40 protein-coding genes and 2 rRNA genes (1 of these 42 only partly in view) are annotated in these 43,817 nt (G+C 72.1%); 16 read left to right on the top strand and 26 right to left on the bottom strand.

Annotated elements, in window-relative coordinates; all coding sequences use genetic code 11:
- The 3 genes from BMW99_RS24055 to BMW99_RS24045 form a co-directional block, all read left to right on the top strand.
- Positions 1-132 (top strand): 23S ribosomal RNA (locus BMW99_RS24055); the annotation flags it as partial.
- Between the two features lie 95 nt (positions 133-227).
- Positions 228-344, top strand: a 5S ribosomal RNA gene (rrf, locus tag BMW99_RS24050).
- Between the two features lie 70 nt (positions 345-414).
- Entirely contained in the window at positions 415-960 is a 546-nt protein-coding gene (locus tag BMW99_RS24045) for a GNAT family N-acetyltransferase (RefSeq protein ID WP_075017516.1), read from the top strand.
- On the opposite strand, the gene BMW99_RS24040 is transcribed toward BMW99_RS24045, so the two are convergent.
- Positions 846-2,363 (bottom strand): MFS transporter, encoded by a 1,518-nt coding sequence (locus tag BMW99_RS24040; RefSeq protein ID WP_075017515.1) that lies wholly within the window; start codon positions 2,361-2,363, stop codon positions 846-848. The two genes, BMW99_RS24045 and BMW99_RS24040, sit on opposite strands and share 115 nt — an antisense overlap.
- Positions 2,364-2,545: 182 nt before the next feature.
- Here BMW99_RS24040 and BMW99_RS24035 point away from each other — a divergent pair, with 182 nt between their 5' ends.
- Positions 2,546-3,595 carry a sigma-70 family RNA polymerase sigma factor gene (locus tag BMW99_RS24035; protein WP_069467363.1) on the top strand — a complete coding sequence of 350 codons (1,050 nt, stop codon included), beginning with the start codon at positions 2,546-2,548 and terminating at the stop codon, positions 3,593-3,595.
- A 39-nt stretch (positions 3,596-3,634) separates the two neighbouring features.
- On the opposite strand, the gene BMW99_RS24030 is transcribed toward BMW99_RS24035, so the two are convergent.
- Both BMW99_RS24030 and BMW99_RS24025 read right to left on the bottom strand, forming a co-directional pair.
- Positions 3,635-4,456: a hypothetical protein gene (locus BMW99_RS24030; protein WP_075017514.1), complete on the bottom strand. Its 822-nt coding sequence runs from the start codon at positions 4,454-4,456 to the stop codon at positions 3,635-3,637.
- Positions 4,457-4,603: 147 nt separating this feature from the next.
- Positions 4,604-5,599 (bottom strand): hydroxyacid dehydrogenase, encoded by a 996-nt coding sequence (locus tag BMW99_RS24025; RefSeq protein WP_075017513.1) that lies wholly within the window; start codon positions 5,597-5,599, stop codon positions 4,604-4,606.
- 212 nt (positions 5,600-5,811) lie between these two features.
- Between BMW99_RS24025 and BMW99_RS24020 the strand changes: the two genes are divergently transcribed.
- The 4 genes from BMW99_RS24020 to BMW99_RS24005 all read left to right on the top strand — a co-directional run bounded on the left by BMW99_RS24020 (position 5,812) and on the right by BMW99_RS24005 (position 10,676).
- Positions 5,812-6,801 (top strand): ABC transporter permease, encoded by a 990-nt coding sequence (locus BMW99_RS24020; RefSeq protein WP_218108463.1) that lies wholly within the window; start codon positions 5,812-5,814, stop codon positions 6,799-6,801.
- 88 nt (positions 6,802-6,889) lie between these two features.
- Positions 6,890-7,783, top strand: coding sequence for a carbohydrate ABC transporter permease (locus BMW99_RS24015; protein ID WP_069465660.1), 894 nt, complete (start codon positions 6,890-6,892; stop codon positions 7,781-7,783).
- A gap of 28 nt (positions 7,784-7,811) precedes the next feature.
- Positions 7,812-9,461, top strand: a complete 1,650-nt coding sequence (locus tag BMW99_RS24010) for an extracellular solute-binding protein (RefSeq protein WP_069465659.1) — start codon at positions 7,812-7,814, stop codon at positions 9,459-9,461.
- A gap of 87 nt (positions 9,462-9,548) precedes the next feature.
- Entirely contained in the window at positions 9,549-10,676 is a 1,128-nt protein-coding gene (locus BMW99_RS24005) for a LacI family DNA-binding transcriptional regulator (protein WP_079139054.1), read from the top strand.
- A 53-nt stretch (positions 10,677-10,729) separates the two neighbouring features.
- Here BMW99_RS24005 and BMW99_RS24000 read toward each other — a convergent pair whose 3' ends face one another.
- The 6 genes from BMW99_RS24000 to BMW99_RS23975 all read right to left on the bottom strand — a co-directional run bounded on the left by BMW99_RS24000 (position 10,730) and on the right by BMW99_RS23975 (position 18,187).
- Positions 10,730-12,499, bottom strand: a complete 1,770-nt coding sequence (locus BMW99_RS24000) for a type VI secretion protein (protein ID WP_075017512.1) — start codon at positions 12,497-12,499, stop codon at positions 10,730-10,732.
- Positions 12,500-12,503: 4 nt separating this feature from the next.
- On the bottom strand, positions 12,504-13,925 hold the full coding sequence (locus tag BMW99_RS23995) for an ATP-binding protein (RefSeq protein WP_407640314.1): 1,422 nt from the start codon (positions 13,923-13,925) through the stop codon (positions 12,504-12,506).
- A gap of 17 nt (positions 13,926-13,942) precedes the next feature.
- Positions 13,943-15,487 carry an SCO6880 family protein gene (locus tag BMW99_RS23990; RefSeq protein ID WP_075017511.1) on the bottom strand — a complete coding sequence of 515 codons (1,545 nt, stop codon included), beginning with the start codon at positions 15,485-15,487 and terminating at the stop codon, positions 13,943-13,945.
- Positions 15,484-16,866: a hypothetical protein gene (locus BMW99_RS23985; RefSeq protein ID WP_075017510.1), complete on the bottom strand. Its 1,383-nt coding sequence runs from the start codon at positions 16,864-16,866 to the stop codon at positions 15,484-15,486. Before BMW99_RS23985 ends, BMW99_RS23990 begins: the two co-directional genes overlap by 4 nt.
- A complete protein-coding gene (locus BMW99_RS23980; RefSeq protein ID WP_069465017.1) occupies positions 16,856-17,674 on the bottom strand; it encodes a hypothetical protein in 819 nt (272 codons plus the stop codon). The genes BMW99_RS23985 and BMW99_RS23980 overlap by 11 nt, the downstream gene beginning before the upstream one ends.
- 204 nt (positions 17,675-17,878) lie before the next feature.
- Complete coding sequence (locus BMW99_RS23975) at positions 17,879-18,187, bottom strand: hypothetical protein (RefSeq protein WP_069465016.1); 309 nt, start codon at positions 18,185-18,187, stop codon at positions 17,879-17,881.
- Positions 18,188-18,475: 288 nt separating this feature from the next.
- Between BMW99_RS23975 and BMW99_RS23970 the strand changes: the two genes are divergently transcribed.
- Entirely contained in the window at positions 18,476-19,450 is a 975-nt protein-coding gene (locus tag BMW99_RS23970; protein ID WP_069465019.1) for a C40 family peptidase, read from the top strand.
- A gap of 400 nt (positions 19,451-19,850) precedes the next feature.
- On the top strand, positions 19,851-20,543 hold the full coding sequence (locus BMW99_RS23965; protein WP_075017509.1) for a phosphatase PAP2 family protein: 693 nt from the start codon (positions 19,851-19,853) through the stop codon (positions 20,541-20,543).
- A 32-nt stretch (positions 20,544-20,575) separates the two neighbouring features.
- Here the strand turns inward: BMW99_RS23965 and BMW99_RS23960 are convergent, their stop codons facing one another.
- The 4 genes from BMW99_RS23960 to BMW99_RS23945 form a co-directional block, all read right to left on the bottom strand.
- Positions 20,576-21,244, bottom strand: coding sequence for a hypothetical protein (locus BMW99_RS23960; RefSeq protein ID WP_069465697.1), 669 nt, complete (start codon positions 21,242-21,244; stop codon positions 20,576-20,578).
- On the bottom strand, positions 21,241-21,870 hold the full coding sequence (locus BMW99_RS23955; protein WP_069465696.1) for a hypothetical protein: 630 nt from the start codon (positions 21,868-21,870) through the stop codon (positions 21,241-21,243). Before BMW99_RS23955 ends, BMW99_RS23960 begins: the two co-directional genes overlap by 4 nt.
- The gene (locus BMW99_RS23950) at positions 21,867-23,213 is read right to left on the bottom strand and encodes a hypothetical protein (RefSeq protein ID WP_069465695.1); all 1,347 of its coding nucleotides are present in this window, start codon (positions 23,211-23,213) and stop codon (positions 21,867-21,869) included. Before BMW99_RS23950 ends, BMW99_RS23955 begins: the two co-directional genes overlap by 4 nt.
- An 83-nt stretch (positions 23,214-23,296) precedes the next feature.
- Positions 23,297-23,608 carry a hypothetical protein gene (locus BMW99_RS23945; protein ID WP_069465694.1) on the bottom strand — a complete coding sequence of 104 codons (312 nt, stop codon included), beginning with the start codon at positions 23,606-23,608 and terminating at the stop codon, positions 23,297-23,299.
- 326 nt (positions 23,609-23,934) lie between these two features.
- Here BMW99_RS23945 and BMW99_RS23940 point away from each other — a divergent pair, with 326 nt between their 5' ends.
- Positions 23,935-24,594, top strand: a complete 660-nt coding sequence (locus BMW99_RS23940) for a hypothetical protein (RefSeq protein WP_069465693.1) — start codon at positions 23,935-23,937, stop codon at positions 24,592-24,594.
- Positions 24,595-24,641: 47 nt separating this feature from the next.
- Positions 24,642-25,595, top strand: coding sequence for a hypothetical protein (locus tag BMW99_RS23935; RefSeq protein ID WP_141726320.1), 954 nt, complete (start codon positions 24,642-24,644; stop codon positions 25,593-25,595).
- Between the two features lie 53 nt (positions 25,596-25,648).
- Here BMW99_RS23935 and BMW99_RS23930 read toward each other — a convergent pair whose 3' ends face one another.
- On the bottom strand, positions 25,649-27,247 hold the full coding sequence (locus tag BMW99_RS23930) for an FAD-binding oxidoreductase (RefSeq protein WP_075017508.1): 1,599 nt from the start codon (positions 27,245-27,247) through the stop codon (positions 25,649-25,651).
- Positions 27,248-27,476: 229 nt separating this feature from the next.
- The gene (locus tag BMW99_RS23925; protein WP_075017507.1) at positions 27,477-27,656 is read right to left on the bottom strand and encodes a hypothetical protein; all 180 of its coding nucleotides are present in this window, start codon (positions 27,654-27,656) and stop codon (positions 27,477-27,479) included.
- A gap of 109 nt (positions 27,657-27,765) precedes the next feature.
- Here BMW99_RS23925 and BMW99_RS23920 point away from each other — a divergent pair, with 109 nt between their 5' ends.
- Positions 27,766-28,650 carry a hypothetical protein gene (locus BMW99_RS23920; RefSeq protein WP_069466138.1) on the top strand — a complete coding sequence of 295 codons (885 nt, stop codon included), beginning with the start codon at positions 27,766-27,768 and terminating at the stop codon, positions 28,648-28,650.
- Between the two features lie 188 nt (positions 28,651-28,838).
- The gene (locus BMW99_RS23915) at positions 28,839-29,033 is read left to right on the top strand and encodes a hypothetical protein (RefSeq protein ID WP_069466148.1); all 195 of its coding nucleotides are present in this window, start codon (positions 28,839-28,841) and stop codon (positions 29,031-29,033) included.
- A 21-nt stretch (positions 29,034-29,054) separates the two neighbouring features.
- On the opposite strand, the gene BMW99_RS23910 is transcribed toward BMW99_RS23915, so the two are convergent.
- A complete protein-coding gene (locus tag BMW99_RS23910; RefSeq protein ID WP_069466139.1) occupies positions 29,055-29,381 on the bottom strand; it encodes a metal-sensitive transcriptional regulator in 327 nt (108 codons plus the stop codon).
- A gap of 202 nt (positions 29,382-29,583) precedes the next feature.
- On the opposite strand from BMW99_RS23910, the gene BMW99_RS23905 reads away from it, so the two are divergent.
- Complete coding sequence (locus tag BMW99_RS23905; protein ID WP_069466140.1) at positions 29,584-30,204, top strand: DUF47 domain-containing protein; 621 nt, start codon at positions 29,584-29,586, stop codon at positions 30,202-30,204.
- Between the two features lie 5 nt (positions 30,205-30,209).
- Positions 30,210-31,205, top strand: coding sequence for an inorganic phosphate transporter (locus tag BMW99_RS23900; RefSeq protein ID WP_069466141.1), 996 nt, complete (start codon positions 30,210-30,212; stop codon positions 31,203-31,205).
- Between the two features lie 127 nt (positions 31,206-31,332).
- On the opposite strand, the gene pstB is transcribed toward BMW99_RS23900, so the two are convergent.
- The 10 genes from pstB to BMW99_RS23850 form a co-directional block, all read right to left on the bottom strand.
- Positions 31,333-32,109: a phosphate ABC transporter ATP-binding protein PstB gene (gene pstB / locus BMW99_RS23895; protein WP_069466142.1), complete on the bottom strand. Its 777-nt coding sequence runs from the start codon at positions 32,107-32,109 to the stop codon at positions 31,333-31,335.
- A gap of 43 nt (positions 32,110-32,152) precedes the next feature.
- Positions 32,153-33,232, bottom strand: a complete 1,080-nt coding sequence (gene pstA, locus BMW99_RS23890; RefSeq protein ID WP_069466143.1) for a phosphate ABC transporter permease PstA — start codon at positions 33,230-33,232, stop codon at positions 32,153-32,155.
- Positions 33,229-34,212 (bottom strand): phosphate ABC transporter permease subunit PstC, encoded by a 984-nt coding sequence (pstC, locus tag BMW99_RS23885; protein ID WP_069466144.1) that lies wholly within the window; start codon positions 34,210-34,212, stop codon positions 33,229-33,231. The genes pstA and pstC overlap by 4 nt, the downstream gene beginning before the upstream one ends.
- 106 nt (positions 34,213-34,318) lie before the next feature.
- A complete protein-coding gene (pstS, locus tag BMW99_RS23880) occupies positions 34,319-35,470 on the bottom strand; it encodes a phosphate ABC transporter substrate-binding protein PstS (RefSeq protein WP_069466145.1) in 1,152 nt (383 codons plus the stop codon).
- Positions 35,471-35,951: 481 nt separating this feature from the next.
- Complete coding sequence (locus BMW99_RS23875; protein ID WP_069466146.1) at positions 35,952-36,377, bottom strand: NUDIX hydrolase; 426 nt, start codon at positions 36,375-36,377, stop codon at positions 35,952-35,954.
- Positions 36,374-37,513, bottom strand: coding sequence for a CHAD domain-containing protein (locus BMW99_RS23870; protein ID WP_079176159.1), 1,140 nt, complete (start codon positions 37,511-37,513; stop codon positions 36,374-36,376). Before BMW99_RS23870 ends, BMW99_RS23875 begins: the two co-directional genes overlap by 4 nt.
- Before the next feature lie 298 nt (positions 37,514-37,811).
- On the bottom strand, positions 37,812-40,040 hold the full coding sequence (locus BMW99_RS23865; protein WP_075017505.1) for an RNA degradosome polyphosphate kinase: 2,229 nt from the start codon (positions 40,038-40,040) through the stop codon (positions 37,812-37,814).
- 428 nt (positions 40,041-40,468) lie between these two features.
- Positions 40,469-41,386 carry a mycothiol synthase gene (gene mshD, locus BMW99_RS23860; protein WP_075017504.1) on the bottom strand — a complete coding sequence of 306 codons (918 nt, stop codon included), beginning with the start codon at positions 41,384-41,386 and terminating at the stop codon, positions 40,469-40,471.
- Positions 41,383-42,576 carry an MFS transporter gene (locus BMW99_RS23855; RefSeq protein ID WP_245791597.1) on the bottom strand — a complete coding sequence of 398 codons (1,194 nt, stop codon included), beginning with the start codon at positions 42,574-42,576 and terminating at the stop codon, positions 41,383-41,385. The genes mshD and BMW99_RS23855 overlap by 4 nt, the downstream gene beginning before the upstream one ends.
- Before the next feature lie 105 nt (positions 42,577-42,681).
- Positions 42,682-43,817: the 3' portion of a sensor histidine kinase gene (locus BMW99_RS23850; RefSeq protein WP_075017503.1), read on the bottom strand. The gene runs 250 nt beyond the window's last position; 1,136 of the gene's 1,386 nt are visible here — the last part of the coding sequence; its start codon lies off the right edge, out of view; the stop codon is at positions 42,682-42,684.

Below are 43,817 nucleotides of genomic sequence, written 5' to 3'. Positions count from 1 at the left end.
TGCTTCGAGATGAGGACTCCCACCCACTTGATGGGGTAAGGCTCCCAGTAGACGACTGGGTTGATAGGCCGGATGTGGAAGCACCGTAAGGTGTGGAGCTGACCGGTACTAATAGGCCGAGGGCTTGTCCATGTATGCTCGCGTTCACTGTGTGGTTCTGAAACAACCAGCAACCACCCACCCCACCAGTAGTGGTGGGTTGTTGGGTGGGTGGTGTTTCATAGAGTTTCGGTGGTCATAGCGTTAGGGAAACGCCCGGTTACATTCCGAACCCGGAAGCTAAGCCTTTCAGCGCCGATGGTACTGCAGGGGGGACCCTGTGGGAGAGTAGGACACCGCCGAACAAATATTAGAAGCCCGGGTCCCCCGATTAAATCGGGGGACCCGGGCTTTTCTGCGTTGTACCGTCGGCTCATGCGGTACGAGATACGGCAGGTGGAGCCGGCCGAGTGGCGGCAGAGCCGCGCGCTGCGGCTGGCGGCGCTTCAGGACCCGGTGGCGGCGGTCGCGTTCGCGCGGACGTATGCCGAGGAGCTGGCGATGTCCGACGAGGAGTGGCGCGGCCGTGCGTCCGGCGACCGTGCCCGCCAGTTCGTGGCCGTGCGCGTGGACGGTGCGGACGACGGCGGAGGGGACGGCGCGGGGCCCGACGCCTGGGTGGGCATGGCCGTCGTCATCGCCGAGCGGCCCGACTACCTGAGCGTCAACGCCGTCTATGTGCGGCCCGAGGTGCGGGGTTCGGGCGTCGCCGAGAAGCTCCTGGCGGCCGCCATCGCCTGGACGTGGGACCGGGCGGACCAGCTCTACCTGTGGGTGCACGAGAAGAACCCCCGTGCGCAGGCGTTCTACCGGCGTCTGGGGTTCGTGCCCACCGGGGAGTCGATGGCGTCGCCCCTGGATCCGTCGATGACGGAGTCCGAGCTGGTGCTGACGCGCGGGTCGCGCGCCTCGCTGTCCTGAGGGCGGCGGTCCGGGAGCAGGAACGCGGCGGCCACGCCGATCAGGGCCAGCCCGGCCGTGACCGCCATGGCTGCACGGAACCCGTCGCTGAACGCGGCGGGCGACGCGTACGAGCCCGCGGCGCTGAACGCGGCCGCCGGGAGGGCCACGCCGAACGCGCCGCCCAGCTGCCGGGTCGTGCTGTACGCCCCTGACGCCTTGCCGATGTCGGCGGGAGCGCTCGTGCTGACCACGGCCTTCGTCACGGCCGGGATGGCCAGGGAGAAGCCGATGCCGCCGACGACCATGGGGAACACGAGCTCCAGGTAGGAGGCGTGGGCGGTGGCGAGCGCGGCGACCCCCGCCATGCCGACGACCTGAAGGGCCAACCCCGCGGTGATCAGCGGGCGTTCGCCGACGCGGTCGGCGAGGGCGCCGGCCCGCGGGGCGATGAGGAACGGCGCCACGCCCCAGGGCAGCATCCGCAGGCCCGCGCCCAACGGGCCGTGGAGCAGGGCCACTTGCTGGTACTGCGTCATGAAGAAGACGGCGCCGGTCATCGAGGCGTTCAGCAGGAGGATGACCGCGTTGCCGGCCGAGAACGACCGGGAGCGGAACAGGCGCAGGGGCAGCATCGGTGTGCGGGCGCGGGACTGCCACCGGACGAAGCACACGGCGAGCACGGTGCCGGCGGCGAGCGTCCCGATGACCTCGGCGCTGCCCCATCCGGCGGTGCCGGAGCGGACGAGGCCCCAGACGAGGCCGACCGCGGCGAGGGTGAACAGCAGCAGGCCGGGCAGGTCGACGGCGGTGCCCTGACCGAAGCCCTCGGTGATGCGGCGCAGCACGAAGGGGATCGCGCACAGGCCCAGTGGCACGTTCACCCAGAAGATCCACTGCCAGGCCAGGCCCTGGGTGAGCGCGCCGCCGAGGACGGGTCCGAGCAGGGCCGCGAGTCCGGTGACGCTGCCGTAGACGCCGAGCGCCCAGCCGCGCCGCTCGGGCGGGAAGGCCGCGTTGAGCAGGCCGAGGGCGACGGGGATGACGGCGGCCGCTCCGGCGCCCTGCACGGCGCGGGCGGCGATGAGCGCCGCCGCGTCGGGTGCCAGGGCGCAGCCCGCGGACGAGAGGGAGAACAGGGCGAGTCCGCAGGCGAACACCCGCCGCCGGCCGAACCGGTCGCCCAGGGCGGCGCCCGTCATCAGCAGGACGGCGAAGCTGAGGGTGTAGGCGCTGACGGTCCATTCCAGGTCGGCCATGGACGCGTGCAGGTCGCGCTGGATCGCGGTGAGCGCGGTCGCGACGACGAGCATGTCCAGGATGACCATGAACGAACCGAGGGAGGTGAGGGCCAGCACCCAGCGCTGTCCCGCGGTGGGGAACCACTGGCCTGGCGTCGGGTGGGCGGGGCTGGGGGTGTGCACGCGGGCCTCCTGGCGGGTGCTCGGTCCGGACGGTCCGGCTGTCCTTCGTGGGGACACCGGGCCGGGCGGAAACAGGGCGCGGGGCACCGAACACTTTCCGGGTGCGGGGGTGTCTTCATAGGTGCGAGACGGAGTGGCCCGTGCCCGGTGCGGACCGGACCGCGTGACGGAGGAGCCCAGGGATGGATGCGACCGAGGACCGGGACGCGCTTCTGGCGGCGGCCCGCGGCGGAGATGGTGAGGCGTTCCGGCTGCTGACCGATCCGTACCGGCACGAGCTGCAGGTGCACTGCTACCGCATCCTCGGCTCGGTGCAGGACGCCGAGGACCTGCTGCAGGAGACGCTCCTCGCGGCGTGGCGGGGACTTCGCGGGTACGAGGGCCGGGCGTCGGTGCGGGCGTGGCTGTACCGGATCGCGACCAACCGCTGCCTGAACGCGCTGCGGGACAGTGCCCGCAGGCCGCTGGACCGGGCAGCCCTGCATGGGGAGGTCCCGTTGCCAGAACCGACCAGGCGGCGCGGCCGACCGACGTGGCTGGAGCCGTACCCGGACCTGCTGCTGGAGGAGCTCCCCGACCGCGCCCCCGGGCCGGAGGCGCGCTACGAGATGCGGGAGTCCGTCTCGCTGGCGTTCCTGGTGGCGCTGCAGGAGCTGCCGCCCCGGCAGCGTGCGGTGCTGGTACTCAGGGACGTGCTGGGGTTCCGGGGGGCGGAGGTCGCGGACATGCTGGACTCCACCGAGGGGGCGGTGGCCAGCGCGTTGAAGCGGGCCCGGCTGACGCTGGCGGCGGAGATGTCCGACGCGGACCGGGACACCGCGCCGCTGCCGGACTCGCCGGACGAGCGCCGGATCGTCGAGGAGTTCGCGCGGGCGTTCGAGCGCGGCGACGTGGGCACGCTGCTGGAGCTGCTGACGGACGACGTGTGGCTGACGATGCCGCCGCTGCCGCTGGAGTACCAGGGGCACGCCGCCGTCGGGCACTTCCTGTCGACGATCGCGCTCCGGGACCGGCGCCGGTACGTGCTGGTGCCGACGCGTGCCAACGGCCAGCCGGCGTTCGGCGCCTACGTGCAGGATCCGCGGACGCCGATCCTGCACGCGCACGGCATTCTCGTGCTGACGCTGCGGGGCGGTCAGGTCGCGGCGATGACCCGTTTCATGGACACCGGGGTGCTGTCGCGGTTCGGCCTGCCGCGGTCGCTGCGCCGCGGCGACGTCCCGCCGCGCTGAAGTCGCGCGCGGCCCTGCGGGTCCCGCGGTCGGCGCGGGCTAGGGGGTCGCCGAAACGGGGTGCGGGGCGCGGGACTTCAGGTCCGCCATGACGGCGCGGACCGCGGCGATCATCTGCGGCACGTAGCGGGTGGCCTGCTCCGCCGTGACGGTGTCGGTGCCGTCGGCGTGCGGCAGCACCTGCGGGGACGCGGAGATGACGCTGAAGGCGAGGGAGACGACCGCGCCGCCGTGGAGGACGTCGAGCCGGACGGCGCCGGAGTCGTCGTGCAGCAGGTACGCCTCGTCGCCGATGCCGTGCACGGTCTCGACGCTGGTCACCGAGGGATCGGTGGCGTGGTGCTCGTCGTCGAACTCCGGCCGGGGGTCGGTCGCTTTGTGCAGTTCGACGGACAGGACGGCGTCGTAGGTGTTCGGGCTGCCGCCGTCGCCGGTCCCGGCGAGGTTGTCGGCGTGGCACCGGGTGCGGTCCAGGGCGGTGCCCCACAGGGTGTCGGCGGGGTCGGCGGAGAAGCGGTGGCGGGGCGTGGCGTCGAAGAGGGGTGCGAGGTCGCCGCCCGCGCACGGGTTCGCGGCGAGGTGGTAGCCGTGCAGGTCGGGGGTGCGGTGGGACGGGTCCCAGACGGTGACGGCGCCGGCCCACACGGCGGAGGCGGCGACGGCGCCGCCCAGGGCCCACGCCCAGTGCCGGGGCAGCCGCCGGGGCGGCGCCGGTTCGCGGCCCGTTCCGGTGATCTCGTCGTCGGCGGTGGTGGGCGCCAGGCCGGGGCCCTGGCCGGTGGGCTGCTCACTGCCGCGGTGCGGGCCCCGCTGCACGGGCAGCCCCGCGTGTCCGCCGATCAGTTCCGGCTCGGATATCACACTGCTCCCCCCGGTCGTCGGGTGCGCCGCGCGCGTCGGGTCAGTATGCGTGTGCGGGGTCGGGCCGGGAAGGCCCTGACGCGAACCGGTTCCGGCGGCGGGCCCGAGCGGCGGCCGGGGCGGCCGCCCCGGCTGCCGCCCGTGACGTCAGGCGATCCGTGCCAGGTCGCCGGCGCGCACGGCGCCCCGCAGCGGCTCCCCGCGCACCCACCGATCGACCTCGTCCACCGCGTACGCGCCCAGACGCCGCACCTCGGTGCCCTGGCAGCCGGCGATGTGCGGGGTGAGCAGCACGTTGGGCAGCCGGTGCAGGGCGTGGCCCGCGGGCAGTGGCTCGGGCTCGGTGACGTCGAGGTAGGCGTCGAGGCGGCCGGCTTCGCACTCGCGGGTGAGCGCCTCGGTGTCGACGATCCGGCCGCGTGCGGTGTTGATGACGGCGGCACCGTCGCGCAGCAGGGACAGCCGGTGCGCGTCGACCAGATGGTGGGTCTCGGGCAGGTCGGGGGCGTGCACGGTGACGATGTCGCTGCGCCGGAACAGGTCGTCGGGGGCGACGAGTTCGGCGCCCAGCGCCTCGGCGTCGGCCGGGGAGACGTACGGGTCGGCGAGCAGCACGCGGAAACCGGCCGGTGCGGCCAGCAGCCCGGCGACGACGCCGCGGCCGATGCGTGAGGCGCCGATGACGCCGACGGTCGCGCCGTCGGCGCCGCGCCGCTCGTCGAAGCCGGGGACGTGGCCGCGGGCATAGCCGGCGGCGGCGCGCAGGGTGCCGCGGGCGGCGAGCCGGACGGTGGCGAGCGTGAACTCGATGACGGGCCCGGCGTTGGCGTCGGCGGCAGAGGAGACGGCGATGCCGCGCTGCCACACCTCGGGCCGCACATGGCCCTTGACGCTGCCGGCGGCGTGGATGACGGCGGTCAGGCGCGGGGCCCGGGCGAGCGCGGCCTCGTCCAGGGGCGGGCAGCCCCAGCCGGTCAGCAGCACCTCGGCGCGGGCGAGTGCGGCGGGGGCCTCGTCCCAGCCGGTGACGACGGCCGGGTGGACGTCCGCGAGGGCGTCGAGCCGGGCGCGCAGCGGTGCCGGGAGGACCAGGTCCAGGATGTCCGGGCGCATCGCCAGCACCAGCTTCGGACGCTCCGCCATGTCTGCCCCTCACGTGTCGAACTGTAATCGGTTACATCCTCGCGAGGAGACTACGGCCGAGGTTCTGGCACGTCAACGACCGACCGAGGGCTGGACGGCCAAGAGTGCAGTGCTGCCACGGGTGTTGGTGAGGACTTGTGGTGCGCGAGGGGTTGACCCGTCGTAGTAACCGGTTTAGGTTCCGTGCCACCTTGAGCGTCGAGGAGGACGCGATGGCGATTGCCGAACGGGACGCCACCGGCCGTATGGGTGCGGCCGGAGCGTCCGGTGAACCCGATGTCCCGGGCCGCGGGGCGCGCGGCTCACGCCGCAAACGGTTGCGCAGGGACGCGGTCCTGCTGCTGCTGATGGCGCCCGGCGTGGCGTACTTCGTGCTGTTCCACTACGGCGTGATGGCCGGCAACGTCATCGCGTTCAAGGACTACGTGCCCTTCGACGGGCTGTGGGCCAGCCAGTGGGTGGGGACGGCCAACTTCCAGGAGGTGCTCGGCGACGACGCGTTCTGGCACGCGGTCGTCAACACCCTGTGGATAGCGCTGCTGCAGCTGGTCTTCTTCTTCCCCGTGCCGCTCGCGCTGGCGATGCTGCTGCACAGCCTGACCCGGGACTCGGTACGGCGGTTCGTGCAGTCGGTGGCGTACCTGCCGCACTTCCTGTCGTGGGTGATCGTGGTCGCGGTCTTCCAGCAACTCCTGGGCGAGAGCGGGCTGCTCAACACCGTGCTCGGCGACGCCCACCTGCACACCGTCGACGTCATCGGCAACCCCACCGCGTTCAAGCCGCTGGTGATCGCGCAGGTGATCTGGAAGGACTGCGGCTGGGGCACGATCATCTTCCTCGCCGCGCTCTCCCAGGTCGACGAGCAGCAGTACGAGGCCGCCGCGATCGACGGCGCGGGCCCGTGGCGCAGGTTCTGGCACGTCACGCTGCCGGCGATCCGGCCGATCGTCGTGCTGCTGCTGATCATGCGGCTCGGCGACATCCTGTCCGTCGGGTTCGAGCAGATGCTGCTGCAGCGGGCGTCCGTCGGCCCCGACGCCGCCGAGATCATCGACACGCTGGTCTGGCAACGCGGCCTGGTCCAGGGCGACTACGGGTACGCCGCCGCGGCCGGCCTGTTCAAGGGCGTCGTCGGCGCGCTCCTCGTCTACGCCGCGAACAAGGTGGCACACCGGCTGGGTGAACAGGGGGTCTACCGGTGAGCGACGCATGCGAGGCCGCCGGCCTGCAGGTGACGGCGAGAGCCGCGGAATGGTGCCGAGCAGGCGGAGAAGCGAACGGGGGAGCGCGATGACTGCTGTCGGTGGGCGGCCGGTGTGGATGGAGAAGCCGAAGCCGCTGACGCAGGCCGCCAAGGGCGTCGCCCTGGCCGTGACGGTGCTGCTGGTGCTGGTGCCGTTCCTGATCATCGTCTCGACGTCGTTCGCGTCCAACAAGGACGTCGTCGGCGGCGGCGGGTGGGTGATGTGGCCGGAGCATCCGACGCTGCGCGCGTACCGGGAGATCTTCGACGGTGGGATCGTCGGCCATGCGCTGTGGGTCAGCGCGGGCGTCACCGTCGTCGGCACCGCGGCGAGCCTGGCGTGCACCATCGGCCTGGCCTACGCGCTCAGCCGGCGCGACCTGTTCGGCGGGAGGCCGGTGCTGCTGCTGATCCTGTTCACGTTCCTCTTCCCGCCCGGCATGATCCCGAGCTTCCTGCTGGTCAAGAGCCTGCACATGCTCAACAGCTACACGGCGCTGATCGCGCCGTTCCTGATCAACGTGTTCAACCTCGTGGTGCTGCGCGGCTTCTTCCAGTCGCTGCCCGAGGAGCTGTACGAGGCGGCCCGGCTGGACGGCGCGGGGGAGTGGCTGATCCTGCGCCGGGTCGTGCTGCCGCTGTCCAAGGCGGCGCTGGCCGTCGTGGGGCTGTTCTACGCCGTCAGCTACTGGAACGCGTGGTTCTACGCCTCGATCTACCTCGACTCCGACCACTGGCCGCTGCAACAGGTGCTGCGCACGTATGTCATCGGGGGTGCGCAGCTGGCGGACACCAGCGCGGGCGACGCCGGCGCCGTGGCCGCACCGCAGACGATCCAGATGGCGGTGCTGGTGGTGGCGACCGTGCCGATCGTCGTCGTCTACCCCTTCCTGCAGAAGTACTTCACCAAGGGCGTGCTGACCGGCGCCATCAAGAGCTGAGCCGACACCTTCCCGAGAAAGGACCCCCGTGAGTACCTCGTCGTTCTCGCGGCGTACCTTGCTGCGCTCGATCGCCGCAGGTGGCGCCGCCGTCACCGCCCCGTCGCTGCTGACCGCCTGCTCGTCGCCGGGCGCCAGGCACGACGTCAGCAACGTCGGCAAGACCCTCTCGCCCTGGCCGGCGTACGTGCCCTTCTCCGGCCCCGCCCCCGACCTGCCCGGCACCGCCGACGGCATCCAGCCGGGCTACCTGAGCTACCCGAAGAACCTGGCGAGCGCCGTCCACGACAAGCCCGGCACCGGCCAGACGATCAAGGTCATGGCCATCACCTACGGCACCCCGCCCAAGCCCGCGTCGTCCAACCGGTTCTGGGCCGCGGTCAACGAGGCGCTGGGCGTGAACGTCGAGTTCACGGTGGTGCCCGCGTCCGACTACATGACGAAGATGGCCACCATGATGGCCGGCGACGACCTCCCCGACGTCGTCAACCTCGGCGGCGGCATGGTCCTGCCCCGCGAGGCGGAGTTCGTCGCCGCCAAGTGCGCGGACCTGTCGGAGTACGTGTCCGGCGACGCGATCAAGGCGTACCCGAACCTGGCGAACCTGCCGACGTACGCCTGGCAGGACATGGGCCGGATCGGCGGCCGGATCTACGGGGTGCCGGTGCAGCGCTCGGCGCCCGGCAACTGCCTGTGGATCAACAACGACGTGTTCGCCGCGGCCGGCATGAAGGACGGCTGGACCTCGGACGACTTCATGGCCGTGGCCAAGGCCGCGACCGGCGGCAGGAAGTACGGTCTCGGCTCGTCCCAGCCGCTGCTGTTCGGCATCGACGTGCACACGACCGCGTTCGGGGCGCCGCAGGAGTGGAAGATCGACGGCGGGCAGTTCGTCAGTGCCTACACCACCGACGAGTACCGGGCCGCCATCGCGTTCATGGCGAAGCTGCGGCAGGCCGGGCTGTACCAGCCGAATGTGCTCGGCACCTCCACGGTCGACTGCAAGACCATGTTCTACAACGGCACCGTCGCCTCGATGCCCGACGGCTTCGGCGCGCTGAGCACCAGCATCCCCAGCATCAAGGGCGCGTTCACCCTCGACGCGATGGTCCCCTACACCCCGCCCGGCGGCGGCAAGGCCGGCATGGACCGGGCGCGCGGGATCTTCGGCTACACCGTGCTGAAGAAGGCCGCGCCCGACCGGATCAAGCTGATCCTGCGGGTGCTGGACTACCTGGCGGCGCCGTTCGGCACCAAGGAGTACGAGCTCACGCACTTCGGTGTCGAGGGCACGCACTTCACCCGCGACGCGCAGGGCTCGCCGATCCCCACCGCGCTGGCGCAGGTGGAGAACACCGTCAACCTGCCGATCAAGTACCTGTGCGACGGCCCGCAGGTGCTGTTCCTGCCGGGCAACCCCGACGCGGTCCGGCGCAACCACGCCTGGCAGACGAAGGTCGCGCCGATGCTGGTGCGCAACCCGCGGTTCGGCCTCCAGTCCGAGACCAACACCCGTGTCGGCGCCAACGTCGACACCCTGCGCACCGACGCGATCGGCGCGGTCGTCGCCGGCCGCAAGCCGATGAGCGCCTGGGACGACGCCCTCAAGCAGATGCGCAGCCAGGGCCTGGACAAGATCGCCGAGGAGTACGCGCAGGCGTACGCGAGCAGCCACTGACCGGTGCACCCGCGCCGCCGGTCCCAGGCTCACCCATTACGCTGGGCGGCGGCGCGGGGGCGGGGACGGAACCTTCGGATGGCGGGGATGGCGGAGACTTCACCAGGGCCGGGCGCGACCGGCGGCACAGGCCCGGGCACGGGCCCGGAGTCCGCTGCGCGCCGCGTCACCATCCGCGACGTCGCGGGCCGCGCGGGCGTCTCGGTGGCCACCGTCTCCCGCGTGCTCGCCGGCAACTACCCGACGTCGGCGGCCGCCCGCGCGAAGGTGCTGCGGGCCGTCAAGGACCTCGACTACGTCATCGACGGGCGGGCCCGCGCGCTGGCCGGCACCGGTCCCAGGACCGTCGCGGTCATCGTGATGTCCGTGGACAGCCCGTTCTACGCCAACGTGGCGCAGGGCGTGGAGCAGGAGGCGGCCGCCCGCGGCCGGCTGTGCCTGGTGTGCAGCCACGGCGGCGACGAGGCACGGGAACTGGCGCTGGTGCAGATGATGCGCGAGCAGCGCGCCGAGTTCGTGGTGCTGGTCGGCGGCGCCGTCGAGGACGAGCGCTACCGGGCCCGGCTGACCGAGTACGCGCACGGCCTGGCGGCCGCCGGCTCCCGGCTGGTGCTGTGCGGCCGGCCGGCGCCCGGCCCCGACACGCCCGTGCTCGTCGTGGAGTACGACAACGAGGCCGGCGCCTACGCGGCCGTCAGCCATCTGCTGGCGTTCGGGCACCGCGACATCCTCTACCTGGGCGTCATGCCCGGGTACTCCACCGTCGAGCCGCGCATCGCCGGCTACCGGCGCGCGCTGGCCGACCACGGGCTGCCGCCGTCCGCCGAGCGCGTCCAGGGCTACGGCCTCGGCCGCACCCACGGCTACGACGCGATGCGGCAGATCCTCGCCGACTGCGACGGCCGCCCCGACTTCACCGCGGTCTTCGCCGGCGACGACCAGGCCGCGGCCGGCGCGATGGCGGCGATGCGCGAGTACGGGCTGCGCACACCTGAGGACGTCTCCGTCGTCGGCTACAACAACGACGCCCTCGCGCAGGACCTCAACCCGCCGCTGACGACCGTCAACATCCCGGCGTACGAGCTGGGCCGGGAGACGGTCCGCTTCGCGCTGGCCGAGGCCGCCGCGTCGCCGGGGCGCGCCGCGCTCCAGAAGCGCCATGTGCTGGGGACCCACACGGTGCTGCGCGACTCGGTGGCCCGGCCCCGCCGCTGACCCCGGCGCCGCGGTGCCGGCCGTCGCCCCCGGGCGGGCGCGACGGCGGCACGTCAGGGCAGCAGCACCGCGTCGGGGACGGACGGCGGGAGGGTGGCGGCGGTCTCGGCGCCCAGCGCCAGCCGCACGTCGGCGTCCTGCCACAGCGGGACCTGCCAGCGGGCCAGCGCCTGCTCGGGCGAGCGCAGCACCGCCAGCGCGGGCAGACCGGCCGCGTGCCCGCCGGACAGCAGCCGGGGCAGCTCGGGCACGGGGGCGAGTGCGGCCACGTCGTCCAGGACGAACGTGAGTGGTGGGTCGAGCCGACCGGCGGATGACCCTTCGGCCATGTGCCGGCCGTGCTCGACCACGCACGAGACGAGTGCGGTCAGCAGGGGCATCGCACCCGGGCGGGACCGCGGATCCTCGATCCGCTCGCCCACTACATAGAGCGTTCCCCGTTCGGCGGTGAAGGATGCGAGGTCGAGCCCACCGGACCGGCCGGGATTGCACGCGTCACGGAAGTGCACGGCGTTCAGCGGCGCCATGACCCTGCGGATCAACGCCTGTGCGGCGTCCCGGCGTTCGGGGTGCGCGTGCACCACCGACTCCAGCTCACCGCTCCAGCCGGACGCGGCGCCGGCGTCGGTGCGCAGGATGCGCACCGCGTCGCCCGACGTCGCGCCGCCCGCGGCCCAGCGGTGGATCTGCCGGAACGGCTGGCCGTCCACCGCGGCCGCGTGCAGCCAGCAGCGCAGCAGCGTGGCCGCGGTGTCGTGCACGATCGCCTCGTCCGCGCGGGCGGTGCGCAGCGGCGCGAGCAGCGCCGCCGCCCGTATCCGGGCGGTCTCCGGGCGCTCGCAGCCGTCGTGCGGGGCCCAGCGCAACCGCCCGGGCACGTCGAGCAGATGCCCCGGGTCGTAGACGTGGACCGGGCCCAGCTTCGCGCGGTTGCCCACGGTCTGCTGGTACGTGTCGGCGTCCGCGGTCGTCACCACCACCGGGCCGGCCGCGGCGAGCACCGCGGGCTGCACGACCCGCTTGGCCTTGTCGCCGCGCGGCGCCGCGAACAGCGCGTAGGTGCGGGTGACTTCACCGTCGGCCAGGGCCGCTGCGTGCCGCTCGGCGTGGCCGGCGGCGACGTGCTCCGCGCCGCCTCCCGGCCCACCGGGCCCGCCCGGGCCGGTGCCGGCGAAGCCGGCCGCGTCCGCGGGCCGGTCCGTGAGGGGCGCGAGCCGCGCCGTGGGGGCGTCGTCGCGGGCGGCCGGCGCGGTGGCCCGCGGGACGGTGCGGAACCAGGCGTCCAGGCTCGAGTCGGCCGAACCGGCGGAGCCCGCCGGGTATCCGGGGCCCGCGCCGTTCTTCGCGGTCGGCACGCCGTCCCGGGGGCGCGGCACCGGCGCGGAGTCCGCGCCGGCCGCGGACTCCTCCTCCTCCTCCTCCTCCAGCTCGCGGACCTGCGGGGCCCGGCGCGGTGCGCGCGTCCGGCGTGCCGGGCGGTGGCCGCGCAGCCGCGCGATCCGGTTCAGCAGCCACATCGCCGCCGTGAGCAGCAGCACGATCTGCGCGACGAACACGCCCCAGAACAGGCCCGACGAGGACAGTTCGCCGGCCGGGGCGCCCGGCCACGCGGCCGCCATGTCGTGGGGCTGCTGGACCAGCGACCGCATCGCGCGCGGGGTGCGGGTGAAGTGCACGGCCGAAGGCCAGGAGCCGTGCGCGAGCAGCCCCGCCACGCCGGTCGCCGTCCACACCAGCAGCGTCACGCCCAGCAGGAAGGCGATGACGCCGACGATCAGGCCGTCCGGCAGCCCTCCCGGCTCGTCCTTCTTCCGCGCCGCCATGACCTCACGCCACCGCGTCGTCGGCCATTTGCTTCGCCTGCGCGACCTGGGCCGCGGCGTGCGCCTCGGCGCGGGCCTCGGCCTCCGCGTCGGCCTCCAGGTCCGCGGCGTGGTCCGCGGACGACTGGGTCATGGCCCGGTCGGTGAACACCAGCGGCCGCTCCGCCTCGGTGATCAGATGCTTGACCACCTGCACGTTGCCGTTGACGTCCCACACCGCGATGCCCGGCGTCAGCGTCGGGATGATCTCCACCGCCCAGCGCGGCAGGCCCAGCACCCGGCCGGTGGCTCTGGCCTCGTCGGCCTTCTGCGCGTAGATCGTGCGGGTCGAGGCCATCTTGAGGATCGCGGCCGCCTCCTTGGCCGCGGCGCCGTCCACCACGTCCGACAGGTGGTGCACCACCGCCACGAACGACAGGCCGAGCCGCCGGCCGAACTTCAGGAGCCGCTGGAACAGCTGTGCCACGAAGGGTGAGTTGATGATGTGCCAGGCCTCCTCCACCAGGAAGATGCGTTTGACCCGGTCCGGCCGGATCCAGGTGTGCTCCAGCCACACCCCGACGATCGCCATCAGGATCGGCATCGCGATCGAGTTCCGGTCGATGTGCGACAGGTCGAAGACGATCAGCGGCGAGTCCAGGTCGATGCCCGCGCTCGTCGGGCCGTCGAACATGCCGCGCAGGTCGCCGTCGACCAGCCGGTCGAGCACCAGCGCCACGTCCAGTCCCCAGGCGCGCACGTCCTCCAGCTCGACGTTCATCGCCTCCGCGGACTCCTCCAGCGGATGCCGCAGCCGCTCCACGATGTCGGTGAGGATCGGCTGGCGGTCCGTCACCGTCTCGGCGACGTAGGCGTGCGCGACCTTCAGCGCGAACCCGGACCGCTCGTCCAGGCCGCGGCCCATCGCGACCTCGATGATGGTGCGCAGCAGCGCCAGCTGCCCGGTCACGGTGATCGCCGGGTCCAGCGGGTTGAGCTTGATGCCGCCGTCGAGCGCGGCCATCGGGTCCAGCCGGATCGGCGTGAGGCCCATCGCCTTCGCGATCAGGTTCCACTCGCCGACGCCGTCCTCGCCCTGCGCGTCGAGCACCACCACCTGCCGGTCGCGGAACCGCAGTTGGCGCAGCACGTAGGTCTTCTCCAGCGCCGACTTGCCGTTGCCGGACTCGCCGAGCACCAGCCAGTGCGGTGCCGGCAGCTGCTGGCCGTACAGCTGGAACGGGTCGTAGATGTAGCCCTTCCCCGAGTACACCTCGCGGCCGATGATCACCCCGGAGTCGCCGAGGCCGGGCGCCGCCGTCGGCAGGTACACGGCCTGGGCCTGCCCGGTGGACGTCCGGACCGGCAGCCGGGTGGTCTCCACACGGCCGAACAGGAAGCTGGTGAACGCGTCCGTGGCCGCTGCGACAGGATCCAGCATGGGCATGACGGTGGCCTCCTCGGCTAGCGGCGGATGCCGGTCGCGAACGGCAACGTGTTGACGAATGCCCGGTGGTGCTCCCGATCGCACCATTCCAGCTTCAGATACGACTTGCCCGCCGACGCGCGGATCGTGCGCTTGTCGCGCGCCAGACTCTCCGGCGAACGCGACGACACCGTGATGTACCCGACCAGGTTCACCCCGGCCGCGCCGCTCGCCAGGTCCTCGCCGCGCTGGTCGACGCGGCCGTGCTGCGCGACGTCCCGCGGGTCGACCACCCGGTTCATCTTCGCCGCGCGGCTGGCCTCGGCGTCGTCGTTGGTCTTCTCCGTCAGCATCCGCTCGATCGCCACGTCCGTGGGCTCGAGGTCCATGGTCACCGCCACCGTGCGGATCACGTCCGGGGTGTGCACCAGCAGCGGCGCGAGGAAGTTCACGCCCACCGGCGTCAGCGGCCACTCCTTGATCCAGGCCGTCGAGTGGTGCCACGGCGCGCGGGTCGTCGACTCGCGCGTCTTGGCCTGCAGGAACGTCGGCTCCGTGGCGTCGAGTTCGGCCGGCCACGCGTTGCGCCGGGACATCGCCTGGATGTGGTCGATCGGATGGTCCGGGTCGTACATCGAGTGCACCAGCGACGACAGCCGCGCCTGGCCCAGCGGCTGCCGCACCCGGATGTCGGCCTCCGCGAGCCGCGCGCAGATGTCGTTCAGCTCGCGCGCCATGACCGCGGCCAGCCCCGAGTCCTTGTCGACCTTGTGCCCGTGACCGACGGTCGCCCGCGCCAGCGCGTGGCCCTCGGCCGCCAGCTCACGGGTGAAGTGCATGCACGCCACCAGGTACGCGCGGTGCTGCTCCGACGACGTCGACACCATCGACTGCAACTGGTCGTAGGAGTCCTTCAGCCACCGGTCGGCGCCCGGGTCGCCGCGCTGGGCGACGTCCTTGGCGTGCGCGTCCGGGTCGGCCGGCAGGGTGCGGGCCAGCATCTGCAGGCGCGTCACGAAGCCGTCGCCGTTGGCCACGTGCTTCAGCAGCGTGCCGAACCGCTCGACCAGCGCCTCCTGGTCCTCGCTGTCGCGCAGGCCCACCCCCGGGCCCTCGATCTCGATGGCCGCGGTGACCGTGCGCCGGTCCACATGCAGCAGCACCGCGATCTCGTCCGGCCCGAACGGCGCCGACAGCCACGTGATCCGCCCGATGCCCGGCGGCGGACCGACCTCCACCTCGCGCCCGTCCAGTCGCGTGCCCGCCTCCTGCACCGCCGAGCGGTAGGCGGGGGCGGTGCGCAGCGTCCGGCGGTAGGAGCGGTTGATCTCGAACCAGCGGTAGAACGTCCGGCGCCGGTACGGCATGTACACCGCGGCCAGGGCCAGCAGCGGCCAGCCCACCAGGCCGACGATCCGCAGCAGCAGGACCGGCACCAGCAGGCCCGACATCATGCCGAGCCCCGCCCCGAGGATGATCAGCGCGATCTCGCCGGTCTCCCGGTTCTTGCCGACGATCGCGTTGGGCCGCGCCTTGCCGATCAGATACGTGCGGCGCGGCTGCGTGAACGGCTGGGTCGTCACCGGCGATCACCTCCCTGTCTCGGCGCGGAGCCGTTGGTCGAGCCTGGTCCTGAGCCGCGGCCCCCGCCCGGGCCGGAGCGGTACGGGGATCCGCTGACCGGGCCCCCGCTGTCGCTCCTGCCGCCCCCGCCCCCGCTGCCGCCCTGCGCGCCGCCCCGCGAACTGTGCGCGGCCATGCCGCCGGCCATCGGGTTCGACGGCTGCGCGCCGCCGCCCTGCGCCTGTTCCTGCGGGCCGCCGCGCGCGCTGTGCGTCTTGATGCCCTGCTTGACCAGCGCGGCGGGCGAGGAGATCACGGCGGCGGCCGAGCCCTGCCCCCCGGCGGCCGACTTGCGGCTGTTGCGCAGGTTCACCACGTCGTCGCCGAAGCCCGGCACGAAGCGGTAGATCATGAAGCTCGCGAAGATCGCCAGCAGGATGATCGCCAGGCCCGAGACGACCGCGGAGAACGCGTCCGGCCCGTTGTCCGACGACGACAGCGCGCCCGCCAGGCCCAGCACGATCACGATCACCGGCTTCACCATGATGACCGCGATCATGATCCCGGCCCAGCGCCTGACGTGGTGCCACATGTTCTTGTCGACCAGTCCCGCGTACACCGCGGTGCCCAGCAGCGCCCCCACGTACAGCAGCGCCGCCCTGATCACCAGCTCCAGCCACAGCACACCGGCGGCCAGCACCGACACCAGCGACACCACGATCAGCATGATCGGGCCGCCGCCGATGTCCGTTCCCTTGGTCAGCGCGCCGGAGAACGATCCGAAGAACACCTGGGTGTCCGACTGGGTGCCCGACGACACCACCGCCGTCACCGCGTCCGTCGCCGACACCACCGTGTACAGGATCAGCGGCGTGAACGCGGAGGCCAGCACCGTCAGCCACAGGAACCCGACCGCCTCGGTCAGCGCCTCCGTCAACGGCACCCCGCGCACCGCGCGCTTGGCCACCGCCAGCAGCCACAGCACCAGCGTCAGGATCGTCGACGCCGCGAACACCACGGCGTACTGCCGCAGGAACGCGCCGTTCGTGAAGTCGACCTCCGTCGTCTTCGTCACCGCGGCCGACAGCTTGTCGATGGTCCACGACGCGGCCTGGGCACAGCCCTTGGCGAGGGAGGAGAGGGGGTCGAGGGAGTCGGTGGGGTTGGTGCCCTTGGCGGGGGCGGAGGGATCGCCCTTGGTGCAGTAGTCCTTGGCCGCCCCGATGAGGCCGTCGCAAGGGCTGCGGGTCTGCCCGCCCGGCCCGTCCGCGGGTCCGCCGGGCGTCGGCGGAGCGGCGAGCGCGACCTTGGCGGACAGGGTCAGGAACGCAACGGTGGCCGCGGCGACCGCCGCCGCGCGGCGCCCCTGCGCGCGTGTGCTTCCCGTCCTACCTGGCATACGTAAAGCCTCCGTACTGCTGGACGGCGCCGGCGATCTCGTCGGCCGTGGCCGCGCGGGTGTCGCCGTTGACCGGCGCGGGTCCGTCCTTCTGGCTGGAGGACTGGAGCTTCCAGTCGCCGGCCGCCCAGACCAGCTTCTCGGTGACGGTGAACCAGGCGGAGCTGACGGGGTTCGTGGACCCCTGCCCGGCCAGGCCGACCAGGTCGGTGCACCACACCTCGACGGTCGCCGCGTCCGTCCCGCTCGCCGTCACCTTGGTGCCGACCGGCACCGTCCGGGAGACGAACGTCAGACCGGCGGGCGCCGTGCCGTCGTCCCTCAGGCCCAGCGCCTTCAGCGCGTTCCCGGAGTAGGCGCGGTCCAGCGAGCCCTGCACCGCCCCCGCGTTGGGCCCGTAGACCGCGCTGACGATCGCGTGCCGCCGGTCCGCGTTGAACATGTCGACGCCCCCCAGCGCCACCGCGTAGTTGGCCGCCGCCGACTGCGCCCCCTGCTCCGTACGGGCGAAGCCCGCGGGAATGCCGCCGCTCCTGCCGGAGACCGGGCGCTCGCCGGTCGGCGCGGTGGCCGAGGAGGACGTCGAGCCCTTGCCGCCGCTCGAGCCGCCGGTCCGGGTCCCGCCGGAGCCGGACGAGCCGGAGCCGTCGCCGCGGTTGGCGAACGCGATCGCCGCGACCAGCAGCACCACTATGCCCACGACCGTGAACAGCGCCCGCCGTGGCTGCGCCTGGCGCCGGCCGCTTCCCCCGCCGTGCCCCTCGGGCATCCGCGTCCTGGTCGCGGGTCCGTCCTGGCCGAGGCTCATCGCGCGGTCGCCCCCCGCGGCGGTCCGGCCGCCGTCTCGGGTCGGGGTGCCGCGGGCACGCCGGACCGGCGTGTGACGCGGACGGCACCGCTGCTTGGTTGAGTGGGCATCAGCACGCAGCCTCGGTTGGAGAGGTGGAGCCTGGGACCGGCTCCAGGGACGTGAGCGTGACGGGCACGCAGGACCGCGAGGGCTACCCCGAGGCTAGACGGCCATCCCGTACACGATGGTGAACAGGGTGCCGAGCGACCCGATGATGAACACGCCGGTCAGCCCGGCGATGATCAGCCCCTTGCCCTGCTCCGCGCTGAAGGTGTCGCGCAGCGCGGTGGCGCCGATGCGCTGTTTCGCGGCACCCCAGATCGCGATGGCCAGACAGAGCAGGATCGCCGTCGCCATCACCACCTCGATCATCACCCGTGCCTCGTTACCGAGGGACCCGAATGGGCCCCAGTCCGGTGCGATGCCACCGATGATGGTGTTGATGTCGCCCTTTGCGGCTGCCAGGAACATGTAACTCACCACCCCGCTCGATCAGTTGGCTCCCTCGCCGGGGCGCAAGAGGGCCGGGTCCAGTTTGACGGAGGATTCCGCTGATGCATGTCGACTCAGCGACTTTCTCGGCGGATCGTCCGTGTGATTAGGCCCGCAGGCGTCACACTGGTGCGCGGACCGGTGTTCGAAGGGCGTAGCCGACTACTCTGTGTATCACGAGCATAACCGTAGGGCAACGATGGGAACGTACGACAACGTACGCGAGGGAGGCGGCCGGTCGTGGCACGGAAGGTCTGGCTCTCCGTCATGGCCGGGACGGGTCTGCTCCTTTCGTTCCTCGCCCTGCTCGTGGTGGGCACGTTCTCCGCGGCCGCCGGCCTCGCAAGGGGCGGCGCCGGTGCGGTGACCCTGGCCAAGGGGGCGGTGCCGTCGATATACCAGCCCCTCGTCCTGAAGTGGGGCAACCTGTGCCCGGCGCTCAACCCGGCGCTGCTGGCCGCGCAGCTCTACCAGGAGAGCGGCTGGAACGCCCGCGCCCAGAGCCCGGCCCAGGCGCAGGGGATAGCGCAGTTCATCCCGGGCACGTGGGCCACGCACGGCATCGACGGCAACGGCGATGGCAAGGCCGACGTGTGGGACCCCGAGGACGCGATCCCGTCCGCCGCCTCGTACGACTGCGAACTCGCCTCGTACGTCAAGGACGTGCCGGGGGACCTGACCGACAACATGCTCGCCTCCTACAACGCGGGCGCGTACAGGGTCATCGAGGCCGGCGGCGTCCCGCCGATCGCGGAGACCCGGAACTACGTGCGGATCATCCGCACCCTGGAGAAGAGCTTCGCCGCGCCCGTGGGCACGGTGGCGCCGTCGCAGCAGGCGGCCGCGGCCATCTACTACGCGCAGCAGCGGCTGGGCACGAAGTACCTGTGGGGCGGCGAGGGCACGGCGGCACAGGGCGGCCGCTTCGACTGCTCGGGCCTGACGCAGGCCGCGTACGCGTCGGTCGGCATCACGCTGCCGCGGGTGGCCAACGACCAGTGGAACGCGGGCCCGCACCCGAGCCGCGCGGAACTGCTCCCCGGAGACCTCGTCTTCTTCGCGTACGACCTGAACGACCCGCGCTCGATCCACCACGTCGGGATCTACGTGGGCGGCGGCTACATGATCGACGCGCCGCACACCGGCGCGGTGATCCGCTTCGACCGGATCGACTCGCCGGACTACATCGGGGCGACCCGCGTCACCCAGGACGGGGCGCGGGCGCTGCCGGCGAAGGCGTGACGCTGCCGGCGAAGGCGTGACGGTGCCGGGACCGGCGTGACGGAGCCGGCGACGGCTCACGGGGGGCAGCGGTGCCGGGTCCGGCGTGACGCGGTGGCCGTTCGCGCGACGGATGTGACGGGTGCGCAGGGTGAGGCTCTGGCCCAAGGGTTGCCGTTCGGCGCACTTTGTCCGTCTCCGCTGGTCACCCTTGGATAACAGCACGGTGATCTTCTGGAGAATCCCGGAACGCTACGTACCGTATCGGCCGTTGTACGGGGGAGAATGGCCCGGGACGCAAGCGACGGGGGTTGCGGACGAGCCCAACCGAGTCCAGCCGGGCCCGGGCGTTCACGCCCGGCCGGGACAGGACCGCACTCGCAGCTGGTCGCAGTACGTCGTAGTAAGGGGCACCACCGCCATGGCAGAGGTCGCTAACGACAGCGCGAACCCCGACATCAACCTGCTCCGCGGCATCAACCACCTTGCCCAGCGCGCGCCGCACGGCGTCGACCGCGCGGTCGAGGTGCTCGGTCAGTACGGCCTGATCGCCCTCTCCGCGCTGCTCGCCGTCTGGTGCTGGTGGCGGACGGCCCGCCGCACCCGTCGCCCCGAGGCACCCGCCGCGGTCGCCGGCGTCGCGTGGGCGCTGCTGGCCGGCGGGATCGCGGTCCTGCTCAACTTCCCGATCCGCGCGCTGGTCCAGCGCCCCCGCCCGTACGCCGAGCACGACGGCATCGCCGTGCTGGTGCACGGCACGACCGGCTCGTCCTTCGTCAGCGCCCACACGGCGCTGATCTCGGGGGTCGCCGTCGGCCTGTTCATGGTCAGCCGCGCCTACGGCTCCCTCGCCATACTGCTGGCCCTCGCCGAGGGCTTCTGCCGCGTCTACCTCGGCGTCCAGTACCCCACCGACGTCATCGGCGGCTTCGCCCTGGGCGCGGCCACCGCGCTCCTCCTGGCCCCGCCGGCCCTGGCCCTGCTGACCGCGGTGACCCGCCGCCTCGCCACCACCCGGGCCGGCTTCCTCATCCACACGGCCCGGTACCCCGCCCCCGAGGGCCACACCACCCCCCACCGGCCCCGCGCCGGCGACACGGGCCTGGCGGCGTAAGGGGGCACGCGGCCCTCAGGGCGTCCGGGCTGCTACGACGTCCCGAGTGGCCGGGCGGCGGCCCCGACCGCCTCGCTCGGGTCGGCCGGCCCCTCCGGCCGGGCCGGGTGCCAGCGGAAGGTGCTCATGATCGCGTCGAAGAGGGCGCACAGCAGGCGGGCCGTCGGGTCGTCGGGATCACCGGCGCCGAACGTGGAGAAGGACGCCACCAGCCAGCTGTCGGCCGTGCCCGGCACCGGCAGGACGTACTCCACGCGGCGCGAGGGGTAGGGCACGTCGCGGGCCGGATCGGCGGCGTAGAGGCGCTCGGTGCGGACCGCGGGGGTGCCGTCGAGTTCGAGGGACTCGCCGCCCGGCGACTGCGCCAGGACCTCGGCCAGCACGGTCCTCGGGTCGGGGGCCTCGGGCTTGCCGAACTCGGCGTAGGAGATGAGGAACGAGGCCGGCAGATTGTGCTCCGCCCTGCCGAACGGCAGGTAGAGGTCGACGCCCGCGTTCTGCCGGGCCTGCGCGATCATCCCCCGCAGCCTGCCCTCCAGTTCGCGCCGGTACTGCGCGACCTGGTCCCGCCCGTGCCGGGCGAACGCCTCGTCCAGCAGCGCCTTCACGGCCTGGTCCGTCCCGCGCTGGACCGGGATCTTGCGCCACTCGCGGGGAACGACGAGCCGGTATCCGCGTATCGCCGCGGTGCCGTCGCTCATGAGGCGTCGCCGGGAACGCAGCGGATGGCACGCACCAACTGGTCGAGATCGGGGACGACTTCGAGATAGCGGTCGTGGTCCCAGGCCGTCAGGAAGACATGGACGTCCGCATCGTAGGTGTCGTCCCGGAAGATGTAGTTGACCTGGTCGTACGGTCCCGGACCGGTCACGCCCGTCCACTGCGCCTTGACGCCCGTGCCGAGGGCCTCCGTCTCGAACCACTCCGCGACGGGAGCGCTCGTCGCGCTCTTGGTGCCCCAGTAGGCGTAGTGCTGCAGCGCCTCTTCCCGGGTGCCGTCGCGCTTCCACGCGGCGATGCTGATCAGCACCGGAAGCTTCGTGTAGTCCGGGCAGTGGAAGAAGAACTTGTGCGCGCCGATCTTCCCCACGGCGCTGCTGTGCGCGGCGACCAGTGTCTCGGCGAACGGCAGCACCTCCTTCTTCACCACCTTCTTGTTCAGCTCCCGCCCCCCTCGGAGGAAGCGGTCGCACGCGCTGTCGAAGGCCCACTCCGCGACGTCGGCCCAGCGGGTGCCCGTGATGCTCAGCGGCATCGGGAACCAGAGGGCGTCGTCGTGGTCCACCGTGAACCAGTTGGGCGTGGAGGTGCGGGTCTCGAACGTCATGACCCCACCTCCGCTGTGGTGAGTTCCTTGAGGCGCCCGAAGGTGTCCCAGTGCGGGGAGGTGTCGCCTTCCACCTCCGGATGGGCCGGCCCGCCCGCGAAGCCGTTGCCGATCCAGTTGATCAGGTCGCTGCCGCCGGCCCAGTGGCCGAACTCGTCCACGATGTTGGCGGCCCCGTTGGCGAACCGCACGGAGTTCAGCACGCTCGTACCGCGGGCCAGGGCGTTCGGGAAGAGCCGGGTGTTGGGGAACTCCTCGGCGAGCGAACGGAGTTTCTCCATGTTCTCGACGACCTCTTTCTCGCCTCCGGCCAGGAACTTCGTGCCGACGGCCCGGCCGTAGTTGGAGACGGACTCCCACACGCTGGCGGCCGCCGTCTGGTCGGCGCCCTCGGCGAGGTCCGCGCCCTCCGACAGCAGCTTGTCGGCGCCCTGGAGCCCTTCGTCCCCGGCCCGCAGGCCCTTGGCGATGCCTCCGGCGAAGTCCGTCGACCCCTCCAGGATGCCCTTGGCCCACGTCCCCGCGCCCAGCGTGGCGATGGCGAAGATGTCGAGGCCGACGTCGATCCAGGAGCCGTCGCCGCTCAACGCGAGGGCGGTATGGCCGAGGAGGGCGGTGAGCATCAGGCCGGCCAGCAGCCCGGTGGCGATGTCGAGGCCGGGGATGAACAGCGACACGATGACGAGCGCCGTCACGATCCACGTGCAGATGTCGGCCAGCACCTTGATCAGCCCGGCGTGTTCGTGGACGAAGTCCTTGAACGAGTCCCAGCGGCTGTCCTTGAGGCCGTCGTGCTCGGTGTCCTCGATCTTCTGCATCCAGAAGTGGGCGCGGTCGTCCCGGTGGTGCTTGATGCCGGCCAACTGGGTCTTGGCATCGTGGAGTTCACCCTGGGCGGCGTGGCGCGCCCGGTCGGCGGCGGCCTGGTGCTGCTGCTCCTCGGGCGTGAGGTGCGGGGCCGGGGCGCCCGGCATGGGCTTGATCTGCGCGGCGTTGGCGGTGGGAGCCGCCGTCTGGGCCTTGGCGAGGGCCTTGAGCGAGTCGGCCTGGCACTGGTCCAGGTCGTCGGCCCAGTTCCCCAGGTAGCCGGAGACGTGCTCGTAGCGTGTGGCGACCTTGTCCAGCCCGTCCTGCAGATCGGTGGCGGTCTCGCGCAGCTTGTCCGCGAACTTCCCGACGTTGTCGTCGCCGGCGATCGCCTTGAGCAGGGTGATCTGGTCGCGGATGGTCCCGGCCATCCGGCCGAGGCGGGCCGCCTCGTCGCGTACGTCGTGCGGCTCCCCGGGTACCGGGTCCTCGCTCTCGTCGAGTACGGCCCACTCGTAGTCGGGCGGCCTGCTCATGTGGTGCGATCCTTCCCCGTGGACGTGCGCGGCGTCCGAGGTGCACGCGAGGGACCGGTCCCCCACCGCATCCCGGTCATCCGCTATTTCGTTGTTCCGCCGTCGCTGTGCTTGTGCTCGGTGAGTCCGTCCTGCAGCTTCTTGTCGACGTCCTTGAACGCCTCCAGAGTCTTCTCGGTCATCTCACCCATGGCCTGGATCTTGTCCAGGAGCTTGTGCCGGTGGTAGTCCCAGTTGCTCGCGAAGTCGTGCATGGCGTGCGCCATGTCGTGCGATCCGAGCGAGTCCTTGATGTCGGCCTGGTGATGCTTGGTGTCGTCCAACTCGCGCTGGATCGCCTTGAGATGGCTGGCCGACTCCTCGAGCGTGTCGTACGAGACCTTGAGGTCGGTCATCCGGGAGCGCTCCGCGTATCACTGGTGGACATCGAACAGCCAACGTCTCAACCCCTCGTGAGCCCCAGCAACCACCGGCGGGTAAAACCCGGCCAAGGCTTCACCAAGTGAGACACAAGGTTCCGCACATGGGCGCGCGGCGAACGACCCATGGAGATTCCGTGGCGCCGGCACCGTGAACGTGCTGTGAAGGGTGCTGCAAACCGGTACCGATCGGGGGACGTGTCTACAGCCGGATCGCGGGCCCCGGTAGTGTCGAAGCGCTGCGCTGTACCGAAACACCCGCACCACCTATTGGATGCCGGACCACTCACGGGGGACCCAACGTGACCCGCACTTCCCTGCCCCTCGCTGTCGCCCTTGCCGCGTCCGCGGGCCTGCTGCTCAGCGCCTGCGGCGGCGGTGGGTCCAACTCGGACAAGATCCAGTCGTCGGCGACCACGCCGACGTCGGCGCCGGCGACCACGGCGTCGCCGACTCAGGCCGCGAGCCCGAACGCACCGAAGTTCGACCTGCCGCCGGACATCATCATCGACTTCAAGGGGTTCGACAGCACCGACCCCAAGTGGAAGGACCCGCTGCGGGACGCCCAGTACGTGGCGACCGCCATCCTTGAGGCGCAGTCCAAGATCCGGACCTCCGAGACGCCCAACGTGAAGCGGTACTTCAACGGTCTCCAGGGGGCCAAGTTCGCCGACAGTGTCATCGCCTACGGCAAGTCGGGCAACGTGGCTACGGGGACCTACCACTACTACAAGCCGTCCGTCAAGGACAACGGCGCCGGTGGAACGGTCACCGTGACCTATTGCGAGGACCAGCGCAAGGCCTATGACAAGAACGCCAAGACCGGCAAGGTCCACGTGACGACGCCGTCGCTCTCGGATTTCCGCGCCTGGAACTTCGGAATGGCGAAGGACGCCGCCGGCGACTGGCAGGTGTACCAGTACAAGTGGCTTCAGGGGGCTCAGCAGTGCCAAGTCGCGTGAGAGAGCGTGCTGCCAGACGTTCGGTACTCGGGGTCATAGGCGCGTCCGTGACGGCCATGTCCCTCGTCTGGGCGTTCGGTACCGGGACGGCCCTGGCCGGCAACTCCGCGAACCCCACCGACACCTCGGGTTCCAGTGCCTCGGGCGACGGCGAGTCCTACACGGTGCAGGTGAACTACGTCCACCGCGGCCAGGGGAACGACTCCCAGCCGGCGAAGTACTCGGGGTCCTTCACTCCGCCCGCCTGCTGGTACACGGCCATGACGCCGGACCAGATGCGCGAGGAGATCAAGCGGCGGTACTACGCCGCAGGACACGACGGTGCGGGCACGATCTACGAGTTCTACAACGACCAGAACAACCAGATGGAGGACGACGGCCATTACCACCAGGGCCAGGACGGCAACTGGTGGGTACTGACCTGGGACGAACAGCGGTTGAAGGACTTCAGCGCCACGTGCCCGTACCAGCAGGGCTACTTCTGGGCGCCTCCGAACCAGCCGCCCGCCGGGCGGATCACGCCCCGGATGCTGGCGGACGCCGCCTACGGGCAGCTCACGCTGCCGTCCCGCGGCGTCACCCTGAGCCCGGTCGCGCAGAACCAGAAGGTCAACCTGCCGACGTACGTGAACTTCACGCAGGCGGACGGTGAGGTCTCCGTGACAGCCCAGGTGACCGAGCCCGACGGGCAGGTCATCGCGGCGACCGTGGTGGCACAGCCGACCAGCCTGCACGTCGAGGCCGGAACGCAGTACGCCGATCCGCCGTCGTGTGACTACGACATGACGGGCGCCAAGCTGAACAGCGCCGGCACCGGCTGCAACATCACGTACAACCGGGCCAGCCACGGGACCTACCCGTTCACGGCGGACATGACGTGGACCGTGACCTGGACGCCGACCGCCGATCCCGCGCCCGGGGGGCAGCGGCTCCAGCCCGACGGCTTCTCCGAGAGCCGTCAGGACGTCACCGTCCAGGAGATCCAGGCCATCAACCGGTGAGCGCCCGCTGCTGAACCGCTGCCGAGCGCTCGCCACTTGCCCGCGCGCGTCCCTCAGAGTGCCTGCGGGAAGTCGAAGAGGCGGTCGGGGTCCAGGCTGGTCTTGAGGGAGGTCAGCCTGGACGCGTTCTGGCCGTAGTAGGCGGTGCGCCAGGTCGTGAGGGTGGGGTCGGTGTAGTTGGCGTAGGCGCCGCCGGAGGCGTAGCGGCGCATGGCGCTGTGGGTGGTGTCCAGCCACGAGGTCGAGGCGACGGCGTCCGCGGCGATGTACTGGGCGAGGAAGCGCGACGAGCGGTGCGGGAAGGCCGTCGCGGTGGGGGAGGGGCGGTTGACGGCGCCGCCGAGGGCGGTGAGGTCGATGCTGCCCTTGCCGCTGCCGCCCGGGGAGTTGGCCAGGCGCGCGGTCTGGTCGAGCAGGGTCTGGATGCCGGACGACGACAGGTTCGCGTCGAAGAAGTCGGAGCGCGCGGTGTAGGTCTCGCGTCCCAGGGTGCCGCGCGGGGCGAGGTGGCAGGCGGTGGCCGACAGGCCGGAGCAGCCCGCGTAGTCGAACATCACGTCGACGTAGTCGTGGGTGTGGACGGAGACCGAGGAGGCGGGGGCGCCCGAGGCGTTCGCGAGGGCGTCGGCGGCGGCCGCCAGGCCGGAGCGCGAGCCGGTGGACAGCATCGGGACGGAGATCGTCGGGGAGCCGCCGGCGTCGCAGTCCAGGTGCAGGGAGGACCAGATCGCGTCGTCCTGCCCGGGGCCCCAGTCCTGCCAGGCCCGCACCACGCCGGCCGCGTGGGACCAGGACCACGTCAGGTAGCCGGTGACGACGGACGCGGGCACGGGGTGGGTGGCGAAGCGCAGGGACGTGACGACGCCGAAGTTGCCGTTGCCGGCGCCGCGCAGTGCCCAGAACAGGTCGGGCTCGTGGTCGGCGTCGACCTCGCGGGTGCGGCCGTCGGCGGTGACGATGGTGGCGCCGGTGAGGTTGTCGCACGTCAGCCCCATGGAGCGGCTGAGCACTCCGTGGCCGCCGCCCAGCGTCAGGCCGGAGATGGCCACGGACGGGCAGGAGCCGCCGGGGACGGTGCGGCCGTGGCGGCCGAGGGTGCTGTAGACGTCTATCAGCCGGGCGCCCGCGCCGATCACGGCGGTCGTGCCGTCGAGGCGGATGGAGTTCAGCCGGGACACGTCGACGATGAGCCGCCGGTCGCCGCTGGACCAGCCCGCGTAGGAGTGGCCGCCGCTGCGGATGGCCAGCGGGGTGCGGGTGCGGCGGGCGAAGTCCAGGCAGGTGCGGATGTCGGCGTCGCCGGTGACATAGGCGACGGCGGCCGGACGCAGCCCGTCGAAGCGGGTGTTGTACAGGCGGTGGTCGACCGCGTAGGCGGCGTCCTGCGGGCGGACGAGGTCGCCGTGGAGGGAGTGGGCGAGGGCGGGCCAGTCGGCCTTGACCGGTGCGGGCTTGGTGGTCGGGGCCGCGGGGGTGCCGGTGGCGACGGACGTGCCGGTGCTTCCGCTCGAGGGCTTGGCGTCGCCGGCGTCCTTGCCGGTGCACGCGGTCAGCCATGCGCCGGCCAGGGCCACCCCGCCGGCCCGCAGCGCGGTCCGCCGCTCGACCGCCGGGCGTGGGAATCGGTCCTGCTCAGCCGTCGTGGTGTCCACTGCTGTTTCCCCGCTCTTTCTCACAGGCGCATCGTCGGTAACCGTAGACGCCGAAGCAAGGGTTCCGGTTGCCGAAATTTCTCGCGGCCGCGACGGGTGCACGATCGGGCCGCGAAACGTACGCGGCGGGTCCCCGAAAGGTTTACGACGGGCCCGCGGCGGGGGTGGGGACGGGGGTGGGACGCGGGCGCGCGGCGCCCGCGGTCGAGCGGGACGGGATCGGCTTCCCTCAGCTTCCCTGGTGCTCCTGGGCGTCTCGCCTGGCACGTTCCCTGGCCCTGCGCGCCGGTCCCTTCCAGCCGCACGAGCAGCGGGCGGAGGCGAAGGCGCCGCGTTCGGCGACGGTGGTCCGGTGCTCCCCGGCGGCCTCCTCGGCTGCCGGGGCGGAGTGGCTGCCCGCGTTTCGCACCCCTCCACGGTAACGGGCGTGACGGCGTGCGGAAGACCGTCGTTAGCCGGGTGGCAGCAGGCCGCAGGGCCTGGATTCGGGCCGTACGGCGGGCAGGGACGGACGGGTGATGGTGGCTTCGACGGGAGAGCGTCGGCAGGAGGTGACGAGGGCCACAGCGGTCCTCGCGGTGGTGTGCGCCACGGCGGCCCTCGCGGCCGGCTGTGCGAGCAGCGGGGTCGCGGCCGAGCGCGGGCCGGGCGCGGGCAAGGCGCACGACGTCCCGGCCGGCACGGTGTCGGGCGCCGCGGACGCGCTGGTGCGGGCGGGCAGTTCGCAGGTGAGCACGACGATGCGGATGGCCAGCGGCGGCACCTGGCTGACGATCACCGGTTCCGGCGGCTTCGACTTCGCCCGGCGGCAGGGCGAACTGACGCTGGTGCTGCCGAAGGACGCGGCCGGCGCCGAGGAGCACCGGCCGATCACCGAACTCCTCACCCCTGGCTCCCTGTATATGAAGGACAGGGGCGAGGGCGTCCCCGCGGGCAAGTGGGTGCGGGTGGACACCACCCGGCTCGCCGACGGGAACCTGGTGACCGGCGGCGCCACGGAGCCGCTGGCCGCCGCGGAACTGCTGCGCGGCGCGCAGGACGTGACCTACGTCGGTGAGGAGACGCTGCGCGGGACGAGGGTGCGGCACTACCGCGGCACCACGGACATCGCGCGGGCCGCCCGGGCCGCCGGGCCCGCGGCGCGCGGCGCGCTGGCCGCGGCGGCGAAGGGCTTCACGGTGACCACCGTGCCGTTCGACGCGTGGCTCGACGGCCAGGGGCGGCTGCGCCAGGTCAGCCAGCGGTTCACCTTCAGCGAGGCGGGCAGCAAGCAGGGCGCGGGGCCGGACGTCACCGTGGTCTCCACCACACGGTTCGACGCGTTCGGCACCCGGGTGCCGGTGATCATGCCGCGACCTGCGGACATCTGGACCGGCAAGATCGTTTCTGCTCAGCCGGGATGAGGCCGTGCCGGATCGGGCCCGTGGGAAATGGTCCATCCGTGCCATGCGCCCGCCGCCCCCGGTCCTTACGCTGGTACCGCTCCAGCCGCTTGCCCGCAGCCGCTCACCCCGCGGCCGCCGCGGCGCACAGGACGGGACGAGGAGGTGTGAGCATGGTGCCGGCGCTCCTGGCTTCGGTGCACGGTTCGATGCACGGTTCGGGACACGGATCGGTGCGCGGTTCGGGACACGACGACGACCAGGTCCGGATCGCTCTCGCCGAGATCGAGCTGTGCGGCGAACTGATGATCGCCGCGTCCGCCACGGCCGAGGAACGGCTCAGCCCCGCCCGCATCGACGAAGTGCTGGACGTCGCCCGGGCCGCGGCGCCCACCGCGCACTGACCTCGCGATCCCGGCCCGGGCTCAGGTCCGCAGCAGGCGCGCTATCGCCGCCGTCGCCTCCGCCACCTTCTCGTCGATCTCGGGCCCGCCGCCGACCGCCGCGGCGGCCACGCAGTGGCGCAGGTGCTCCTCCAGCAGCTGCAGCGCGAACGACTGGAGTCCCTTGGTGCTGGCCGAGACCTGGGTGAGGATGTCGATGCAGTAGACGTCTTCCTCGACCATCCGCTGCAGACCGCGGATCTGGCCCTCGATCCGGCGCAGGCGCTTCAGGTGGGACTCTTTGTCGTGACTGTAGCCATGCGGCCCGGCCGGCTTCACAATCTCCCCCGCGACGCTTTCCGTGCTCATCCCGCCTGCCCGCCCTTCCTGTCCCGTTATACCCCCGATGGGTATAGCTTACCGAATCGCTATGATGTGCGAGGCATCCCCCGTCCGGGGGACCTTGCGCCGTGGGCGACACTGGGTGAAGCCGGTTAGCCGTGGCCGGATGATGCGCCTAGCATCAACGAGACCGAATCCCTGCACACCGCATGCACCCCGAGGACCAAACGTGCGCTTTCGTCTGACCCCCAGGGAGACGAGCTTCTACGACATGTTCGCCGCGTCCGCGGACAACATCGTCACTGGTTCGAAGCTTCTGATGGAACTCCTCGGAGCCGATTCGGCCACCAGGACCGAGATCGCGGAGCGGATGCGGGCGGCCGAGCACGCGGGGGACGACGCGACCCACGCGATCTTCCACCAGCTCAACTCCTCCTTCATCACGCCCTTCGACCGTGAGGACATCTACAGCCTCGCCGGCTCCCTCGACGACATCATGGACTACATGGAGGAGGCCGTTGACCTGGTCGTCCTCTACAACGTCGAGGAGCTGCCGAAGGGCGTCGAGCAGCAGATCGAGGTGCTGGCGCGGGCCGCGGAGCTGACCGCGGAGGCGATGCCCAACCTGCGCACGATGTCCAACCTGACCGAGTACTGGATCGAGGTCAACCGCCTGGAGAACCAGGCCGACCAGATCCACCGCCGGCTGCTGGCCCAGCTGTTCAACGGCAAGTACGACGCGATCGAGGTCCTCAAGCTCAAGCAGATCGTGGACGTCCTGGAGGAGGCGGCCGACGCCTTCGAGCACGTGGCCAACACCGTGGAGACCATCGCGGTCAAGGAGTCCTGACCTACGTGGACACCTTCGCCCTGGTCGTGACCATCGCGGTCGCGCTCTTCTTCACCTATACCAACGGCTTCCACGACTCCGCGAACGCGATCGCCACGTCGGTGTCCACCCGGGCGCTCACGCCCAAGTCCGCGCTGGCGATGGCGGCCGTCATGAACCTGCTGGGCGCGTTCCTCGGCCAGGGGGTGGCCGAGACGGTCAGCAAGGGGCTGATCGCGACGCCCAGCGGCAACCACGGCATGGCCGTGCTGTTCGCGGCGCTCGCCGGAGCGGTCGTCTGGAACCTGACCACCTGGTACTTCGGCCTGCCCTCCAGCTCCTCGCACGCGCTGTTCGGCGGGCTGGTCGGCGCGGCCCTGGCCGGCGGCACGGCGGTGCACTGGAACGGTGTCGTCGACAAGGTCATCGTCCCGATGTTCCTGTCGCCGGTCGTCGGCCTGATCGTCGGCTACCTGATCATGATGGCCATCCTCTGGTTCTTCCGCCGCGCCAACCCGGCCAAGGCCAAGCGCGGCTTCCGCCTCGCGCAGACCGTCTCGGCCGCCGCGATGGCGCTGGGCCATGGCCTGCAGGACGCGCAGAAGACCATGGGCGTGGTGGTGCTGGCGCTGGTGATCAACGACCCGTCGCGCGGCTTCGGCATCCCGGTCTGGGTCAAGATCGTGTGCGCGCTGATGATGTCGCTGGGCACCTACGCGGGCGGCTGGCGCATCATGCGCACCCTGGGCCGCCGGATCATCGAGCTGGACCCGCCGCAGGGCTTCGCCGCCGAGACGACCTCGGCCGGCATCCTCTACGCGACCTCGTACCTGTTCAAGGTGCCGGTCTCCACGACCCACGTGATCACCTCGGCGATCATGGGCGTGGGCGCCACGAAGCGGCTGAAGGCGGTCCGCTGGGGCGTCGCCAAGAACATCGTCGGCGGCTGGTTCATCACCATGCCGGCCGCGGGCCTCGTGGCCGCGCTCCTGTTCTGGCTGGTGCAGCTGGCCTTCGGGTGAGCCCACCCCGGCCGTCCCCGGAATCGGCACGTCCCCGGAAACGGGTCAGGCCCCGTCCCCCTCGGAAGGGGGACGGGGCCTGCGCCTTGCGGTGGCACCGCCATGCAGCACCGCACGGCGGCTCTGATCACCCGAAGCGGCCCGAGATGTAGTCCTCGGTGGCCTGCACGGACGGGTTGGAGAAGATGCGCTCGGTCTCGTCGATCTCGATCAGCTTGCCGGGCTGTCCGACGCCCGCCAGGTTGAAGAACGCGGTGCGGTCCGACACGCGGGCGGCCTGCTGCATGTTGTGCGTGACGATCACGATGGTGAACCGGGACTTCAGCTCGCCGATCAGGTCCTCGATGGCGAGGGTGGAGATCGGGTCGAGCGCGGAGCACGGCTCGTCCATCAGCAGCACCTGCGGCTCGACCGCGATGGCGCGGGCGATGCACAGCCGCTGCTGCTGACCGCCGGACAGGCCCGAACCGGGCCGGTTGAGGCGGTCCTTGACCTCGTTCCAGAGGTTGGCGCCCTTGAGGGACTTCTCGACGATCGTGTCGAGCTCGCCCTTCTTGCGGACGCCGTTGAGCTTCAGTCCGGCCGCCACGTTGTCGTAGATCGACATGGTGGGGAACGGGTTGGGGCGCTGGAAGACCATGCCGACCGTGCGGCGCACGGTCACCGGGTCCACGTTGGACGCGTACAGGTTCTCGTCGTCCAGCAGCACCTTGCCCTCGACGCGGCCGCCGGGGGTCACCTCGTGCATGCGGTTCAGGGTGCGCAGGAACGTGGACTTGCCGCAGCCGGACGGGCCGATGAAGGCGGTCACGGAGCGGGGCTCGACGGTCATGGAGATGTCGTCGATGGCGCGGTGGGTGCCGTAGAAAGCGGACAGGCCGCTCACGTCGATTCGCTTGGCCATGGTGGGGATCACTTCTTTTCTGCGAGGTCTGCTGATGGCCGCGTCAGCGACCTGTCTTGGGTGCCTTCCAGCGGGCGATGCCGCGGGCGACGGCGTTCAGGATCATCACGAAGGCGATGAGCACCAGAGCGGCGGCCCACGCGCGGTTGTACGACGGGTCGTTGCCGTTTCCGTACTGCTGGTAGATGTAGTACGGGAGCGACGACTGGGGCCCGCTGAACGGGTTCGTGTTGATCAGGTTGCTGCCGAACACCAGCAGGGCGATCGGCGCGCTCTCGCCCGCGATGCGGGAGATCGCCAGCATGACGCCGGTGGTGATGCCGCCGATGGCCGTGGGGATGACGACCTTGGTGATCGTGCGCCACTTCGGGACGCCGAGCGCCAGGGACGCCTCGCGCAGCTCGTTGGGCACGAGCTTGAGCATCTCCTCGGTGGAGCGCACGACGACGGGCAGCATCAGGATGGCCAGCGCGAGCGAGCCGGCGAAGCCGGAGGCCGGGGCCGAGCCGACGAGCACGAACCACAGCGACAGGATGAACAGACCGGCCACGATCGACGGGACACCGGTCATGACGTCCACGAAGAACGTCACCCACTTCGCCAGCGTGCCCCGGCCGTACTCGACCAGGTAGACCGCGGTCAGGATGCCGATCGGCGCGGCGATCACGGTGGCGATGCCGACCTGCTCCAGGGTGCCGATGATGGCGTGGTAGACGCCGCCGCCGGGCTGGATGGTCAGCACGTTGTTCATCGAGTGGGTCAGGAAGGTGCCGTCCAGCACCTTCACGCCCTTGCTGATGGTGGTCTGCACCAGCGAGTAGAGCGGGATGACCGCGACCACGAAGCTGGACCAGATCAGGCTGGTGGCCACGCGGTCCTTGGCCTGGCGCGTGCCCTCGACGCGGGCGGTGATGGCGTAGGAGCCGAGCACGAACAGCGCCAGGGCGATCAGGCCCCACTGGATGTGGCTGCTCAGGCCGGCGCCGGCGCCGATGGCCGCGCCTATCGCGACGGCACCGACGGCGATGGCCAGCGGACTCCACCGGGGCAGCCGGCGCGAGGACAGCTTGTCGGGGGCGGGGACGCGGGGCGTGGGCTTGGCGTCCGAGGATGCGTGGCTCATGCGTTGGCCCCCGAGTACTCCTTGCGGCGGGCGATGATGAGCCGGGCCGCGCCGTTGACGAGCAGCGTGATGACGAACAGGACGAGGCCGGAGGCGATCAGCGCGTCACGGCCGAACTCGTCGGCCTCGCCGAACTTCGCGACGATGTTCTGCGAGAACGTGCCGCCGACCGGGTCCAGGATGTGCGCGGAGAGCACCGGCGAGGCGGAGAGCACGGTGGCGACCGCCATCGTCTCGCCGAGCGCGCGGCCCAGGCCCAGCATGGAGGCGCTGATGACGCCGGAGCGGGCGAAGGGCAGCACCGACAGCCGGATGACCTCCCAGCGGGTGGCGCCGAGCGCCAGCGCCGCCTCCTGGTGCATCTTGGGCACCTGGTTGATCACTTCGCGGCTGACGTTGGTGATGATCGGAAGGATCATGATCGCCAGCAGGATGCCGACGGTGAACAGCGAGCGGGCCGCCGAGTTGGGGTCCGACTTGTGGAAGATCACGGTCCAGCTGAGGTAGTTGTCCAGCCAGAGGTTCAGGCCCTTGAGGTGCGGCACCAGGAAGAGGGCGCCCCACAGGCCGTAGATGATGCTGGGGACCGCGGCGAGCAGGTCGATGACGTACGCGATGGGGCCGCCGAGGCGGCGCGGCGCGTAGTGCGTGATGAACAGCGCGATCCCGAGCGCGATCGGGACGGCGATCAGCATCGCGATGATCGAGCTGACGACGGTGCCGTAGGCCAGGACCGCGATACCGAAGACCGGCGGGTTCAGGCTCGGCGTCCACTCGAACGTGGTGAGGAAGTTGCCGTGGTCCTTGGAGATGGCGCTGGCCGCGCGGACCGTCAGGAAGACGGCGATCGCGGCCATGACGACGAGCAGCAGGATGCCGGAGCCGCGGGACATCGCGGCGAAGACGCGGTCACCCGCGCGGGTCACGGTGGCCGCCTTGCGCGGTGGCGCGGCGGCAGGGGGGGTTTCGATGGTTGTCATGAAGATTTCTCCGGTCTGGGTGGGGGAGGAGCGCTCCCCCGGCGGCGGTGCACCGGATGTGCGACGGGTCCCGCGCCGTGGAGGCCGCGGGACCCGCCACGTCGGACTAGGAAAGCGTGGAGATGGTGGAGCGGACCTTCGTGGCGATCTCGGTCGGCAGCGGGGCGTAGCCGGCCGAGGACAGCTGCTGCTGGCCGGAGTCGCTGGCGATGTAGTTCAGGAACGACTTGGTCAGCGGCAGGGTGCTGGCCTTGTTGCCCTTGTCGCAGGCGATCTCGTAGGTCACCAGGACGATCGGGTAGGCGTTGTCGGCCTTGGTGGTGTACGCGGCGCTCAGGTCCAGCGCCAGGTCCGAGCCGGTGCCGACGACCTTGGCCTGCGCGATGCCCGCGGAGGCGTTCTGCGTCGTGGCCTCGACCGGCTGCGACGCGCCGGTGGCGATCTTGACGGTCGGGATGCTCTGCGAGGTCGCGTAGGAGAGCTCGAAGTAGCCGATGGAGCCCTCGGTCTGCTTCACCAGCGCGGAGACGCCGGAGGACTTCGCGGCCGCCTGGCCGCCATGGGCGGCCCACGCCTTGGCGTGCTCGTACGGCCAGTCGGCCGCGGCGGCACCGTGCATGTACTTGGTCAGGTTGTCCGTGGTGCCGGAGTCGTCCTGACGGTGCACGGTCTGGATCTTGGTGCTCGGCAGGGTGGCGCTCGGGTTGAGGGCCTTGATCGCCTTGTCGTTCCAGGTGGTGATCTTGCCGTTGAAGATCTTGGCGATCGTGGAGGCGTCGAGCACCAGGTTGTTCACGCCGGGCAGGTTGTAGCCGATGGCGATGGGGCCGCCGACCATCGGGATGTTGATGCCCTGGCCGGTGGCGCAGACCTTCTTGGAGGCCGCGACCTCTTCGGGCTTCAGCGGGGAGTCGGAGCCGGCGAAGGCGTCCGTGCCCTGGTTGAAGTCGATGATGCCCTCGCCGGAGGAGGACGTCTTGTAGTTGATCGTCGCGCCGGAGCAGGCCTGCTGGTAGTTCTTGACCCACGCCTCGATGGCGTTCTGCTGGGCGCTGGAGCCCGAGGCCAGGATCTGGCCCTGGACGCAGGAGATCCCGGACGCGTTGGCGGTGCTGCTGCCCGACGCGCTGCTGCTGCTGCTGGGCGACGACGAGCCGCTGTTGTTGTCCGAACCGCAGCCCGTCAGGAGCAGAGCCCCGGAAATCGCGACCGCGCCGACGGTCAGGGCCTGCAGCCCGCTCTTACGCTGAAGCTTCACCTTCGAGTGTTCCTTCCGAAAGCCCGCCGGTGGACGGCGAAGCAGAGGGTTGTGGTTCTGCATCCACCCGGCGGCACATCGCTCACCGGTACGGCCGAAATTAGGCAGATCAGGTGAAGCGGCCGACGGGAGCGGGTGAACGCGAGGTGAACCTCGTCTATCAGGCTGGTGGCTACGCTCCGGGAAGCCGTACGGAGTGTCGTCCAAGGGACACGTGGGGTTTACGGAAAAGGCCCGATAACGACCGGATCACAGGGCGGTCACGGACATTTCGGGTCGGCGACGGTCGTCAGGGAGCACTCCGCGGCCGCCTCCGTACACCACCGTCAAGGCATCGATCAAGGGTTGTCCGCCCGTGAGCCCGCACCTGAGTCCGCCCCTGAGCCGTCCGGGATCCGCCCGGGATCCGAGCGGGTACGTCCGGGCGATGCCCGGTGGCGGCCCGTCCGGGTCGCCGGAGCGCCCGGCCGGTCGCCGCGCCTCACGCCCCGACCGTCTCCACGAAGGCGTCGACCACCGGGCGGTCCCGGTCGTGGGTGAGCCGGTGCCGGGCCGTCGTGGGCGGCAGCCACACCACCCGGTCCACCTCGTCGTTGGGCGTGAATCCCCCGTCGACCGCCTCGGCGGACCAGTACCGCACCTCCTTCGGGCGGCCCTCGACCAGATACCGGGAGACCGGCAGGGACGCGCCCAGCACGCAGCGCATGCCGGTCTCCTCCTCGGTCTCCCGTACCGCGGCCGCCGCGAAGTCCTCATCACGCTTCAGCTTGCCCTTGGGCAGGCTCCAGTCGTCGTAACGGGGGCGGTGCACCAGAGCGATCTCCACGCCGCCGGCCGGGGCGCGGCGCCACAGCACCGTGCCGGCCGCGCGGACGGTCGTGGCACCCCCGGAGCGCGGGCCGGTCATTCGGCGCGCGCCCCCGGGACGGCGGCCGCGCGGGCCGGCTCAGCCGGCTCGGAGAGCGGGGCCAGGGGCTGCGGCTGGCCGGACTGCCACAGGCGGGAGAAGGCGAACCGGGCGGCCTCCACCTCGTGCCGCTGGTCGGCGTGGAGCACGCCCAGCGCGTACGCGGTCGCCGGCGCTATGCGCGGGGTACGGGCGGCGGCGGCCACCGCGGACGCGGACTCCGCCGCCTCGTGGTGCTGCTGCAGCAGCCGCCCGGCGTCCGCGGTCCGCACCGGGTCGCCGGCCGGTCCCGCGCCGGTCACCTCGGCCGCGTACCGGCTCAGCCGCAGCAGGATGCGCACCTGGTGCCAGGGCGCGTCCTGCAGGTCGGTGGTCAGCTCGGTGCCGAGCGCGGCCTGCACCGCCTCCGCGTTGTACGGGAGCGCCGCCCGGTTCAGCGGCAGCGCGGCGGCCGCGTCGGCCAGGCGCTTGTGGGCCTGCGCGGCCAGCGGCGCGAGCACGACGCCCGCCGGGCCGGCGGCGGCCGCGGTCAGCGGCACGTCGGAGGCGAGTACGGCGACGGCGTCGGCCAGCGCGTGGAAGCGGGAGGAGCCCAGCGCCTGGAGCGTCGCGGAGTGCGCGCGGGTGCGGGCCAGGGTCAACTGCCGCTCCAGCAGGGCGGCGGCGCGGGCCGCGCCCAGCGCGAGGGGGCCGGCGCTCGCCGCGGGGGCCGCGCCGCCGGGGGCCTCGGGGGCGCCGGCCGCGGACAGCCGCCGCAGCGCCTCCAGCAGACGGTCGAGCCGGGCGCTGTACTGCGGCTCGCGGCCCAGCGTCGCCGACAGCCAGCCCAGTTCGGCCCGGAAGGGCTCGGCCCACGCCTCGTCGGTCAGCGGCCCGTACGTGTGCAGGACCCCGGCTATCCGGCGGGCGCTGCCGCGCAGCAGGGTGTCCCACGTGCCGTCGCCCTCGCCGCGCAGCCCCAGGCCGCGCAGGAACGCGGTGGCCTGGCTCTGCAGGTAGCGGGTGAGCGCGTCCGCCGCGGTGCTGTGGTCGGCCGCCGGGACGGCGGCCCCGGGGGCCGCGGAACCGTCCGCACCGCCGGGTGCCGGAGGGGGTACCGCCGGGCTCGCGCCCGACGCTGCCGTGCCGCTGGCCACTGTGATGCTCCCCGTGTCCCCGTCGTCCGCGCGGGTGCGCGCGGTGTGCGTAGCCGGCGTGCCGCCGGAACCGGAGGCGGCGCCGTCGGCGCCCGCTCCGGCGGCCGGTGTGGCCCGGCCTGCTGTCCTGACGTCGATCGCGTTCCACGCTCCCGGCGGTCCGCTCGCGTCCCCCGCCGCCGGGGGCCGCGGCGCCGCGGCGGCCGGGTCGGGGCCCGCGGGAGCCGGGGCCCCGCGGGCGGTCACCGCGCGGACCGCGGCGCCGCCGGTCAGGGGCGGGCGTTCCGCGCCGGGAACGTCACGTCGCTGCTGATGGGCCACGCCGGCGCCTCCGGGCGTCGATGAGCATCTCCTGGACGTTGCGCAGCGGACGACCGTCGGAGTCGGTGCTGTGCCGGGTCCAGTCGCCGTCAGCGGCCAGGTGCCAGGAGGACGTGGTGTCCGACATCCCGGTGTCCAGCAGCTGGTTGAGCGCGGCGCGGTGGCCGGGGTCGGCGACCCTGACCAGCGCCTCGATGCGGCGGTCGAGGTTGCGGTGCATCATGTCGGCGCTGCCGAGCCACACCTCGGGCTCGCCACCGTTGCCGAACACGAACACCCGTGAGTGTTCGAGGAACCTGCCGAGCACGCTGCGCACGCGGATGTTCTCCGACAGGCCGGGGACGCCCGGGCGCAGCGCGCAGATCCCGCGCACCCACACGTCGACCGGCACGCCGGCCTGCGAGGCGCGGTAGAGCGCGTCGATCACGACCTCGTCGACGATCGAGTTGAGCTTCAGCTTCACGGAGGCCGGGCGGCCCGCCTTGTGGTGGGCGATCTCCGCCTTGATCCGGCTGATCAGGCCGTCGCGCAGGCTGCGCGGGGCGACCAGCAGGCGGTTGTAGGCCTCGCGGCGCGAGTAGCCGGACAGCCGGTTGAACAGGTGCGAGAGGTCCGCGCCGACCTGCGGGTCGGCGGTCAGCAGGCCCAGGTCCTCGTAGAGCCGGGCGGTCTTCGGGTGGTAGTTGCCGGTGCCGACGTGGCTGTACCGGCGCAGGGTGTCGCCCTCCTGCCGGACCACCAGCGACAGCTTGCAGTGCGTCTTGAGGCCGACCAGGCCGTACACCACGTGGCAGCCCGCCTCCTCCAGCTTGCGGGCCCACTTGATGTTCGCCTGCTCGTCGAACCTGGCCTTGATCTCGACCAGCACCAGCACCTGCTTGCCGGCCTCGGCGGCGTCGATCAGCGCGTCGACGATCGGCGAGTCGCCGGAGGTCCGGTAGAGGGTCTGCTTGATGGCCAGCACGTCGGGGTCGGCGGCGGCCTGGTCCAGGAACGCCTGCACGGACGTGGAGAACGAGTCGTAGGGGTGGTGCAGCAGCACGTCCCGCTCGCGCAGCGCGGCGAAGATGTCCTGCGGGTGGGCGGACTCGACCTCGGCCAGGTCACGGTGCGTGCCGGCGATGAACTTCTGGTACTTCAGCTCGGGGCGGTCCAGCCCGGCGATGGCGAACAGGCCGGTCAGGTCCAGCGGCCCGGGCAGCGGGTAGACCTCGCCGTGCTTCATCTTCAGCTCGTGCACGAGCAGGTCGAGCACGCGCGGGGCGATGGACTCCTCGACCTCCAGGCGCACCGGCGGCCCGAAGCGGCGCCGCATGAGCTCCTTCTCCAGCGCCTGGAGCAGGTTCTCCGTGTCGTCCTCCTCGACCTCCAGGTCCTCGTTCCGCGTGACACGGAACATGTGGTGGTCGAGTACCTCCATTCCGGGGAACAGCTCGTCCAGGTGCGCGGCGATCACGTCCTCCAGGGGGACGTACCGCTGCGGGCCGGCCTCCAGGAAGCGGGACAGGATCGGCGGCACCTTCACGCGGGCGAAGTGCTCGTGGCCCGACACCGGATTGCGGACCACCACGGCGAGGTTGAGCGACAGGCCGGAGATGTACGGGAAGGGGTGCGCCGGGTCGACGGCCAGCGGCGTCAGCACCGGGAAGATCTGCTGCCGGAACAGCGTGGCCAGCCGGGCCTGCTCCTTGCCGGTCAGCTCCGCCCAGCGGATGACGTGGATGCCCTCCTCGGCGAGCTGCGGCGCCACGTCGTTCTGGAAGCAGGCGGCGTGCCGGGCCATGAGCTCGCGGGAGCGGGTGAGGATCAGGTCCAGCACGTCCCGCGGCTGCAGGCCGGACGCCGAGCGGGTGGCCACGCCGGTGGCCATGCGGCGCTTGAGGCCGGCCACCCGGACCATGAAGAACTCGTCGAGGTTGCTGGCGAATATCGCGAGGAACTTGGCGCGCTCCAGGAGCGGCGTCGCCGGGTCCTCGGCGAGTTCCAGCACGCGCTCGTTGAACGCCAGCCAGCTGCGCTCGCGGTCCAGGAAGCGGTCGGCCGGAAGCTCCTCGCCGAACTCCTCGCTCGCGGCGGCCAGGCTCGCCGGCTCGGGGTCCAGATCCGGTACGACGCGTGGCCGGAACGTGCCGTCCGCCGCGAGCTCGCCCTCGGGTGTCTGGGGCGGGGACTGGACGGGGACACTGGTGTGGTTCGTCTGGGCCATCGGGGAGCCCTCCTCCGGTTCCGGCGCATGGCGCCTGCGGCCGGCGGCCTCCGGTTGGCGCTCAGCCGTCGCTCCATTGTCCCGTGAACCAGCGGGTTTCGGCAGGTCGGGCGGGAGTGCGGGGGTCGGGCCGGCGGGCTGCATCCTGCGATGTTGGCAAGCGAGGTTGAATCGCTGGTAACGAGCGGGTGGCCGTCAGGCAAGCGCGGCACTTCCAGCGAGGTTCCCCCACCGCACCGTCACCGGCGGCTCCCCGTGATCCTGCCCCGTCTTCCGCCGTTCACTTCCGGCCGTGCCCGGTCAGGGTCCCTGCGGCGGCTCCGGCGGCACCCTCGGTGATGCGTGGGCCAAAGCCGGGCCAGGGCCAGTCCAGGGCCAGGGCCGGCCTCGGGCGCGGAATCCCGGCCGGGGATTCCCGTCGGGGAAGGTCAGGACTCCGCGCGGTACATCAGGTCGGTCTCGTGGACGGTGAACCCGAGCCGTTCGTAGACGGCGACCGCGGGCGCGTTGTCGGCGTCGACGTAGAGCATGGCGGTGGGCAGGCCGCGGTCCACGGCCAGGTGGCGCAGGCCGATCGCGGTCAGCGCGCGGCCCAAACCGCCGCCCTGCTCGCCGGGGGCCACGCCGACGACGTAGACCTCGCCCAGCCCCTCGGCGGCGTGGACCTTCGTCCAGTGGAAGCCGGCCAGCTCGTCCCCGCGGACGGCGAGGAAGAAGCCGGCGGGGTCGAACCACGGCTCGGCCTCGCGGTCGGCGAGGTCGCGCAGGGTGAGGCTGCCCTGCTCCGGGTGGTGGGCGAAGGCCGCCGCGTTCACCGCGAGCCAGGCCTGCTCGTCCCGGCCGGGCTCGAAGGTGCGGACGGTGACGCCCTCGGGCAGCCGTGCCTCGGGGAGGTCCGAGGCGGCCGGGTCCAGCGGGCGGCGCATCTGCCGCAGCTCGCGGAAGAGCTTCAGGCCGAGCTGCACCGCCAGGTGCCGGGCCGCGGGGTGGCCGCCGTGCGCCCACACCCGCAGCCGCTTGCCGGTGGCCTCCAGCATCGCCTGGCCCAGCGCCCGGCCGTGGCCGCGCGAGCGGCGGCCGGGGTGGACCAGCAGCTCGCCGGCCGGGGCCTCGACGGGGTCGCTGCCGTCGATCTGCGCGTAGCCGGTGAGCTCGGTGTGCTCCGGGCCCGTCCACAGCAGCAGGTGCCGCACCCCCGCGCGCTCGCCGTGCCGCACCCGCAGCCTGCCCTGCTCGGACACCGCGGGCTGCCCGTCCTCCTCGGCGCCGGCGGCGATCAGCGCGAGCACCTCGTCGGCGGTCGCCTCGGGCAGGACGGTCAGTTCCTCGATGCGCCGGTCGCTCATGCGGAGATCGTACGGCGCGCCCTCCGCACCCGGGCCGCCGCCTGCGCCGGCACCGGGATGATCAGCGCCGATGCGCAGGCCGTGGCGGCCGCGAGCACGAAACCGGGCCAGTAGGCGGTGGCCGAGATGAGCGCCGCCATCAGCGGCGGTACGACGGCCGCGGTGAGGTTCTGGCCGGTGTTGTGGACGCCGAGCGCGCGCCCCGACCAGGCGGGCCCGGCGTGCTCGGCGGTGGAGGTGAACGACAGCCCGTTGGTGCTGGAGGTCAGCGCGATCGCGGCGACCAGCAGCACCGGCGTCAGCGGCGAGGGGAAGGCGGTGGCCACGGCGGTGGTGCCGACCAGTGCCGCGGTCAGCACGGCCAGCTGCCGCATCGGCCGCAGCCGCTCGCCGACCCGGTCCGACCAGCGGCCGACCACGATGCGCGACACCGCGCCCAGCCCCTGGGCGACGGCGATCAGCTGGCCGGCGTGCACGGGCGACCAGCCGCGCACGTCGACGAGCAGGACCAGCGCGAACGCGCCCGCGGTGAACTGCGGAACGACCAGCAGCGCGGCCGAGCCGTGGATCCGCCAGAGCAGGCGCGAGCCGCGGTAGGGGTTGGGCGCGGGCCCGGCCGCGGCCTTCTCCGGCCGGACCGGGTCCGCGGCGAACAGCGCGATGAGGACGGCGATCACCCCGCACACCACGGCCAGGAAACCGAAGGCGCCGCCCAGGCCGTGCGCGTCGGACAGCGGGGGCATCGCGAGCGCGGCCACGCCCATGCCCAGCGGCGTGGACGTCTGCCGGATGCCCATCGCCAGGCCCCGCTCACCGGCGGTGAACCAGCCCATGACGAGCCGGCCGCTGGCCGAGTACACCGAGGCGCCGGCCGCACCGGCCAGCACCAGCACCAGTCCGAGCGCCACCATGCCGTGCACGGCCCAGGCCGCGACGGCCAGCGCGCCGGCCGCCGTGCCGAGCCCGAGCGCGATGACCACCCGCTCGCCCCACCGGTCGGCGGCCGCGCCCCACAGGTAGAGGGCGAGCACCAGGCCCGCGGTCGGGCACGCGACGAGGAGGCCGACCTGGGTCAGGTCCAGGTGCTCCTGGCGGCGCAGCGTGTCCGCGAGGTAGGGGATTCCGTAGACGAAGGCACAGGCCGCGGTCTGCGCGGCGGTGCCCAGGGCCAGCATGATCCAACGGCGCACGGGGCCGGCACCTCCTTGGTAGGTGGTGCCGCCAACTATGTTCCCATGTCGCGTGTTGAGACAGTCTGTTTCGTATCGTGAGACGCCCTGTGGGGCTGTCCGGCCCTAGGGGAGTGGTTCGTCCGGAGGCGGGGTGGGCGCGCCGGGCAGCTGGAGCACGGCGAGCGTCCCGCCGCCGTCGGCGGGCGTCAGGCTCACCTCGCCCCCGGACTGCTGCACGGTCCGCGCCACGATCGACAGCCCGAGCCCGCTGCCGGGCAGGCTCCGCGCCGACGGCGAGCGCCAGAACCGCTCGAACACGTGCGGCAGGTCCTCGGAGGGGATGCCGGGCCCGTGGTCCCGGACGGTCAGCCGCCCGCCGTGCAGCCGCACCTCGATCACCCCGCCGGACGGGCTGAACTTCACCGCGTTGTCCATCAGGTTGACGATCGCCCGCTCCAGGGCGGCCGCCTCACCGCGCACGTACCAGGGCGCCACGTCCGCGACGATCTTCAGGTCGGGTCCGCGCAGCCGCGCCCGGCTCAGCGCCGTCTCCGTCACCTCGTGCAGCGGCACCACCGACAGGACGTGGGACGCGTCCGGCCGGGACAGCTCCTGCAGGTCCCCGATCAGCGCGGCCAGCTCCGTCATCTGCGCCTTCACCGAGGCCAGCAGCGCCTTGCGGTCCTCCGGCGGAATCGCCCTGCCGGTGGCCTCGCTGCGTTCCAGCAGCTCGATGTTGGTCCGCAGCGACGTCAGCGGGGTGCGCAGCTCGTGACCCGCGTCCGCGATGAGCTGCGACTGCCGCTCGCGCGACGACGCCAGGGCCGCCGTCATCGCGTTGAACGACGCGCTGAGGCGGGCGATCTCGTCCTGCCCCTCGACGGGGATCCGCACGTTCAGGTCCTCGGTCCGCGCGATGTGCTCGACGGTGTCCGTCAGCCGGTCCACCGGGCGCAGACCCGCCCGCGCGATCGCCGCGCCCGCGCTCGCCGCGCCGAGCACTCCGAACCCGGCGACGGCGAGGAGCAGCCACGCGAGCCGGTTGAGGGAGTGGTCGATCTCGGTGAGCGGCTGCGCGACGGAGGTCGTGAACCTGACGCCTCCGGCGTGGTCGCGGTACGTGAACACGCGCATCCGTGTCCCGTCCTTGGCCGTCGCCGAGTGAACGGTGTCCCGCTTCTGGCCGTTCGCGACCTGGATGTCCGAGCTGCTGGCCGGGATCGGGGACTTGCCCACCACCGTGCACACGCTGCCGTCGG

It is taken from the genome of Actinacidiphila rubida, assembly GCF_900110255.1.
Classification (GTDB): domain Bacteria; phylum Actinomycetota; class Actinomycetes; order Streptomycetales; family Streptomycetaceae; genus Actinacidiphila; species Actinacidiphila rubida.
Note: the sequence above shows the minus strand (reverse complement) of the source record. Positions and strands in the feature narration are given on the sequence as shown.

What these genes read in the sequence shown, in the direction of transcription:
- pstC (WP_069466144.1), bottom strand. Translation starts at nt 34,212, where the DNA reads ATGACAACCATCGAAACCCCCCCTGCCGCCGCGCCACCGCGCAAGGCG.
- BMW99_RS24000 (WP_075017512.1), bottom strand. Translation starts at nt 12,499, where the DNA reads ATGGCGGCGCGGAAGAAGGACGAGCCGGGAGGGCTGCCGGACGGCCTG.
- BMW99_RS23950 (WP_069465695.1), bottom strand. Translation starts at nt 23,213, where the DNA reads ATGAGCAGGCCGCCCGACTACGAGTGGGCCGTACTCGACGAGAGCGAG.
- BMW99_RS23875 (WP_069466146.1), bottom strand. Translation starts at nt 36,377, where the DNA reads ATGACCGGCCCGCGCTCCGGGGGTGCCACGACCGTCCGCGCGGCCGGC.
- BMW99_RS24035 (WP_069467363.1), top strand. Translation starts at nt 2,546, where the DNA reads ATGGATGCGACCGAGGACCGGGACGCGCTTCTGGCGGCGGCCCGCGGC.
- BMW99_RS23965 (WP_075017509.1), top strand. Translation starts at nt 19,851, where the DNA reads ATGGCAGAGGTCGCTAACGACAGCGCGAACCCCGACATCAACCTGCTC.
- BMW99_RS23980 (WP_069465017.1), bottom strand. Translation starts at nt 17,674, where the DNA reads ATGAGCCTCGGCCAGGACGGACCCGCGACCAGGACGCGGATGCCCGAG.
- BMW99_RS23960 (WP_069465697.1), bottom strand. Translation starts at nt 21,244, where the DNA reads ATGAGCGACGGCACCGCGGCGATACGCGGATACCGGCTCGTCGTTCCC.
- mshD (WP_075017504.1), bottom strand. Translation starts at nt 41,386, where the DNA reads ATGAGCGACCGGCGCATCGAGGAACTGACCGTCCTGCCCGAGGCGACC.
- BMW99_RS24005 (WP_079139054.1), top strand. Translation starts at nt 9,549, where the DNA reads ATGGCGGAGACTTCACCAGGGCCGGGCGCGACCGGCGGCACAGGCCCG.
- BMW99_RS24020 (WP_218108463.1), top strand. Translation starts at nt 5,812, where the DNA reads ATGGCGATTGCCGAACGGGACGCCACCGGCCGTATGGGTGCGGCCGGA.
- BMW99_RS23995 (WP_407640314.1), bottom strand. Translation starts at nt 13,925, where the DNA reads ATGCCCATGCTGGATCCTGTCGCAGCGGCCACGGACGCGTTCACCAGC.
- BMW99_RS23865 (WP_075017505.1), bottom strand. Translation starts at nt 40,040, where the DNA reads ATGGCCCAGACGAACCACACCAGTGTCCCCGTCCAGTCCCCGCCCCAG.
- BMW99_RS23945 (WP_069465694.1), bottom strand. Translation starts at nt 23,608, where the DNA reads ATGACCGACCTCAAGGTCTCGTACGACACGCTCGAGGAGTCGGCCAGC.
- BMW99_RS23970 (WP_069465019.1), top strand. Translation starts at nt 18,476, where the DNA reads ATGGCCGGGACGGGTCTGCTCCTTTCGTTCCTCGCCCTGCTCGTGGTG.
- BMW99_RS23975 (WP_069465016.1), bottom strand. Translation starts at nt 18,187, where the DNA reads ATGTTCCTGGCAGCCGCAAAGGGCGACATCAACACCATCATCGGTGGC.
- BMW99_RS23910 (WP_069466139.1), bottom strand. Translation starts at nt 29,381, where the DNA reads ATGAGCACGGAAAGCGTCGCGGGGGAGATTGTGAAGCCGGCCGGGCCG.
- BMW99_RS23985 (WP_075017510.1), bottom strand. Translation starts at nt 16,866, where the DNA reads ATGCCAGGTAGGACGGGAAGCACACGCGCGCAGGGGCGCCGCGCGGCG.
- BMW99_RS24015 (WP_069465660.1), top strand. Translation starts at nt 6,890, where the DNA reads ATGACTGCTGTCGGTGGGCGGCCGGTGTGGATGGAGAAGCCGAAGCCG.
- BMW99_RS24025 (WP_075017513.1), bottom strand. Translation starts at nt 5,599, where the DNA reads ATGGCGGAGCGTCCGAAGCTGGTGCTGGCGATGCGCCCGGACATCCTG.
- pstB (WP_069466142.1), bottom strand. Translation starts at nt 32,109, where the DNA reads ATGGCCAAGCGAATCGACGTGAGCGGCCTGTCCGCTTTCTACGGCACC.
- pstA (WP_069466143.1), bottom strand. Translation starts at nt 33,232, where the DNA reads ATGAGCCACGCATCCTCGGACGCCAAGCCCACGCCCCGCGTCCCCGCC.
- BMW99_RS23915 (WP_069466148.1), top strand. Translation starts at nt 28,839, where the DNA reads ATGCACGGTTCGGGACACGGATCGGTGCGCGGTTCGGGACACGACGAC.
- BMW99_RS23920 (WP_069466138.1), top strand. Translation starts at nt 27,766, where the DNA reads ATGGTGGCTTCGACGGGAGAGCGTCGGCAGGAGGTGACGAGGGCCACA.
- BMW99_RS23955 (WP_069465696.1), bottom strand. Translation starts at nt 21,870, where the DNA reads ATGACGTTCGAGACCCGCACCTCCACGCCCAACTGGTTCACGGTGGAC.
- BMW99_RS24045 (WP_075017516.1), top strand. Translation starts at nt 415, where the DNA reads ATGCGGTACGAGATACGGCAGGTGGAGCCGGCCGAGTGGCGGCAGAGC.